The 46,675-nt window shown below is 48.4% G+C and carries 49 protein-coding genes; 32 read left to right on the top strand and 17 right to left on the bottom strand.

The genetic code is table 11. The features are described from left to right. Positions 1 to 231 precede the first annotated feature (231 nt). From nrdD to HMPREF2700_RS02365, 4 genes are all read right to left on the bottom strand, one after another. Positions 232 to 2,013 (bottom strand): anaerobic ribonucleoside-triphosphate reductase, encoded by a 1,782-nt coding sequence (gene nrdD, locus HMPREF2700_RS02350; RefSeq protein WP_070589719.1) that lies wholly within the window; start codon positions 2,011 to 2,013, stop codon positions 232 to 234. Between the two features lie 117 nt (positions 2,014 to 2,130). Further along, on the bottom strand, positions 2,131 to 2,640 hold the full coding sequence (gene nrdG, locus HMPREF2700_RS02355) for an anaerobic ribonucleoside-triphosphate reductase activating protein (protein ID WP_070589721.1): 510 nt from the start codon (positions 2,638 to 2,640) through the stop codon (positions 2,131 to 2,133). A gap of 290 nt (positions 2,641 to 2,930) precedes the next feature. Beyond that, the gene (locus HMPREF2700_RS02360; RefSeq protein WP_070589723.1) at positions 2,931 to 4,073 is read right to left on the bottom strand and encodes a THUMP domain-containing class I SAM-dependent RNA methyltransferase; all 1,143 of its coding nucleotides are present in this window, start codon (positions 4,071 to 4,073) and stop codon (positions 2,931 to 2,933) included. 116 nt (positions 4,074 to 4,189) lie between these two features. Continuing rightward, entirely contained in the window at positions 4,190 to 5,581 is a 1,392-nt protein-coding gene (locus HMPREF2700_RS02365; RefSeq protein WP_063075522.1) for a nucleobase:cation symporter-2 family protein, read from the bottom strand. Positions 5,582 to 5,917: 336 nt separating this feature from the next. On the opposite strand from HMPREF2700_RS02365, the gene dapA reads away from it, so the two are divergent. The 8 genes from dapA to HMPREF2700_RS02405 all read left to right on the top strand — a co-directional run bounded on the left by dapA (position 5,918) and on the right by HMPREF2700_RS02405 (position 11,919). Next, positions 5,918 to 6,793, top strand: a complete 876-nt coding sequence (gene dapA / locus HMPREF2700_RS02370; RefSeq protein ID WP_070589725.1) for a 4-hydroxy-tetrahydrodipicolinate synthase — start codon at positions 5,918 to 5,920, stop codon at positions 6,791 to 6,793. A gap of 81 nt (positions 6,794 to 6,874) precedes the next feature. Next, complete coding sequence (bamC, locus tag HMPREF2700_RS02375; protein WP_070589726.1) at positions 6,875 to 8,005, top strand: outer membrane protein assembly factor BamC; 1,131 nt, start codon at positions 6,875 to 6,877, stop codon at positions 8,003 to 8,005. 122 nt (positions 8,006 to 8,127) lie between these two features. Then, positions 8,128 to 8,358, top strand: coding sequence for an NGO_0222 family membrane protein (locus HMPREF2700_RS02380; protein WP_070589903.1), 231 nt, complete (start codon positions 8,128 to 8,130; stop codon positions 8,356 to 8,358). Between the two features lie 9 nt (positions 8,359 to 8,367). After that, the gene (rdgB, locus tag HMPREF2700_RS02385; RefSeq protein WP_070589728.1) at positions 8,368 to 8,961 is read left to right on the top strand and encodes an RdgB/HAM1 family non-canonical purine NTP pyrophosphatase; all 594 of its coding nucleotides are present in this window, start codon (positions 8,368 to 8,370) and stop codon (positions 8,959 to 8,961) included. A gap of 75 nt (positions 8,962 to 9,036) precedes the next feature. After that, positions 9,037 to 9,546 carry a hypothetical protein gene (locus HMPREF2700_RS02390; protein WP_070589730.1) on the top strand — a complete coding sequence of 170 codons (510 nt, stop codon included), beginning with the start codon at positions 9,037 to 9,039 and terminating at the stop codon, positions 9,544 to 9,546. 48 nt (positions 9,547 to 9,594) lie between these two features. Next, complete coding sequence (locus tag HMPREF2700_RS02395; RefSeq protein ID WP_070589733.1) at positions 9,595 to 9,957, top strand: DUF6568 family protein; 363 nt, start codon at positions 9,595 to 9,597, stop codon at positions 9,955 to 9,957. A 96-nt stretch (positions 9,958 to 10,053) separates the two neighbouring features. Next, on the top strand, positions 10,054 to 11,229 hold the full coding sequence (hemW, locus tag HMPREF2700_RS02400) for a radical SAM family heme chaperone HemW (RefSeq protein WP_070589734.1): 1,176 nt from the start codon (positions 10,054 to 10,056) through the stop codon (positions 11,227 to 11,229). Positions 11,230 to 11,364: 135 nt separating this feature from the next. Continuing rightward, complete coding sequence (locus HMPREF2700_RS02405; RefSeq protein WP_070589737.1) at positions 11,365 to 11,919, top strand: opacity family porin; 555 nt, start codon at positions 11,365 to 11,367, stop codon at positions 11,917 to 11,919. A 104-nt stretch (positions 11,920 to 12,023) separates the two neighbouring features. Here the strand turns inward: HMPREF2700_RS02405 and HMPREF2700_RS02410 are convergent, their stop codons facing one another. The 7 genes from HMPREF2700_RS02410 to ruvB all read right to left on the bottom strand — a co-directional run bounded on the left by HMPREF2700_RS02410 (position 12,024) and on the right by ruvB (position 17,182). Further along, positions 12,024 to 12,392, bottom strand: a complete 369-nt coding sequence (locus HMPREF2700_RS02410) for a VanZ family protein (RefSeq protein WP_070589739.1) — start codon at positions 12,390 to 12,392, stop codon at positions 12,024 to 12,026. Then, positions 12,389 to 12,598 carry a dioxygenase gene (locus tag HMPREF2700_RS02415; protein ID WP_070589741.1) on the bottom strand — a complete coding sequence of 70 codons (210 nt, stop codon included), beginning with the start codon at positions 12,596 to 12,598 and terminating at the stop codon, positions 12,389 to 12,391. The genes HMPREF2700_RS02410 and HMPREF2700_RS02415 overlap by 4 nt, the downstream gene beginning before the upstream one ends. A 103-nt stretch (positions 12,599 to 12,701) precedes the next feature. Further along, positions 12,702 to 13,280: an aminoacyl-tRNA hydrolase gene (pth, locus tag HMPREF2700_RS02420; protein ID WP_003683307.1), complete on the bottom strand. Its 579-nt coding sequence runs from the start codon at positions 13,278 to 13,280 to the stop codon at positions 12,702 to 12,704. Positions 13,281 to 13,334: 54 nt separating this feature from the next. Continuing rightward, positions 13,335 to 13,607, bottom strand: coding sequence for an RnfH family protein (locus HMPREF2700_RS02425; protein WP_070589742.1), 273 nt, complete (start codon positions 13,605 to 13,607; stop codon positions 13,335 to 13,337). Beyond that, positions 13,600 to 14,031, bottom strand: coding sequence for a type II toxin-antitoxin system RatA family toxin (locus tag HMPREF2700_RS02430; RefSeq protein WP_070589743.1), 432 nt, complete (start codon positions 14,029 to 14,031; stop codon positions 13,600 to 13,602). The genes HMPREF2700_RS02425 and HMPREF2700_RS02430 overlap by 8 nt, the downstream gene beginning before the upstream one ends. A gap of 89 nt (positions 14,032 to 14,120) precedes the next feature. Beyond that, positions 14,121 to 16,028, bottom strand: coding sequence for an ATP-binding cassette domain-containing protein (locus tag HMPREF2700_RS02435; RefSeq protein WP_070589745.1), 1,908 nt, complete (start codon positions 16,026 to 16,028; stop codon positions 14,121 to 14,123). Positions 16,029 to 16,150: 122 nt separating this feature from the next. Further along, positions 16,151 to 17,182: a Holliday junction branch migration DNA helicase RuvB gene (gene ruvB, locus HMPREF2700_RS02440; RefSeq protein WP_070589747.1), complete on the bottom strand. Its 1,032-nt coding sequence runs from the start codon at positions 17,180 to 17,182 to the stop codon at positions 16,151 to 16,153. Positions 17,183 to 17,398: 216 nt separating this feature from the next. On the opposite strand from ruvB, the gene cmk reads away from it, so the two are divergent. From cmk to HMPREF2700_RS02490, 10 genes are all read left to right on the top strand, one after another. Next, positions 17,399 to 18,058 carry a (d)CMP kinase gene (gene cmk / locus HMPREF2700_RS02445; protein ID WP_070589749.1) on the top strand — a complete coding sequence of 220 codons (660 nt, stop codon included), beginning with the start codon at positions 17,399 to 17,401 and terminating at the stop codon, positions 18,056 to 18,058. 154 nt (positions 18,059 to 18,212) lie between these two features. Continuing rightward, positions 18,213 to 19,898, top strand: coding sequence for a 30S ribosomal protein S1 (gene rpsA, locus HMPREF2700_RS02450; protein WP_003678994.1), 1,686 nt, complete (start codon positions 18,213 to 18,215; stop codon positions 19,896 to 19,898). Between the two features lie 10 nt (positions 19,899 to 19,908). After that, the gene (locus HMPREF2700_RS02455) at positions 19,909 to 20,223 is read left to right on the top strand and encodes an integration host factor subunit beta (protein ID WP_003678992.1); all 315 of its coding nucleotides are present in this window, start codon (positions 19,909 to 19,911) and stop codon (positions 20,221 to 20,223) included. Between the two features lie 259 nt (positions 20,224 to 20,482). Then, complete coding sequence (gene zapE / locus HMPREF2700_RS02460; protein WP_070589751.1) at positions 20,483 to 21,619, top strand: cell division protein ZapE; 1,137 nt, start codon at positions 20,483 to 20,485, stop codon at positions 21,617 to 21,619. A 94-nt stretch (positions 21,620 to 21,713) separates the two neighbouring features. Continuing rightward, on the top strand, positions 21,714 to 22,139 hold the full coding sequence (gene ndk / locus HMPREF2700_RS02465; RefSeq protein WP_004519785.1) for a nucleoside-diphosphate kinase: 426 nt from the start codon (positions 21,714 to 21,716) through the stop codon (positions 22,137 to 22,139). A 169-nt stretch (positions 22,140 to 22,308) separates the two neighbouring features. Further along, positions 22,309 to 23,397 (top strand): dual-specificity RNA methyltransferase RlmN, encoded by a 1,089-nt coding sequence (gene rlmN / locus HMPREF2700_RS02470; RefSeq protein ID WP_003683577.1) that lies wholly within the window; start codon positions 22,309 to 22,311, stop codon positions 23,395 to 23,397. Between the two features lie 8 nt (positions 23,398 to 23,405). Beyond that, the gene (gene pilW, locus HMPREF2700_RS02475) at positions 23,406 to 24,161 is read left to right on the top strand and encodes a type IV pilus biogenesis/stability protein PilW (RefSeq protein WP_070589753.1); all 756 of its coding nucleotides are present in this window, start codon (positions 23,406 to 23,408) and stop codon (positions 24,159 to 24,161) included. Then, entirely contained in the window at positions 24,162 to 25,046 is an 885-nt protein-coding gene (locus HMPREF2700_RS02480; protein WP_070589755.1) for a helix-turn-helix domain-containing protein, read from the top strand. Between the two features lies 1 nt (position 25,047). Beyond that, positions 25,048 to 26,313: a flavodoxin-dependent (E)-4-hydroxy-3-methylbut-2-enyl-diphosphate synthase gene (gene ispG / locus HMPREF2700_RS02485; RefSeq protein ID WP_070589757.1), complete on the top strand. Its 1,266-nt coding sequence runs from the start codon at positions 25,048 to 25,050 to the stop codon at positions 26,311 to 26,313. Positions 26,314 to 26,346: 33 nt separating this feature from the next. Continuing rightward, positions 26,347 to 27,192: a DUF817 domain-containing protein gene (locus HMPREF2700_RS02490; protein ID WP_070589759.1), complete on the top strand. Its 846-nt coding sequence runs from the start codon at positions 26,347 to 26,349 to the stop codon at positions 27,190 to 27,192. 60 nt (positions 27,193 to 27,252) lie between these two features. On the opposite strand, the gene HMPREF2700_RS02495 is transcribed toward HMPREF2700_RS02490, so the two are convergent. Both HMPREF2700_RS02495 and HMPREF2700_RS02500 read right to left on the bottom strand, forming a co-directional pair. Continuing rightward, complete coding sequence (locus HMPREF2700_RS02495) at positions 27,253 to 28,794, bottom strand: L-lactate MFS transporter (protein ID WP_070589761.1); 1,542 nt, start codon at positions 28,792 to 28,794, stop codon at positions 27,253 to 27,255. A 223-nt stretch (positions 28,795 to 29,017) separates the two neighbouring features. Next, the gene (locus HMPREF2700_RS02500; protein ID WP_070589763.1) at positions 29,018 to 29,599 is read right to left on the bottom strand and encodes a superoxide dismutase; all 582 of its coding nucleotides are present in this window, start codon (positions 29,597 to 29,599) and stop codon (positions 29,018 to 29,020) included. A 154-nt stretch (positions 29,600 to 29,753) separates the two neighbouring features. On the opposite strand from HMPREF2700_RS02500, the gene dnaB reads away from it, so the two are divergent. The 6 genes from dnaB (at position 29,754) to HMPREF2700_RS02530 (ending at position 34,589) form a co-directional block, all read left to right on the top strand. Further along, positions 29,754 to 31,160 (top strand): replicative DNA helicase, encoded by a 1,407-nt coding sequence (gene dnaB, locus HMPREF2700_RS02505; protein WP_070589766.1) that lies wholly within the window; start codon positions 29,754 to 29,756, stop codon positions 31,158 to 31,160. A 157-nt stretch (positions 31,161 to 31,317) separates the two neighbouring features. Beyond that, positions 31,318 to 31,983, top strand: coding sequence for a GspH/FimT family pseudopilin (locus HMPREF2700_RS02510; protein WP_070589905.1), 666 nt, complete (start codon positions 31,318 to 31,320; stop codon positions 31,981 to 31,983). 15 nt (positions 31,984 to 31,998) lie between these two features. Next, the gene (gene pilV / locus HMPREF2700_RS02515; protein ID WP_210389848.1) at positions 31,999 to 32,646 is read left to right on the top strand and encodes a type IV pilus modification protein PilV; all 648 of its coding nucleotides are present in this window, start codon (positions 31,999 to 32,001) and stop codon (positions 32,644 to 32,646) included. Positions 32,647 to 32,648: 2 nt separating this feature from the next. Next, a complete protein-coding gene (locus tag HMPREF2700_RS02520; protein ID WP_070589770.1) occupies positions 32,649 to 33,572 on the top strand; it encodes a PilW family protein in 924 nt (307 codons plus the stop codon). Next, positions 33,551 to 34,096: a pilus assembly PilX family protein gene (locus HMPREF2700_RS02525; RefSeq protein WP_070589772.1), complete on the top strand. Its 546-nt coding sequence runs from the start codon at positions 33,551 to 33,553 to the stop codon at positions 34,094 to 34,096. Before HMPREF2700_RS02520 ends, HMPREF2700_RS02525 begins: the two co-directional genes overlap by 22 nt. A 4-nt stretch (positions 34,097 to 34,100) precedes the next feature. After that, positions 34,101 to 34,589: a PilX family type IV pilin gene (locus HMPREF2700_RS02530; RefSeq protein WP_070589774.1), complete on the top strand. Its 489-nt coding sequence runs from the start codon at positions 34,101 to 34,103 to the stop codon at positions 34,587 to 34,589. 52 nt (positions 34,590 to 34,641) lie between these two features. Here HMPREF2700_RS02530 and HMPREF2700_RS02535 read toward each other — a convergent pair whose 3' ends face one another. Next, positions 34,642 to 35,262, bottom strand: a complete 621-nt coding sequence (locus HMPREF2700_RS02535) for a Smr/MutS family protein (protein WP_003747047.1) — start codon at positions 35,260 to 35,262, stop codon at positions 34,642 to 34,644. A gap of 136 nt (positions 35,263 to 35,398) precedes the next feature. Here HMPREF2700_RS02535 and HMPREF2700_RS02540 point away from each other — a divergent pair, with 136 nt between their 5' ends. The 6 genes from HMPREF2700_RS02540 to mutL all read left to right on the top strand — a co-directional run bounded on the left by HMPREF2700_RS02540 (position 35,399) and on the right by mutL (position 41,788). Next, positions 35,399 to 35,776 (top strand): hypothetical protein, encoded by a 378-nt coding sequence (locus tag HMPREF2700_RS02540; RefSeq protein WP_070589776.1) that lies wholly within the window; start codon positions 35,399 to 35,401, stop codon positions 35,774 to 35,776. 135 nt (positions 35,777 to 35,911) lie between these two features. Then, positions 35,912 to 37,387 carry an anthranilate synthase component I gene (trpE, locus tag HMPREF2700_RS02545; protein WP_070589778.1) on the top strand — a complete coding sequence of 492 codons (1,476 nt, stop codon included), beginning with the start codon at positions 35,912 to 35,914 and terminating at the stop codon, positions 37,385 to 37,387. Between the two features lie 43 nt (positions 37,388 to 37,430). Next, on the top strand, positions 37,431 to 38,000 hold the full coding sequence (locus HMPREF2700_RS02550; protein ID WP_070589780.1) for an RNA 2'-phosphotransferase: 570 nt from the start codon (positions 37,431 to 37,433) through the stop codon (positions 37,998 to 38,000). A gap of 83 nt (positions 38,001 to 38,083) precedes the next feature. Then, entirely contained in the window at positions 38,084 to 39,220 is a 1,137-nt protein-coding gene (locus HMPREF2700_RS02555; protein WP_070589782.1) for a 5-(carboxyamino)imidazole ribonucleotide synthase, read from the top strand. Between the two features lie 71 nt (positions 39,221 to 39,291). After that, the gene (locus tag HMPREF2700_RS02560; RefSeq protein WP_070589784.1) at positions 39,292 to 39,774 is read left to right on the top strand and encodes a GNAT family N-acetyltransferase; all 483 of its coding nucleotides are present in this window, start codon (positions 39,292 to 39,294) and stop codon (positions 39,772 to 39,774) included. Between the two features lie 37 nt (positions 39,775 to 39,811). Beyond that, positions 39,812 to 41,788, top strand: coding sequence for a DNA mismatch repair endonuclease MutL (mutL, locus tag HMPREF2700_RS02565; protein WP_070589786.1), 1,977 nt, complete (start codon positions 39,812 to 39,814; stop codon positions 41,786 to 41,788). A 57-nt stretch (positions 41,789 to 41,845) separates the two neighbouring features. On the opposite strand, the gene kdsA is transcribed toward mutL, so the two are convergent. The 3 genes from kdsA to HMPREF2700_RS02580 form a co-directional block, all read right to left on the bottom strand. Next, entirely contained in the window at positions 41,846 to 42,688 is an 843-nt protein-coding gene (kdsA, locus tag HMPREF2700_RS02570) for a 3-deoxy-8-phosphooctulonate synthase (RefSeq protein WP_070589788.1), read from the bottom strand. A 74-nt stretch (positions 42,689 to 42,762) separates the two neighbouring features. Next, positions 42,763 to 43,146, bottom strand: coding sequence for an aspartate 1-decarboxylase (panD, locus tag HMPREF2700_RS02575; RefSeq protein WP_003678944.1), 384 nt, complete (start codon positions 43,144 to 43,146; stop codon positions 42,763 to 42,765). Positions 43,147 to 43,224: 78 nt separating this feature from the next. After that, positions 43,225 to 44,766 (bottom strand): YdgA family protein, encoded by a 1,542-nt coding sequence (locus HMPREF2700_RS02580; protein ID WP_070589790.1) that lies wholly within the window; start codon positions 44,764 to 44,766, stop codon positions 43,225 to 43,227. Between the two features lie 175 nt (positions 44,767 to 44,941). Between HMPREF2700_RS02580 and HMPREF2700_RS02585 the strand changes: the two genes are divergently transcribed. Continuing rightward, the gene (locus HMPREF2700_RS02585) at positions 44,942 to 45,532 is read left to right on the top strand and encodes an aminodeoxychorismate/anthranilate synthase component II (protein WP_070589792.1); all 591 of its coding nucleotides are present in this window, start codon (positions 44,942 to 44,944) and stop codon (positions 45,530 to 45,532) included. Positions 45,533 to 45,620: 88 nt separating this feature from the next. Then, on the top strand, positions 45,621 to 46,670 hold the full coding sequence (gene trpD, locus HMPREF2700_RS02590) for an anthranilate phosphoribosyltransferase (RefSeq protein ID WP_070589794.1): 1,050 nt from the start codon (positions 45,621 to 45,623) through the stop codon (positions 46,668 to 46,670). Positions 46,671 to 46,675: the final 5 nt, after the last annotated feature.

The raw sequence follows: 46,675 nt of genomic DNA on the forward strand, positions 1-46,675 counted from the left end.
ACGGCCAAGATTTCCAAGTGGAAAGATATAAATAGATTTAACGCGGCCAAAAGCCTGGCAAATTTTCAATTTATTGAAAATAAAACATAAATAAAAACATTAAAACCGTTTGAAACAAAACAAACACCCCGAACAAGTCGGGGTGCGCATTATTACAACATCAAGAAATGTAAAGTTATTTGACTGTGCAATACACTATCTTTGCTTTTTAAGTAATCCTTTTTTCAACGATTACGCCGCTTTACGGTGATAATGTCTGAGCGCGTGTTCTTTGCGACGACCGCTACTGAATGCTGATACGCGTTTCAGATAACCGATCACTCGGGTGCCGTAGTCAATATCGTGGCTACCGCAGGCGGAACAGGCGTGCAAGGTGCGTTTGTCGATGTGGCCGCATTCGTTGCAGATGGTGATGCGCACGTTCACGCAGAAGTAGTTGCAGCCGGTTTGTGCGGCAATGTCCAAGAGCGAGCGGTAGCCGGATTCGGGTAGGGCTTCGTCGAGGTTCAGGTGCAGCGCGGAGCCGCCGTCGAGCCAGTCCACTAGTTCTTTGCCGTGCAGCAGGAATTTGTCGAGCGCGTTGATTTCTTCGTCTTCAACGACGTAGAAATAGGAGTTGTAGCATTCGCGGCTGACTTGGTAGCCGTCGGCTTTGTCCCATTTGGCGTTTTTCACGCCGAGGTTTTCGGCGGGAACAAACTCGGTGTTGAACTTCACGCCGTAGTGTTTGCTGGCGGCTTGGTTGGCGTCAAATATGGTTTTCAGACGGCCTTGAACAAAGTTGATGTAGTCGTCGTTGTAGCCGACCTTGATGCCTTGCGATTCGGCGGCTTCCGCCATACCGTTGATACCGATGGTGAGGAACTGTTTGTCCAGCGTGATAAAGCCTGCATCGTATACGGGCAGCATTCCGGCGGCTTGGTATTCTTCCATCAGTTTGCGGTAGGCGTATTGGTATTTGTGGATTTTGGCGACTTCAGCGGCAAGGTCGCGCCCGTCTTGTTCCAGCCGGTTCATGTTGATGGTGATGACGTTGATGGAACCGGTCGCCACGCCACCCGCGCCGAGTGTGTAGCTGAAGGTACGGTCTTCGATGGCATTGCGCAGGCGGCAGCAGGAAGCAAGCGAGTCGGGGTTGTCGGAAAGATAGACGAAGAAGGAATTGCCTTCCGCCAACTCTTTCGCCATTACGTCAGCGAACACGGTGTCTTTGCATTTGCCGCCATCGGTCAGCATCGCGGCGGTAACGACAGGGAAGGTCAAAACGGCTTTGGTGCGTTCCTGATTGAACCATTTGAGGAAGAAGTTTTGCAGCTTCGCCACACTCGCCCACACCGGTTTGCTGAAATCGGGGAAGACGAAATCGCCAAACATCGCGTCGAAATAGTATTGATCGTAAACGGAAATATTCCAAAATACGCTCTGATAGCCGCGCGCGGCGGCGGGCTGGTTGATGCTGTACACCACCTGCTGCATGTGGTTGGCGATTTCTTTGCCGTGGGTTTCCAAATAATCGTCGCCGTAGTCTTTGCGGGCGAAGTAGTCGAAATAGGTCAAAAATTCCACTGTCGCCACCGCACCGGCAAACTGCGCGCTGATAGCAAACACCAGATTAATAAACGAGCCGCAAAACGATGCCAAATGTTGTGGCGCTTTGGATTCGCCGCCGAGTTTGCTTAACCCGTCGAGCAGGAAGGGATACAGCGTAACCGACACACAATAAGGCTTGAGGCTGGTTTCGTCGTGCACATAAATCTCATGTGCCTCAATCTGGCGGATGTATTCGTCGGCAACGGATTGGTCGAAAATTTCGGCGATTTTGCGCGACACTTGGGCTCGGTTAATCTGCACGAAAAAGTCTTTCATGATTTCCGCTTCCATCGTGGCGATGTTTTTCTGGGTAACGTTGGCGTTGGCGTCCATTTTCGAGCCGTCCGCCGCGTTTTGCGCACTGATGTAGTCGCGCATGAATTGTAGTTTTCCGTTTAACTGTTCGGGATGCAGCCGAATCATGTTAATTCTCCTATATGGTTTGGATGATTTATCAAGCAATGACGGTCAGGCCGTCTGAAACATCGCTGTCAGCGAATACAATAAATTCAATTTAAATCGGTGCAATACAGCACCGGGCTAAATTGAAGCCACTGGAAACACTTTAGGCACGGGTTTGTCTTTGATAAACAATCGGTTCAACACTTCACCCGTGCGCAAATCGACAAACTTCTGATTGGTGATCGGGCTGTCTAAGCCACCCAGCTCCATCTGCCAGCGGCCAGTTTTCAGATACGTCAAATAAGGCAGAATGCCGTCTGAAACCGCCTCCAACTCCTCACGCTCCAAGCCGGTGTACAAGCAGGCTTTCAGACCCGCCTGCGTCACGATGCCCAGCATTTTCTGTAAAGCTTCCGGCTGCCATTCCCCGCCCATAAACAACACGCAGCTAATTAATCCGCGATAGCATTTCAGACGGCCTTTTAAATAATCCTCGGTCAATTCTGTGCCAATACCCTCTTTCCATGTATCGGCACTATGGCAACCTTTGCAACGCAGCGGACAGCCGGAAAACAGAAACGCCAGCGACACTTCGCCCGGCACTTCCTGCCATACAATTTGCTCAATTGTAAATTTCAAGCTGCTCATTGCAATACCAAAAAACACAAGATATAGTGCGAATTAAAACACAAGACTACTAGATATGGTATTTTTATTTAACAATGTATTTTACTTATTTAATAGATTTTTATTATTTAAATGATTGTAAATTACTATAATAGGTTCGACTTTAAGCTAATAAAAAGGCCGTCTGAACACGATTCAGACGGCTTGAAATTAAAAAAAAGAGAAGCAAAATCCGTTATAGCAAAGTCTATCCAAAAAAAATAAAAAAAGGCCGTCTGAAATCATCTTTCAGACGGCCTCAATTTCAGGTTTTAACCCCGATTCGAGCCTTTAACCATATCCATCAAAAACAATCGGCAATCCAAGTTGCCATTGAACAGCGGAATCTTACGCTTCGGAGAAAGGCGCATAAATTTCGGCATATCGCGATCGCCGGTAAACATCCCAACCAGCCAACCTGCGTAATGCTGTTTCAACCATGTGCCCAGTTGAGGATAAAGCGCCTGTAAAGCCTGAATTTCGGCAAGGCGCACGCCATAAGGCGGATTGGAAATCATAATGCCGTGTTCGCCGTTCGGTCGCGCGGCCTGCGCATCTTGCACGTCAAAGCGGATGAAATTATCCACTTCGGCGGCTTGAGCATTGGCCAATGCGGCGCGGATCATATAACGGTCGTTGTCGCTGCCGGAAATGGGCGCGGCAGCCGGTTTGATTTGTTTTTCAGCTTCACGGCGCAGGGCTTGCCATTTTTCTTTGTCGAAGTTTTGCAGTTTTTCAAAACCGAAACGACGCATCAAGCCCGGCGCACGGTGTGTCGCAATCCATGCAGCCTCGATGGCAATCGTGCCGCTGCCGCAAAACGGGTCTTGGAAAGGTTGCGTACCGTCGTAGCCAGCCAAAAGCAGCAAACCTGCCGCCAAGTTTTCCCTCAATGGCGCTTCGCCGGTATCCTGACGATAGCCGCGTTTGAAGAGTGCTTCGCCAGAAGTATCGATAAAGATTTCTACATTGCGCTCATCGATAAAGGCATGAATGCGGATATCGGGGTTGATTTTGCCCACGCTCGGACGCGCGTCATAAATATCGCGGAAGGCATCGCAGACGGCATCTTTGATTTTCAAACCGACAAAATCCAAGCTTTTCAAATTGGCGCGCTTGCCTTCGACTTTGACTTTGAATGTCTGCTCCAGTTTAAACCAACCTGTCCAATGCAGATTTCGTGCCAATTTGTAGATATCGTGTTCGTTGCGATAACCGCCTTTGGTCAAACGCAGCAAAACACGGCTGGCAACGCGCGAATGCAGGTTGATGCGATACACCTGCTCCATCGTGCCTTTACATGCCACACCGCCGTCAACAGCGCGGATATCCTGACATGCCATGTTTTCGAGTTCCTGCGTCAAAGGCGCTTCCAAACCGCGGGGACAAGTGATAAAAAGTGAATAAACCGTCATATAAAACCTTTCCGGGTAGAGCTATCCGAACCACTCGGATAACAAATAAAAACAATATTATAGCCGAAAAAGCAAAGGCCGTCTGAAACTTCAGACGGCCTTTGAATAAAGCTTGCTTAATGATCCAAACTGTCGGTTTCCACCTTAACCGCTTTATCGGTTTTATCTTCCGGCAAAACCAAGTTCAACAATACCGCCATAATACCGCCGGCAGAGATTGAGTTTTGGAACAATACCGGCAGGTTTTTGAACACTTCCGGCTCAAATGCCACGCCCAGACCCAAACCGACAGAAGTTGCCGCGATGACAGCTTCACGACGGCGAATACCGTGGCTGACCAAAATCCGCACGCCGGCAATCGCAATCAGGCCGAACATCAATACCATCGCTCCGCCCAAAACCGGACTCGGAATCGTGGTAAACGCGCGGCCGATAACAGGGAACAAGCCCAACAATACCAAAATCGCCGCAATATATTTGCCCACATGGCGCGAAGCCACGCCGGTCATTTGAATCACGCCGTTGTTTTGCGCAAAAGTAGTCAAAGGCAAAGAGCCCAACGCAGTCGCAATCACAGACACCAAACCATCTGCCAATACGCCGCCGCGCAGGCGTTTAGTGTATTCCTCACCCTCAATCGGCTGCTCGGAGACCATCGCAGTCGCCGTCAAGTCGCCTACCGCTTCAAATACGCTCAACAAGAAAATCGCACCGGCAACGATAAACGCGTGCCAATCAAATGCGAAACCATATTTAAACGGAACAGGCAGGGTAATTAACGGCAGGTTTTGCAGGGCGGAAAAATCCACTTTACCCAAAAACAGCGCAACAATATAACCGACAATCAAACCCACCGCGATACCGCTCATGCGCAACAATGGATTTTTCAAGCAGTTGAAAACCAATACAATCAGCAACACCAGCGATGCCAAACCCAAGTTTTCCATCGAGCCGAACGTGCCATCTGCTTTCGCACCGAAGCCGCCGCCGAAATCGGTAATGCCGACATGTACCAAGCTCAAGCCGATCAGCATAACGACCACGCCGCTTACAGTCGGCGTAATCACTTTTTTCAAATAAGGCAAAAGCCAAGCGGAGAAGCACACCAAAAACGCGCCGACAAAGGACACGCCCAAAAGCGTTGAAATCATCACATCTTTAGTCAAACCGCCCTCTTTCATACCGGTACCGAGTGCAATCATCACGGTAACAAAAGAGAAGTTGACCGACTGAATCGACAACATGCCCGAACCGACCGGCCCGAAACGGTTGACCTGCAAATAAGTGCCGACACCGGAAGCCACCATCGCCATCGACACCAAATAAGCCGTCATTTCAACAGGCAGCTCCAACGCCCCGCCGACTATCAGTGCCGGAGTAATCATCGGGACAAAAATCGCCAGAAGGTGCGTAACTGCACTCAACAACGCATTCCCAAACGGCGGCTTATCTTCCAAACCATAAACCAAATCAAGCGATTCCGCTTGTTTTTCAGTCATTCCGGCCATGTTGAACCTTCTCTCAAGAATCGTTAAAAAATATTAAGATGCGTATTTTAACCAATTTGAAATGTATCAGCAAATTCAAAACCGTCAGGCCGTCTGAAAGTTCCGCCCAGCCGTTTTCAGACGGCCTCAAACCGCCTTAACACATTTTAATTCTTGACATTATTTTTCCATCTCAAAACAAACAAACCAATGATTTAAAAATGTATTATTCATTAAGATAATGACAAGTCACCATTAAACGGCAAGGCCGCTTAGCGGATATGTTTCACACAAACAACAAAGTAAGCTACAATCCACTGCATAATTCACCCACACTATAAAATTAAAGGTTTCCGTATGTTAAAAGGCAGTCTGGTTGCCCTGATTACTCCGATGAATCAAGACGGCAGCATCAACTACGAACAACTTCATGACTTAATCGACTGGCACATTGAAAACGGCACCGACGGCATCGTCGCAGTCGGCACCACCGGCGAGTCAGCCACCCTGCCTGTCGAAGAACATTTGGCCGTTATTGAAGCCACTGTCAAACACGTCAACAAGCGCGTTCCCGTTATTGCCGGCACAGGCGCCAACAATACTGTCGAAGCCATTGCCCTTTCCAAAGCCGCCGAGCAAGCCGGTGCGGACTATACCTTATCTGTTGTTCCCTACTACAACAAACCTTCGCAAGAAGGCATTTACCAACATTTCAAAGCCATCGCCGAAGCCACTTCGATTCCGATGGTTATCTATAATGTTCCCGGCCGTACCGTCGTCAGCATGAGCAACGACACTATTTTGCGTTTGGCCGAGATTCCGAATATCGTTGGTGTAAAAGAAGCCAGCGGCAATATCGGCAACAACATCGAATTGATCAACAGCGTTCCCGAAGGTTTTGTCGTTTTATCCGGCGATGACCCTACCGGCCTGCCTTTCATGCTGTGTGGCGGTCATGGCGTGGTAACCGTCGCAGCCAACGTTGCACCGAAACTCTTTGCCGACATGTGCCGAGCCGCCCTTGAGGGCGATATTGCGACCGCCCGTCGTCTAAACGAGCAACTTATCCCAATTTATAACACCATGTTCTGCGAGCCCAGCCCAGCCGCGCCCAAATGGGGGCTGAGCTTATTGGGCAAATGCGAACCCCATGTTCGTCTGCCTTTGGTAGCACTGACCGAAGCCGGTCAAGCCAAAGTCCGAGCCGCTCTGGAAAAATCAGGACAAATCTGATCCGGAAATAAGGCCGTCTGAATCCCAAACACCCTTTTCAGACGGCCTCCCTGTTAAGAACTTCATCCACAGGAAAACAAGATGACCTATATCAAACCCATCGTAGTAGCCCTCGCCCTGATTAGCATGACTGCCTGTTCCGGCAGCAAAAAAGAACAACCCAAACTCGACTATCAAAGTCAATCACACCGCTTGGTCAAACTGGAAGTACCACCTGATTTGAACAACCCAGACCAAGGCAACCTCTATCAATTACCGGTAGGCAGCGGCGCCGTCCGTGCCAGTGATTTCAACAAACGCCGCACCCAAGCCGTACAACAGCCTGCCAATTCAGAAGTCTTGAAATCCGTTAAAGGCGTACGCCTTGAGCGTGATGGCAACCAACGCTGGTTGGTTGTCGAAGGCAAATCGCCTCGCGAAATTTGGCCGTTGCTGAAAGTATTCTGGCAAGAAAACGGCTTCGACATCAAATCCGAAGAACCAGCCATCGGCCAAATGGAAACCGAGTGGGCGGAAAACCGAGCCAAAATCCCTCAAGACAGCCTGCGCCGCCTGCTGGATAAAGTCGGCTTGGGCGGCATCTACTCTACCAGCGAACGCGACAAGTTCATTATCCGCATCGAACAAGGTAAAAACGGTTCGACCGACATCTTCTTCGTCCACAAAGGCATGAAAGAAGTTTATGCCGACCGCAAAAAAGACACTACGATGTGGCAGCCGGGCGAAAACGACCCTAACCTTGAAGCCGCATTCCTCGCCCGCTTTATGCAATATTTGGGCGTTGACGGTCAGCAAGCCGAACAGGCTCTGACCCAAAGCGTTGCTGCTCGCAGCAATGCGTCTGAGTTGGCGCGTGTGGACAACGGCACTTTGTTGCTGGCAGGCGATTACGGTCGCAACTGGCGACGTACCGCCCTTGCGCTTGACCGCATCGGCCTGACTGTTATCGGTCAAAATGCAGAACGCCGCGCTTTCTTGGTTCAACAAGCGCCAACCGAAGGCGAAGCAGTTGCCAATAAAAAACCGGGCCTGTTCAAACGCGTATTTGGCAAAGGCAAAGTGGAAACGCCAAAAACTTATCCTGAAATCATCGTATATGTTGAGCCTATCAACAATGGCGCACGCCTCCACCTGTTGAACAAAGACGGCAGCCCATACAAAGGCAGCGATGCCTCCACATTGTTGAGCCGCCTGCACACAGAATTGCGTTAATCCGTTATTCGACTTAAGGCCGTCTGAAATATTCAGACGGCCTTTTTAACGAATACGGCATGGTTTCAAATTCCCAATCTGACGTTATAATCAGAACATTTTTCCCCCTTACCCAAGCTGCCATGACCCGACAAAAAGCCTATCTGCTCCTGACCGCCCTGTTTACCCTGATGTTTATTGTACTGATTCTGTTGGGCGCTTATCTTCTGAGCATTCACAGCAAACAATTTGCCGTTGCCGCCTTTCTGTTTGCCTTTGCAGCCGTTTTTGCCCAAATCGGCAGCCTTGCCCTTTACATCCGCCACAAAGCACACGCACAAATGGCTCGTATGCAGCAAACCGAAAACCATTAAGGAAAAACCATGTTTGAAAAAATCGTCCTTGCCAGTGGCAACGCAGGCAAACTCAAAGAATTTTCCCGCCTCTTTGCCGACTTAAACATCGAAGTCCTGCCACAATCACAATTCAATACGCCCGAATGTCCCGAGCCGTACCATACCTTTGTTGAAAATGCCCTGGCTAAAGCACGTCATGCTGCCAAATACAGCGGCTTACCCGCACTTGCCGACGACTCCGGCATCTGCACCAATGCCTTAAACGGCGCACCCGGCATTTTCTCCGCACGTTATGCAGGTGAAAACCCCAAATCCGATACCGCAAACAACACCAAACTCTCTGCCGATCTTGCCGATAAAGATGACAAAAGCTGCTACTACGTCTGCGTACTCGTCCTCATCCGCCACGAAAACAACCCGCAACCCATCATCGCCGAAGGCATCTGGCGCGGACAATGGCAGACCGAGGCAGCCGGTACAAACGGCTTCGGCTACGACCCACATTTCTATCTTACCGAACACGGTTGCACCGCTGCCGAGCTTGATCCTGAAATCAAAAATGCTGAAAGCCACCGCGCCCAAGCATTGCGTGAACTATTAAGAAAAATCGAAACCTTATAAATCGATAGCAGGCCGTCTGAAAACCTGAAACGTTTTTTTAGATGTTCTAAATCCAACAAATAATGAAAGAAATCCATGTCCCCTAAGCAAATCCTGATTGTCGCCATCCGCTTGGTCGTTTTAATCGGTATCGTACAAACGCTTGGCAGCATCGCGACCATATTCGTACAGACAGAAAGCATGTATGACAGTAAACAAATCTCATCCGTACTGATGCTCTACGGCTTGTATTTAATTGCATGGCTGCTGCTATGGTGTTTCCCTGCCGCCATTGCCAACCGCCTGTTGCCCGAACATCTGCAAACCGTACAGGAAGCCCCAAAACACCCTGCACCATGGCTGACGACCGGTATTGTATTAATAGGCATATATACTGTTTTCCAAGCTATCCCCGACCTAATTTACCAGTTCTCTCTCTATCTTTTTGTACAGTCTATTGCTATCGACACACATACATCCGTTTGGGCGGACCTCGGCGCACAAAACCAAGCCGGTATACTTGCCAACATCGCGCAGCTTTTTATCGGCATTTTCCTGCTATTCGGCGCACCAAAACTCTCGTCTTGGATACGCAAAAGACTTTAACAACAGGCCGTCTGAAACCTTCAGACGGCCTACCTCACATTCATTCCCATGCCCAAGCCCACACCTGAAGAATTGGCAGTCTTTGCAAAACACGTCGCTGCCTTCATCCCAACCACACCCGACAAACTTCTTCAACTCATTGACAGTCAAGAAACTGCTATCATCTTTCTAGGCAAACCAAGTTGTTCATACTGCCGCCGTTTTGTTGCAAAACTGTCTACCGTTTCCATAAACAAGCAGCTTACCATTCACTTTACTGACAGCAGCAACAAAGCAGCTTTAAAAACTTTTCGTGAACAATACGGCATCAAAACTGTTCCCGCATTACTGGAAATCTCACAAGGTAAAATAAAATCCGTCTGCAATTCCAAATTATCAGAAGAAGAAATTGAAGTCTTTTTGAGCGCTTAGACTTCGCAAATTTCCTACTGATTACTTTCATGGCCGACATTTCAGTTAAAATAACGGCCTAAAAATTTCAGACGGCCTTGAACCTCAACACATACCATGACCCAAATCACCTTCCAACGCCCCGGCCACCTAACCGCCCTGCCTCCCTTATCACTCTATATCCACATTCCTTGGTGCATCAAAAAATGTCCATATTGCGACTTTAATTCCCACAGCCTCAAAAACGGCCTGCCGGAAGAAGCCTATATCGATGCTCTATTAACCGACTTGCAGCTTGAATTGCCCAATATTTGGGGCAGACCGGTGGAAACGATATTCTTCGGCGGCGGTACACCCAGCCTGTTTCAAGCGAAATCAATTGACCGCTTGTTAAGCGGTGTGCGTTCATTAGTGCGTTTGCAACCCGAAGCGGAAATTACTTTGGAAGCGAACCCCGGCACATTTGAAATTGAGAAGTTTCAGGGATTTAAAGACGCAGGCATTACGCGTCTGTCTATCGGCGTGCAGAGTTTTAACGACGATATGCTTGCTCGATTGGGACGCATTCACAATGGCAAAGAAGCCCTGACAGCTATTGATACTGCATTGAAATTATTTGATAAAGTCAATATCGATTTGATGTATGCCCTGCCAAACCAAACGGTTCAGACGGCCTTAAACGATGTGCAAACCGCTATCGCAACAGGCGTATCTCATATCAGCGCATATCATCTGACAATGGAACCGAACACGCCTTTCGGTCATACACCGCCAAAAGGTTTGCCACAAGATGAAGCAGCATTGGATATTGAAGATGCCGTACATGGCGAATTGGAAGGCGCAGGCTTTATTCACTACGAAACATCGGCTTTTGCAAAAGCTAATATGCAGTGCCGCCATAATTTGAACTATTGGCAGTTCGGCGATTACTTGGGGATAGGTGCCGGTGCACATGGCAAAATTTCCTATCCCGACCGTATTGAGCGAACTGTCCGCCGTCGCCATCCCAACGACTATCTTGCCGCCATGCAAAGCAATCCGCATGAAGCCGTTGAACGCAAAACCGTTGCTGCCGAAGACCTTCCATTCGAGTTCATGATGAATGCCCTACGCCTAACCGACGGTGTACCTGCTTCAATGCTGCAGGAACGTACCGGCGTACCCACTGCAAAAATCATGGCTCAAATCGAAACCGCCAGACAAAAAGGCCTGCTTGAATCAGACCCGACTGTGTTCCGCCCGACCGAGCAAGGCCGTTTGTTCTTAAACGACTTGTTACAGTGTTTTTTATAAGTGCTTTTTTACAACAGTTAAAACATTTTTAGATTTGCTTAATTTAGGACAAGAAAATACAATCAGAATAATTGTTGGGAATGAACAATCCCGGCGATTATTCACTACTCCTAATCCTACATTAAGGACAAAACAATGAAAAAAGTTCTGGTAACACTGATTGCTCTTTCCCTGCCTACATTCGCATTGGCTGATGCAACCAAAGGTTTTTATGTTCAAGCTGATGCTGGTCATGCTACTGTAAAACAAAAAGCTAATAATGCCAGTGGCTCGGTTAAAGGTTTTAGTCCACGCATTTCTGCCGGTTACGATTTCGGTGATTTCCGTGTTGCCGCTGACTATACCCATTATAAGTCTGAAAAAATCAACACTGCCTCATTCGATGCTGAAGGTAAATACCACAGTGCCGGCGTTTCTGCTATTTATGACTTTGATCTGGAAGCTCCTGTAAAACCTTATGTAGGTGCTCGTGTGGCTATTAATCATGCTTCTGCAAAAGTCAAGACAGCTAATTCATATTATGAACGTAGTGATACTAAAACTGGTGTTGGAGCAATGGCTGGCGTAAGCTACGAAGTAACACCTAACGTTGCCTTGGATGCAGGCTATCGCTACAACTATTGGGGCAAAATGAATAGCATTAAGTTCCATACTCACGAAGTATCTGCCGGTGTACGCGTAACATTCTAATTCTTATCATGAAGCAATAATGGCCTCATGCATCAAGTAACGAAAGGCCGTCTGAAACCTATTTCTCAGGATTTCAGACGGCCTTTTAACTTCTTTAAATATGTCTAACTTTTTGCTGCTTTTACTTTTTCTGCAAACCACAGCGCCGCAGCTGTACCTGCCATATCGGCAATGCCGTCCGCAATCGAACCTTGGCGCGTAGCAGTCAGAAATGCCTGAGCCAACTCACTGCCTATTGCAAACAATAAAGCGGCAAGCAGAATGCCTTTATAGGGAATATTCCTATTGTCTTGAATAAATATTTTTGCGCACAGCCATGCCTGACCGAAAAACAGTCCGAAATGACCGACTTTATCAAAATGGGGAAATGGTGGAGCGCTATTGCCGCCCTCTTTGAAAAGTAAGGCATAAATGGCGGCGGCAAACCAGATCAAGGCAGCGGCAGTAAATTTGTTTAATGGCAAGGCTTTCATTTGTCGGCCTCTTCATCCAACCATGTTTGGCAGATATCTGCCAAGCGGACAAATTTCCCACCCCGTGCCTTCAAAATATCACGCCATTGTGCCACTTCTTCAGCATCCGGGGCATCTTCAATACTGCATTCGTAAAGGCAGAAGTCTAATGTTTCGCCAACAATGCCTGGGGCTTCGGTCTGCATAAGGTTGGTCAGTTCGTTCATATTTACTGGTTCTTTGATTGGATTATCGCTAGTCAGACTGCGCCGTCTGTTTTCAGGCCGTCTGAACATGATGTGCAAGGCTACCCGTTTGATTTGGGTACGCTTACTTACTGTGTAAAAAACGTGTTGCCTCTTCCCATTCGCCATTCAACACAGCCGGCAATCCTTGCAGGGATTTGGCAATGGAGTCATCAATTTGCTGTCTGTGTTCCGCCGACGGTTTATTCAACACATAACCGACAACCAAATTACGGTCGCCAGGGTGATCAATGCCTAAGCGCAGGCGGTAGAAATTGGGCGTACCCAAACGAGCCTGAATGTCTTTAAGGCCGTTGTGTCCGCCGTTGCCGCCGCCAAGTTTGAATTTGATACGGCCACATGGAATATCCAGCTCGTCATGAACCACCAAGATTTCCTCCGGCTTGATTTTATAAAACTGAGCCAAAGCGGCTACTGCCTGACCGGAGCGGTTCATAAAGGTCATTGGCTTGAGCAGCCAAACATCGCCATCAGGCGTAGTGGCGCGCGCTACTTCGCCGTAAAATTTCTTTTCGTCTTTAAAATTGACTTTCCATTTCCATGCCAGTTCGTCCAACAGCCAAAAGCCGACATTGTGGCGCGTTTGTTCGTATTCTTGGCCTGGATTGCCCAAACCGACGATTAATTTAATTTTCAAGCTCATTACTGTTCTTTCAGTTTGACAGGCCGTCTGAAAAAGTTTCAGACGGCCTTTGATTTATTCTTGCCCTGCGCGTTTACGTCTCGCTTCTTTAGGATCAATCAACAATGGACGATAAACCTCAATCCGATCGCCATCGCGCAACACAGTCTCGTCTTTCACTGCCTTGCCGAAAATACCCAAAGGCGCTTGCTGTAAATCCAACTCTGGGAACTCTACCTCCAAACCGCTTTTCAAGGCAGCTTCGCGTACGGTTGTACCTTCGACAACGGCCATGCTCTTCAACACTTGCCTCTCGGCCAGTCCGTAAACAATTTCAATCTCAAGCATAACGGCGGTCGGCCTCTTTAATAAAAGCATCCACCAGCGTACCGGCGAGATGTCCGAACACCGGGGAAATCATGGCTGAAAGTACGGCATTGGAGAAATCGTATTCTAATCTGAATTCGACTTTGCACATATCATCGCCCAAATCGATAAATCTCCAAGTGCCGCGCAGGATTTTAAACGGCCCTTCGAGCAAATCCATGCGGATTTCCTGCCCCGGGATATTGTGGTTGTGCGTCGCAAATGACTGTTTGACGCGCATATAGTCCATAAACAGGCGCGCTTTTAGCTCATTGCCTTTGCGTTCGATGACTTCGGTCTTGCTGTACCACGGCAAAAATTTTGGATAGTCCTCAACTTTGTCCACCAGCTCAAACATTTCCTTAGCACTATGCAGCACCAATACGTTTTTCTCGACTTTTTTCATGTGGTTGTAGACCTTGTTTTTGAATATTCAGGGTTCAGACGGCATGATTTAGAAAAATACCTGCCCTACTTTGGGACAAAATTCCCAATTTAAACCGCTTCGCCATTTTGTTTCGCTTCCAGCCATTCCCAGCGTTCCAGCTTTTCCAAAAGCAGCATTTCAATTTCTTCAGCCCTGCTTTGCAGTGCACCTGCTTTTTCGTAATCTTTGAAAATTTCAGGATCGGAAAGCTGGGTATTGATTTCAGCCTGCTCGGTTTCCAAAGCTGCGATTTCATCAGGCAGGGCATCGAGTTCGCGCTGTTCTTTATAGGAAAGTTTGACCGTGCGGTTGGCTTTGGGTTTGACTTTCTCAGGCTCGGCAACCGCTTTAGGCGCAGAGGCCGTCTGAATTTTATCTTCCCGCGATTTTGCGTCGATATAGTCCTGATAGCCGCCGATATATTCTTTCAGACGGCCTTGTCCTTCGAAAACAATGCTTTGGGTAATCACATTATCCAAGAACATACGGTCATGTGAGACAAGAAATACCGTGCCTTGATAATCACGCAGTAAGTCTTCAAGTAGCTCTTGAGTGTCGATGTCCAAGTCGTTGGTCGGTTCGTCCAAGACCAGGATATTGGCAGGACGGGTAAAGAGTTTTGCCAGCAAAAGGCGGTTGCGTTCGCCGCCGGAGAGTGATGAAACAGGACTTTGTGCGCGGGCTGGATGGAACAGGAAATCTTCCAAATAACTCATCACATGCTTTTTCTTACCGCCGACTTCAACGTAATCATTGCCCTGTCCGAGCGTGTAAAACACGGTGTCGTTTTCGTTCAACGCGCTACGAAACTGGTCGAAATAGGCAACTTCCTGCTTACTGCCGATACGGATTCTGCCGTAGGTCGGCTGCAATTCGCCCAAAATCAGCTTGAGGAAGGTGGTTTTGCCAATGCCGTTTGGGCCGATTAAGCCGATTTTGTCACCGCGCTGCAAAATGGCGGAGAATTTGTCCATGATGACTTTGTCGCCATAGGCAAACGAAGCATGTTCCAATTCGGCGATGATTTTGCCGCTTTTTTCGCCGCTATCGAGCTTGAAGTTAACTTGCCCTTGTACATTGCGGCGTTCGGCGCGCTGGCGGCGCAACTCTTCCAAACGGCGCACGCGGCCTTCATTACGGGTACGGCGCGCTTCGATGCCTTTGCGTATCCATGCTTCTTCCTGAGCATGGAACTTATCAAACAAGCGGTTATGTTCCGCCTCGACCGCCAACTCTTGCGCTTTTTTCTCGCTATATTTGGAGAACGAGCCAGGATAGGAGCGCAGAATGCCGCGATCGAGTTCGACAATGCGCGTGGCAATGTTGTCCAGAAAACGGCGGTCGTGGGTAATCACAACCAGGCTGCCTTCAAACGCTTTAAGCAGGTTTTCCAGCCAAATAATCGCGTCGATATCCAAATGGTTGGTCGGTTCATCCAGCAGCAATACATCAGGCTTTTGCACCCAAGCCTGCGCCAAGGCGACACGCTTTTTCTGACCGCCGGAGAGGTTGCCGATTTTTTCGTTTTCCGGCAAACCGAGTTCGCCCAAAGTCTGCTTGACTGCCGCATCCAATTTCCAGCCGTCCTTCGCTTCGATTTCAAGTTGCAATTCGTTAAGCTCTTTCAATAAAGCCTCACTCGAACCATTTTCCAACTCATGGCTGACATGATGATAACGACGCAATAAATCGCGAATTTCGCCCAAACCTTCGGCAACGGTATCAAATACGGTTGCTTCCTTATCAAAAAAGGACTCCTGCGGCACATAAACGATTTTGAGATTGTTTTGAACAATAATCTGCCCGTCATCAAGCTTTTGTACGCCTGCAAGAATTTTTAAAAACGAAGACTTACCCGCACCGTTGCGGCCGATTAAACCGATTTTCTCGCCGCTGTCGAGTTGAAAAGAAGTTTTATCGAGCAATGCGACGTGGCCGACGGCAAAAGAAGCATTTTCTACGGATAAGATATTCATGGGGAAACTTCAAAAAAGAAAAGGGAGACATTTTAACCGATTATCGACAGATATTTGCCGACAATCATATGAAATTGAAAGTATCAGGCCGTCTGAAAGCAGTTTTCAGACGGCATTCATTATTATTCTTGGACCTTCAAACCGAAATGCAGATAGGCTCGTTCGGTTGCTACGCGTCCGCGCGGTGTACGCTGCAAAAAGCCCTGCTGAATCAGATAAGGCTCAATCACATCTTCGATGGTATCGGTCGATTCACCAATCGCAGCAGCCACGTTTTCCAAACCGACAGGACCGCCGCTGAACTTGTGCAGAATCGCCTCAAGGAATTTCCTGTCCATCACATCCAAACCTTGCCCGTCCACATCCAGCATACTCAAAGCCGCATCGGCAATGTCCGCATCAATGACACCGTTGTTTTTCACATCGGCATAATCGCGCACACGTCGCAAAAGGCGGTTGGCAATACGCGGCGTACCTCGGCTACGCTTGGCTACTTCCATCGCGCCCTCGTCGCCCATATCCAACTGCAACAATTGTGCAGAACGGGCAACAATAGTCGCCAAATCTTTATTCTGATAAAACTCTAATCGGGACACGATACCGAAACGGTCGCGCAAAGGATTGGTCAGCATACCGGCACGGGTCGTCGCGCCCACCAATGTAAACGGCGGCAAATCAATTTTGACCGAACGCGCGGCCGGCCCTTCGCCTATCATAATGTCCAACTGATAATCTTCAAGCGCAGGATAAAGGATTTCTTCAACCACTGGGCTTAAGCGGTGGATTTCATCGATAAACAGCACATCATGCGGCTCAAGATTGGTTAACAAGGCTGCAAGGTCGCCGGCACGTTCCAAAACCGGGCCGCTGGTTTGACGCAAATTAACGCCTAACTCTTTGGCGATAATGTGCGCCAAAGTAGTTTTGCCCAAACCCGGAGGGCCAAATAACAAAGTGTGGTCAAGCGCTTCGCCACGTTTTTTCGCCGCCTGAATAAAAATGGCCAACTGCTCTTTTGCTTTATCCTGCCCGATATAGTCGTCTAAAGTTTTCGGACGTAAAGCGCGTTCAAGCAATTCTTCCTGAGCGGAAATATTTTGAGCAGTGATAATGCGCTGAGGTTGTGCAGAAGTAAGATTATCGGTTTGTAACATAATGTTTCTAAATTCTAAGACCGTTCCCGACCCGTTATTTCAGACGGCCCGAACAATCAGATAAAGCGGTTAAATTATGATTTTGGCCATTATACCCGATAAGGCCGAGCCGCCTTCCCCTCAAATCTGAATCACACAAAAATTTTCGTTTTCAGACGGCCAAAGCAACGTATAATAAACGGTTAATTCAAATACCTATCGCATTCAGGAGAACACATGAGCCTCAAGCAAAAAGTTATCGCCATCGACGGCCCCAGCGCATCCGGTAAAGGGACGGTTGCCTCACGCGTAGCCGAAGCCTTGGGTTTTCTTTACCTCGACTCCGGTGCGCTTTACCGCCTGACCGCACTTTACGCACAAAAACACAATGTTGCCTGGACAGATGAAGATGCCGTCAGCACACTGGCAGAAACTTTACCCGCACAATTTGAAGGCAGCGCCGTATTATTAAACGGCGAAGATGTATCCGAGCAAATCCGTACCGAAGCGATCGGCATGGGCGCATCTGCCGTCGCACAGTTGCCTAAAGTGCGTGCCGCCCTTTTGCAACGCCAACGCGACTTCCTAACTGATAAAGGCTTGGTCGCCGACGGCCGCGATATCGGCTCGGTTATTTTCCCTGATGCCGCATTAAAAATTTTCCTGACCGCAAGTGCCAATGTCCGCGCCCAACGTCGTGCCAAACAACTCGGTATCCCATGCGAAGGCGTTGCATTCGAGCGTATTTTGTCGGACATTGAAGCACGCGATGAAGCAGACCGCCGCCGCCCTGTTGCTCCGTTGAAACAGCTGCCCGACGCCCTGCTTTTAGATACTGATAACCTTTCTATCGAAGAAGCTGTAAAAAAAGTGCTTGATTGGTATCATAAAGTTTAAAATTTGGAGTATAATCGCGAAGTTTTCATTTCAGACGGCCTGTTAACCCTATAACAAGGCCGTCTGAAAACATTTCCCAACCTGCCGCGCCAAGGACGGCAGGTCATTTCAAACCTAACCCGCACCCCTTGGCGGTGTACCGAAAAGAGTATATATGACTATGGAAAATTTTGCCCAGCTGCTGGAAGAAAGCTTTACCCTGCAAGAGATGAACCCAGGTGAAGTGATTACTGCCGAAGTAGTCGGCATCGATCAAAACTTCGTTACCGTTAACGCAGGTCTGAAATCAGAATCTCTGATTGATGTTGCTGAATTCAAAAACGCTCAGGGCGAGATTGAAGTTAAAGTTGGCGATTTCGTTACCGTTACCATCGAATCTGTTGAAAACGGCTTCGGCGAAACCAAACTGTCCCGCGAAAAAGCCAAACGCGCTGCCGACTGGATCGCTTTGGAAGAAGCGATGGAAAACGGCGACATCCTGTCCGGCGTTATCAATGGCAAAGTCAAGGGCGGTCTGACCGTTATGATCAACAGCATCCGCGCATTCCTGCCGGGTTCTTTGGTTGACGTACGTCCTGTAAAAGACACTTCTCACTTCGAAGGCAAAGAAATTGAATTCAAAGTGATCAAACTGGACAAAAAACGCAACAACGTTGTTGTGTCCCGCCGCGCTGTTCTGGAAGCTACTTTGGGCGAAGAACGCAAAGCCTTGCTGGAAAACCTGCAAGAAGGTTCAGTTATCAAAGGTATCGTTAAAAACATCACCGATTACGGTGCATTCGTTGACTTGGGCGGTATCGACGGTCTGTTGCACATCACCGACTTGGCATGGCGCCGTGTGAAACACCCAAGCGAAGTTTTGGAAGTTGGTCAAGAAGTAGAAGCTAAAGTCCTGAAATTCGACCAAGACAAACAACGCGTTTCTCTGGGTATGAAACAACTGGGCGAAGATCCTTGGAGCGGCCTGACCCGTCGTTACCCACAAGGTACCCGCCTGTTCGGTAAAGTGTCCAACCTGACCGACTACGGTGCGTTCGTTGAAATCGAACAAGGCATCGAAGGTTTGGTACACGTTTCCGAAATGGATTGGACCAACAAAAACGTACACCCAAGCAAAGTTGTTCAACTGGGTGACGAAGTTGAAGTAATGATCCTAGAAATCGACGAAGACCGCCGCCGTATCTCTTTGGGTATGAAACAATGCCAAGCTAACCCTTGGGAAGAATTTGCCGCCAACCACAACAAAGGCGACAAAATCTCCGGCGCAGTTAAATCTATCACTGACTTCGGCGTATTCGTAGGTCTGCCTGGCGGCATCGACGGCCTGGTTCACTTGTCTGACCTGTCTTGGACTGAAGCCGGCGAAGAAGCTGTACGCAAATACAAAAAAGGCGAAGAAGTTGAAGCCGTTGTATTGGCCATCGACGTTGAAAAAGAACGCATCTCTTTGGGTATCAAACAACTGGAAGGTGATCCGTTCGGCAACTTCATCAGCGTAAACGACAAAGGTTCTTTGGTTAAAGGTTCTGTGAAATCTGTTGACGCCAAAGGTGCAGTAGTCGCTCTGTCTGAAGAAGTTGAAGGCTACCTGCCTGCTTCTGAATTCGCTGCTGACCGCGTTGAAGACCTGACTACTAAACTGAAAGAAGGCGACGAAGTTGAAGCCGTTATCGTTACCGTTGACCGCAAAAACCGCAGCATCCGTCTGTCTGTTAAAGCGAAAGACGCTAAAGAAAACCGCGAAGCGCTGAATTCAGTTAACGCCGCTGCAACTGCCAATGCCGGTACTACCAGCCTGGGCGACTTGCTGAAAGCCAAACTGTCCGGCGACCAAGAATAAGGTTGCAGACATGACGAAGTCTGAATTGATGGTTCGCCTTGCAGAAGTGTTTGCCGAAAAAAATGGCAACCAACTGCTGGCTAAAGATGTCGAATACAGTGTAAAAGTCTTGGTTGATACCATGACCCGCTCACTGGCTCGTGGACAACGTATCGAAATCCGCGGTTTCGGCAGCTTCGACTTGAACCACCGCCCTGCCCGTATCGGGCGCAACCCGAAAACCGGCGAACGCGTGGAAGTGCCTGAAAAGCATGTTCCTCACTTCAAACCGGGTAAAGAGTTGCGTGAGCGTGTAGACTTGGCATTGCAAGAAAGTGCTCATTAATACTTAGTAGCAAAACGCCGCAGAAATGCGGCGTTTTTTTGTTTTCACAAGAAATTCAAAGCCAGATCTTTTCACGCATACCTTAATCGCACACTATTTCAACTATATCTACTACAATGCTTTTACAAAAAACTCAGGCCGTCTGAAATCATTTATAATAGACCGACTATTCTGTAATGAAAACATCATTCCAAGTACTGTCCAAACTATTGCGGATGATGTTTCAACTATCGCCAGTAAAGCATAATAAAGGTTACACATGAGCAATAGAGACCAACTATTCACACCACCTCCATTTGAAAACCACAGCCCATTGACTTGGTATCAGGCTGCAGCCGAACAGCCCAACTTTATCCGCGACGAAGCCCAAGCACGAGCCATTGAATATTTGGATCGTTTGTGGACCGAGCTGATGATGTTCAAACGCAAACGCAACCGTTTTCTCGGCCGCAGCCTGCGCTCTCCCCAAGTGCCTAAAGGACTCTATTTTTATGGCGGCGTAGGACGCGGTAAAAGCTTTTTGATGGACGCTTTTTTCGGCTGCCTCCCTTATCGCCGTAAGCGCCGCGTGCATTTCCATGCCTTTATGGCCGAAATTCATCAACGACTGAAAACTTTAAAGAGCGAAGCAAATCCTTTAAAAGCCGTTGCAGCAGAAATTGCCAAAGAAACACGCGTATTATGCTTTGATGAATTTCACGTCAGCGATATTGCCGATGCCATGATTTTGGGCCGTTTACTGGAAAACCTGTTGAGTGAAGGTGTAGTCTTGGTAGCCACTTCCAACTACGCCCCATCCGAACTCTATCCTCAAGGCCAAAACCGCAGCAGCTTTCTCCCAACCATCGCCCTTATCGAGTCCAACCTGACCGTTTTAAATGTGGATGGCGGCGAAGATTACCGCTTGCGTACGCTGCGTCCTGCCGAAATTTTCTTTGTCCCCAATAATGAAGAAAACGAGCAAAAACTCGCTGCTTTATTTAAAGAAATGAGCGGAATCTCTGAATTAAACCCAGGCATCAGCATTATCCATGGACGGGAAATCCCCCATAAAGCCCAGTCAGAACACGCCATCTGGTTTGATTTCCGTGCATTATGTTTTGGCCCGCGCTCACAAGCTGACTATTTGTATTTAGCCGAACATTACGAGATGGTTTTCCTTTCAGGATTAGAACGTCTAACCCCGCAAGAAAAAGCAGAAGCACGCCGTCTGACATGGTTAATTGACGTTTTATACGATTTCCGTGTGAAGCTGTGCGCCACTAGCGCAGTTGGCGTAAACGATATTTACGTTGAAGGCGATTTTGCCGAAGAATTTACCCGTACAGCCAGCCGTATGATCGAAATGCAATCTGAAGTCTATTTGGAACAACCACACCTGACTTTAAGCAAATAATGCCTTTCCCAAAAAGGGGCGAAATTTGGTAGAATACACTTCCCTCGCCTCTTGGCTACGGCAACTTACCTATTAATAAAAACAAGGACATAACATGGCCATCGAACGTACGATTTCCATCATAAAACCCGATGCAGTAGAAAAAAACGTCATCGGCAAGATTTACAGCCGCTTTGAAGAAAACGGCTTGCGCATTATTGCAGCAAAAATGAAACATCTCTCTGAGCGTGAAGCAAAAGAGTTTTATGCCGTACACAAAGACCGCCCTTTTTATGAAGACTTGGTTAAATTCATGACACGCAATCCCGTTATGATCCAGGTATTGGAAGGTGAAAACGCCGTTGCCAAAAATCGTGAATTGATGGGCGCAACCAATCCGGCTGATGCAGCTCCGGGCACAATCCGTGCCGACTTTGCAGAATCTGTCAGTGTTAATGCCGTACATGGTTCTGACAGTGTTGAAAATGCTGCGATTGAAATTGCTTACTTCTTCAGCCAAAGCGAAATCTGCCCACGCTAAGAATAAAAGCCTGTAGCCGCTTTACGGCCGTCCGATTCTATATCGGACGGCAAAACTGCTTTGTATGTCCTATAAATTAAAGGCCGTCTGAAAATCCAAAGGCTATTAAAGCAAAGCTGCACAATAAGCCCCTTTGCTTTAAAAGCTTTACTGAGAAACATAAAAATACATGAAAACCAATCTACTGAATTATGATTTAAACGGACTGACGCAACACTTTGCCGAAATGGGCGAAAAACCTTTTCGTGCCAAGCAAGTAATGCGTTGGATGCATCAAGCCGGTGCACAGAACTTTGAAGAAATGACTGACTTGGCCAAATCATTGCGCGCCAAGTTGAATGAACAAGCCACAATCGAAGTGCCTAAATTAATGATGGCACAAGAATCTACTGATGGTACACGCAAATGGTTGCTGGATGTCGGTACGGGCAACGGTGTAGAAACCGTTTTCATTCCCGAGGCCGAACGCGGAACTTTGTGTATCTCTTCCCAAGTCGGTTGCGCATTGGAATGCACCTTCTGCTCTACCGGACGACAAGGTTTCAACCGCAACCTGACTGCCGCTGAAATTATCGGCCAGCTTTGGTGGGCCAATAAAGCCATGGGCGTTACCCCAAAAAACGAACGCGTTATCTCCAACGTGGTGATGATGGGCATGGGCGAACCCATGGCAAACTTTGACAATGTTGTTACTGCCTTGAGCATTATGCTGGATGATCACGGCTACGGCTTGAGCCGTCGCCGCGTGACCGTTTCCACTTCAGGTATGGTTCCACAAATGGACAGACTGCGTGATGCAATGCCTGTTGCTTTGGCCGTGTCGTTACACGCATCTAACGATGAAGTGCGTGATCAGATTGTTCCACTCAACAAAAAATACCCGCTCAAAGAATTGATGGCGGCCTGTCAACGTTATTTGGTCAAAGCACCCCGTGACTTTATTACCTTTGAATACGTTATGCTCGACGGTATCAACGATAAAGCACAACATGCGCGTGAATTGATTGAATTGGTTAAAGACGTACCATGCAAATTCAATCTGATTCCGTTCAATCCTTTCCCAAATTCCGGCTACGAACGTTCTACCAATGAAAATATCCGTGTCTTCCGCGATATTCTGCAACAAGCCGGCTTTGTCGTTACTGTCCGCAAAACCCGCGGCGACGATATCGATGCCGCTTGCGGACAACTGGCCGGACAAGTACAAGATAAAACACGCCGCCAACAAAAATGGCAACAGATTTTGGTCGAACAATAAGGTCAATTATGAAATTCAAGTTCGGATTCGCATTACTTACCGCACTGACTCTTTCAGCCTGCGCTTCCTCTTCCGGCCCAAGCCCTAAAGAACGTGCCATTCAAGTTTCTAATATCAAAACCCAACTGGCTGTGGAATATATGCGCGGCCAAAACTACCGCCAAGCTACCGAAAGTATCGAAGAGGCGCTTAAGTCCAATTCAAAAAATGACCTTGCTTGGTTGGTACGCGCCGAGATTTATCAGTATTTGAAGGTCAAAGACAAAGCCCAGGAAAGCTTTCTTAAAGCGTTGTCTTTAAAACCTGATAGCGCAGAAGTCAACAACAACTACGGTTGGTTCTTGTGCAATCAAATGAATGCACCAGCAGAATCTTTGGCTTATTTTGACAAAGCACTGGCTGACCCAACCTACCCAAGCCCCTTTATTGCCAACATGAATAAAGGCATTTGCAGTGCAAGGTTAGGCCAATACTCTTTAGCGCAAGCCTATTTGGAAAGGTCTTTAGCAGCGAATCCGCAATTCTTCCCTGCTTTCAAAGAACTTGCCCGAACCAAAATGATGGCAGGCAATCTGAACGATGCCGACTATTATTTCCGTCAATACCAAAGCAAAGTTGATGTCCTACAGGCTGACGATTTGCTTTTAGGCTGGCGTTTGGCTACCGCCTTGGGCAATAAACACGCCGCATACGAATACGAAGCCCAACTTAGGGCAAACTTCCCCTATTCAGACGAACTACAAACTGTCACAACGGGCCACTAAATGGAAAATAACGAAAAAATCAACTACGACACACAAGCCGCCAAAACATTGGGGGATGAATTACGCAAACACAGAACTGATGCCAAAATTGATATTCAAGATGTTGCTTCACGTTTGAAACTGTCTGCCGAACAAATTGATGCTTTGGAAAAAGGGGAATATTCAGGCTTTCCCGGTTTAGTCTTTGTTTCAGGCTATCTGCGTTCATATGCACGATTTTTGAAAATCGACGAACAAACCATCGCCAAACATTTGCTCTCCATTACTCCGCAACTTGAAGACCATGTATACGCGGTAACACGCAGTGCCAACACCGGCTTAAGCTACCAAAACACTGAAAAGCAAGGTTTCCCAAAATGGATATTGGGGATAGCCGCACTGGCTTTGGCTGTAGGCGGTGTTTACTTTTGGCAAAGCAAATCCAGTTTTGAAAACGAACAGGCAAATATTCAAAACAGCAAAGATGTTGCTGATACGATGAAAACGCCTGCCTTAAAAACGGATAATGTTGCCGTTAGCGAAATGACGGAAGACGGCAAAAAAGAAATAACCAATAAGCCTGAAGTGACTAATGATCAAGCTGCCTCAGCAGCTTCCGCCGTCGTACAAGAAGAGAAGCCTGCCGTCAAAGTTGAGAAAGACGAACTTTGGATTAAAGTTCAATACCGAAGCAATCTGATCATTACAGACAAAGATGGAAAAGTAGTATTCAGCCGTATCGTTCCGGCCGGAAGCGAACAACGTCTGAGAGGCGGCGCGCCTTACAATGTTTGGATCGGTATTGCAGCCGGCTCGGAAGCCAATTACGGCGGCACACCTATCGAACCTTTGAAATACCGTGTTGCCGGTGAAAGATCCGCCTCTTTTGTTGCAGGAAAAAACTAAAATGACCACACCTAAACGCCGTCAGACACATCAAGTCAAAATTGACCACCTCATCATCGGCTCCGATGCACCCGTTCTTGTCCAATCCATGACCAATACGGATACGGCAGATGCCGCAGCAACTGCCCAACAGGTCAAAGAATTGAGCGATGCCGGCTCGGAAATGGTCCGCATTACGGTCAATACTCCTGAAGCGGCTTCCAAAGTAGCTGAAATCCGCAGCCGCTTAGACGATATGGGCTACACCACTCCCCTGATTGGTGATTTCCATTTTAATGGCGAACGCTTATTGGCCGAATTTCCTGAGTGCGGTAAAGCCTTGGCCAAATATCGGATTAACCCGGGCAATGTCGGCAAAGGTGCAAAAGGCGATGAAAAATTTGCCTTTATGATTCGTACTGCCGCAGAAAACAATAAAGCCGTACGCATCGGTGTGAACTGGGGTTCGCTTGATCAAAGCCTTGCCAAGCGCATGATGGATGCCAACTTAGCTTCTGCCACACCAAAACTGCCTGAAGAAATCATGAAAGAGGCTTTGATTGTTTCGGCGCTGGAATCGGCAGAAAAAGCCGTAGCCTTGGGCTTGCCTGAAGACAAAATCATTTTGTCGTGCAAGGTCAGCGCCGTACAAGACTTGATTCAGGTTTACCGCGAATTAGGCAGCCGTTGCCGTTACCCGCTCCATCTCGGTCTGACCGAGGCGGGAATGGGCAGCAAGGGCATTGTGGCCTCCACCGCAGCTTTGGCCGTATTGTTGCAAGAAGGCATCGGCGACACCATTCGAATTTCCCTCACGCCCGAACCCGGTTCCCCACGCACACAAGAAGTCATTGTTGGTCAGGAAATCCTACAAACCATGGGCTTGCGCTCCTTTACGCCAATGGTTACAGCCTGCCCGGGTTGCGGCCGTACCACCAGTACCGTATTCCAAGAGTTGGCTCAAGACGTACAAAACTATTTACGCCAAAAAATGGCTGTTTGGCGCACTGAATATCCAGGCGTTGAATCATTGAACGTCGCCGTAATGGGTTGCGTGGTAAATGGTCCGGGCGAGAGCAAACTTGCCGATATCGGTATCAGCCTGCCAGGTACAGGCGAAACTCCGGTTGCGCCAGTTTATGTAGACGGCGAACGAAAAGTTACCCTCAAAGGCGACAATATCGCTGCCGAGTTTTTACAAATCGTTGAAGATTATGTCAAAACCAACTATTGTGAGGGTGGCGCAAAACATAAGCAAAACCGTGTCATTCCGATTCAATCTGCCTAAAACATTTTTAAGATAAAGAGGCCGTCTGAAAATATGTTGGGTAAACTGGATACTTGGCTGACTGAGCATCCCAAACGCAAGGATTTGCATGGTTGGCGACGCTTTATCGTTGAATTTTGGTTTTTTGGTTTGAAAGAAGCACGAGCCTGCTTATTTGCAGGCTTGTTTTTCATTGCCATGTTCCTCGTTCCGAAAACAGGCTGGTTGGGAATTTCGCGCTACGACCTACTGCTGATTTTTGCTGTCTCCGTACAAGCAGCCATGCTGTATTTCAAGTTGGAAACTTGGGATGAAGTGAAATCGATTACGCTGTTTCACTTGGTAGGCTTTGCTTTAGAGTGGTTCAAGACATCAGGCGATATCCAATCTTGGAGCTATCCGGATGAGGCTTATACCAAAATTGGCGGCGTACCGCTGTTTGCGGGCTTTATGTATGCTGCAGTCGGCAGCTATATCATTCAAGCATGGCGGCTGTTTGACCTCAAAATCAAAAGCCATCCGCCATATTGGTTGGGCACTTTGTGTGCACTGGCGATTTATATCAATTTCTTCACCCATCATTATATCGGCGACTATCGCTGGTATCTCGCTGCTTTTGCTCTCGGCCTATACGCCCGGACAACGGTCTTATACACGCCCTATGACACCACTCGCAAAATGCCGCTCCTGCTCGCTTTCGTCCTGATCGGATTTTTTATTTGGCTGGCGGAAAATTTGGGAACCCTATTCGGCGTTTGGCGCTATCCAAACCAAATCGGCGCGTGGGCATCAGTACACATCAGCAAATGGAGTTCATGGGCATTACTAGTAATGATGACTTTTACCATCGTTGCGAATTTAAAACACATCAAACATACCATCAGCGTATCAAAAGATTAATTGTTCAACATGTGAAAAAAGGCCGTCTGAAACTTTCAGACGGCCTTTAATTTTCAACAATCAATTAAACAAACTTAAGGCTTTAACAAACACCATAATGACACCATAGCCCAAAGGGATGCAGACCAAAGCCCAGCGCCACCATACGCCGATACCGCCCGCTGATACTTTCTTGCTGATCAGATAGGCATCGGACACAGCGGTTTCATCATCGGGATTGCCGCTATGTGCCGCGACCTTAATGTCTTTTTCGTGATGCTTTTTGTGAACCGAACGGACGCTCAAATTACACAACAAACCGACAATCAACAAACCTGCCATGATGTACATGGTAATGCTATAAGCCTCAGCAGCTGGAACGCCGCTTTCAATTTGACTTTGGCGGATATAGTTGACCAACACCGGGCCAATAACAGCCGCAGTTGACCATGCCAGCAAAATCCTGCCGTGGATTGCACCAACTTGATAAGTGCCGAACAAATCCTTCAGATACGCTGGAATCGCTGCAAAACCGCCGCCATACATGGAAATGATGACGCAAAACCCAATAACAAACAAAGCCTTGTTACCACTCGCGCCAATCGACGGAATGGCAAAATACAACAGCGAGCCTAGTACAAAGAAAATGGTATAAGTATTTTTACGCCCGATTTTGTCGGACACGCTGGACCACAAAAATCGGCCGCCCATATTAAACAGGCTCAACAGACTCACAAAACCTGCCGCCGCACCCGCGCCAATGGCAGCCTGTTTACCGACAGAAGTTTCAGAAAACAGCTCCTGAATCATGACAGAAGCCTGACCCAAAACGCCGATACCGGCCGTCACATTCAAGCACAACACCCAAAACAAGAGCCAAAATTGTGGCGTCTTCATGGCTTCGGAAACATTGACGTGATTGCTGCTGACCAATTTGCTTTTGATTTTCGGCGCAACATAACCTTTAGGTTTCCAGCCATCGGCAGGTATGCGGATGGTAAATGCACCAAACATCATCAATACCAAATAAAAAATGCCCAAAACAACAAACGTCTGTACTACGCCAACCGAAGTTTCACTGGAGAAAAAATTCATCAGCGACACGGATAAAGGCGAGGCCAACATCGCGCCGCCGCCAAAACCCATAATCGCCAAACCTGTCGCCATACCCGGTTTATCGGGAAACCATTTCATCAGCGTCGATACAGGCCCGATATAGCCCAAGCCCAAACCAACCCCCCCAATCACACCGTTGCCTAAATAAAGCAAAAACAGATTGTGCGTATGAACGCCGATCGCCGACACAAAAAAGCCCAAGCTAAAGCAGCAGGCTGCAACAAACATCGCCTTACGCGGCCCAACGCGTTCCATCCATGTACCGAACATAGCCGCTGACGCACCCAACATCGCCAAGGCAATACTGAAAATCCAACCAACCGTGGTCAGTTTCCAATCTCCTGCAGCCGACTCAGTGATACCGATAAGTTTGGTCAGCGGCGCATTGAACACGGAATAAGCGTATATCTGCCCGATGGCAAGATGCACGGCCAAAGCGGCGGGCGGTACCAGCCAACGATTAAAGCCAGGTTTGGCAATGGTCGCCTCACGGTCTAGAAATTTCATAAAATCCTCTTGTGTATGTGTGTCAAACGCTGATTCCATATCATGCGGAATCAGAAAATTGTTGACAATATTTTAGCATAATCTCCCGTTTATCCTTTTTTCTGCTCCATGATAATTTTGCGTATCAGACAGAAAAAACATTCATCTAAACCATTTCTTCACGCCCATATCGATAAAAAGGCCGTCTGAAAAATTTTCAGACGGCCTTTTCATTCATATCGTTTTATGCGGCGAAGCGTTTGGCAACTTCATCCCAGTTAACGATTTCCCAGAAACCTTTCAGGTAGTTAGGACGACTGTTGCGGTAGTCGATGTAGTAGGCGTGTTCCCATACGTCGCAAGTTAACAGCGGAGTGTTTTCAGTAGTCAGCAGAGTATCTGCATTGGAAGTAGAAACCAGATCCAATTCACCGGCAGGCGTTTTCACCAACCATGCCCAACCTGAGCCGAAAGTACCGGCTGCGCAAGCATTAAACGCTTCTTGGAATTTCTCGAAGCTGCCCCATTTGGCGTCGATGGCCGCAGCCAATTCGCCGGCAGGTTTGCCTTGACCTTTAGGGGTAAAGCCCAGCCAGTAGAAAGTGTGGTTCCAAGTTTGGGCAGCGTTGTTGAACATACTGCCGGAAGATTTTTTCACGATTTCTTCCAAAGGCATTTCTTCAAACTCAGTACCTTTGATTTGATTGTTCAAATTGGTGATGTAAGTTTGATGGTGTTTGCCGTAGTGGAACTCCAAAGTTTCTTTGGTCAGATGAGGGGACAACGCATCCAGTTCATAAGGCAATTGTGGCAGCTTGTGTTCCATTTTTATGCTCCTAATTATTGATATTTATATTTTGGTAGTGTGTGTTGTCAAATCGACAACATGGCTATTTTACCTGCTTTAGCCTAAACAAACCAATTGAACTTACACTGCGCTATAATAGTAGATTGCAATTTTCCAGCCAGAGATGCCCGTCATGAGCAATTATTCCGATATGCCATCTGAAGACCGTGAAATCAGCGCATTGTCACTGCCGCCACATTCCACAGAAGCGGAGCAATCCGTATTGGGCGGCCTGATGCTGGAAAATTCTGCTTGGGACCGTATTGCCGATGTTGTTTCCGGCGAGGATTTCTACCGCCACGAACACCGCCTGATTTTTCGTGCGATTGCCAATCTGATTAATGAAAGCCGTCCTGCCGACGTCATTACCGTTCAAGAAAGTTTGGAACGCAATGAAGAGTTGGAAGCGGCAGGCGGATTCAACTATCTGATTACGCTGGCGCAAAATACGCCGTCTGCTGCCAATATCCGCCGCTACGCCGAAATCGTGCGTGAGCGTTCCATCATGCGCCAGCTTGCCGAAGTCGGTACAGAAATTGCACGCAGCGCATACAATCCGCAAGGGCGTGATGCAGGCCAGCTTTTGGACGAGGCAGAAAACAAAGTATTCCAAATCGCCGAAAGTACCGCCAAATCCAAACAAGGCTTCCTTGAGATGCCCGACCTTTTGAAAGAAGTGGTCGAGCGCATCGATATGCTTTATTCGCGCGACAATCCTGATGAGGTAACCGGCATATCGACAGGTTTTATCGACCTCGACAAAAAAACATCAGGCCTTCAACCGGGCGATTTGATTATCGTGGCGGGCCGTCCGTCTATGGGTAAAACCGCCTTTTCGATCAACATCGCAGAACACGTTGCCGTAGAGGGCAAACTGCCTGTCGCCGTATTTTCGATGGAGATGGGCGGTGCGCAGCTGGTTATGCGTATGCTGAGTTCAGTCGGACGTTTAGACCAAAGCGTTTTAAAAACCGGCAGATTGCAAGACGAACACTGGGGCCGTCTGAACGAAGCAGTTGTTAAACTCTCCGATGCACCAATGTATATCGATGAAACTCCAGGCTTGACCGCGCTCGAACTCCGCGCCCGCGCCCGTCGTCTTGCTCGCCAGTTCAACGGTAAATTGGGCTTGATCGTCATCGACTACCTGCAATTAATGTCAGGCTCCGGCCGTTCTGACAACCGTGCTTCCGAGCTTGGCGAAATTTCGCGCTCCCTCAAAGCATTGGCTAAAGAGTTGCAAGTTCCCATCATTGCCCTGTCGCAGTTGAGCCGTACAGTTGAGCAGCGTACCGACAAACGCCCGATGATGTCCGATTTGCGTGAATCCGGCGCAATCGAACAAGATGCCGACTTGATTATGTTCATGTATCGTGATGAATACTACAACTCAGAATCACCCGCAAAAGGCTTGGCGGAATGTATTATCGGCAAACACCGTAACGGTCCAGTCGGGAAAGTATTCCTCACTTGGATGGGTCAATTTACCAAATTTGATAATGCCGCCTATGTTCCAGAATCCATGTTGATGGAAGATTGAGACAGATTGTCTGAAAAACTAACCGAATTTCATATTTCATTAGTCACGCATTACAAAATCGTTTAAAATAAATCTAATAAAAGCAAAAGCATTGCCGCAGGCAAGTGCAAAAGAGAAAACGTCAGTTACCCAACACATTACTACCAAAAAATCACTCATGTATCAGACACAAAAAGGCTTCACCCTAATTGAGTTGCTGATTGTCATTACTATTGCAGCAGTAATGGCCGTCATCGCACTTCCCAATATGAATCAATGGATTGCCTCCAGACATGCAGCATCGCAAGCAGAGCAAATTGCCAATCTGCTGCGCTTCGCTCGTAATGAGGCCGTCCGTCTAAATCTTCCCGTTTACATCTGCCCGGTCAAAATCAAATCTGATGGTTCGCCCAATAATGGTTGTAATTCCAAATATGCCGGTAATGGTATGTTGGCCTACGCCGATAAGAACGAAGACTTACGCTATCAAAACGATACCGTCGATTTATCCATCCGCTCCATTATTCTTAATGGGGATACCGACAAAGTGGAATACAGCTTCGACTATATCCCTATCAGCAATGACCGTTCTGCCCTCTCTGCTTCAGCTTCAAAAGAAGTCTGGTGGAGATTCCTGCCCAATGGTACATTTAGCCATTCAACTGATGGCAAGGATTATCAATTTTCAGACGGCCACATCAAAATCAGCCTGACAGATAAATCTGCCACCGATGCTGAAACCAAGAAAGCCCGTGCTACCGTACTTTTAATTAATGGCAATGGGCATGTCGAAATCTGTGCCAAAAACGATGAGCGCAAAATGTGCGAATACACTTCCAAATAATAACAACGGTATCTTATGAACATTACTAATCCTACTCATCTCAGATCATTTAAAGGCCGTCTGAAAACCAGCCCAACAAGCTTTACCCCAAAACTTCAATCAGGTATGACCCTGATTGAAGTTTTGATTGCCATGTTTGTCCTTGCTATCGGCGTACTCGCCCTGCTGGCTGTTCAATTGCGTACCGTATCCAACGTACGTGAGTCTGAAAATCAAACCACAGTCGCCCAAATTACACAAAATCTGATTGAAGGCATGCTCATTAATCCGACGCTTTCTGAAGAAACCGATACTGCAGGGGAAAAAACCTCCCGTTATAAAAAATCCTATGATGCCTACCTAAAATCCGACTCTAAACAAACTGCAAAATTTGAAGCCAAAATGACCAAAGCCCAACTTGCACAGGCTCAAATTGCACAGTTTAAAACCGATTTAGCTAAAGCTCTCCCCGAAGCCCAAGTCTTCTCAACCATCTGCAAAGATTCTTCCGGAGCAGAGCCGACTTACGAAAATGGGTTTAACGCAAAATGCGATGGCAAAGGCGATACAACCATCGTGAAAGTTTTATGGTTACAAGATGTTGAAGAAGAAAATAGCGCAAAACATCTCAACACATCGGGGCATCACGTTGTCTATACCTACCAATCACGCGTAAGAGACTAATAATGAACAATAAACGCTTACTCAACCATATTACCAATAAAACCGCCATTCGTGGTTTTAGCATCCTTGAATTTCTGGTTGCCAGCCTACTCAGCATGATCGTCTTAATGGCTGTCAGCTCCACTTACTTTACTGCGCGCGGATTAAACAAGTCTGCCAACGCCCGTATCGGTATCCAACAAGACTTGCGCAACGCCGCCAATATGATCGTCCGCGATGCGCGTATGGCAGGTAATTTCGGCTGCTTCAATATGGCGAATTTTCCTGCCTCTGCAGTGATAGAAGACAAAAGCTTAAATGAATACACATTGAAAACAGCCGATGTGAATAATCTGTTACCGGTTAAAGAAATCAATTTAAGCTATCCCGGCTTTAAAAAAGCCCTGCTGTTTCAATACGGTATTGACAAGAAAAATCCTGTTGCAAAAACCGCCATTGCCAGCAGTTGCTTCGGAATTGCCAAACCTCACACAGAAATTAAAGATTTGGCTGCGGCAAAATCGGCTTTGAAAATTACCGACTCTGATCAAAACGGCAGTATCGCCATCATGAAACATGAAATGATTGCTTATGCCGTTGGTACGCTTGACAAAGAGAACGGCTTATTCCGTTTCCAATTGTCTGATAATGGCTCATGGAGTAATCCACAGCTGCTAATTAAAGGCATTACAAGCATGGATCTTCATTATATCTATGCAGAATGTCCTGATTCTGAAAATGCATCAGCAAGTGGAGCAAATGCGGAAACCTTTAAGTATGCAGATCAATTGGATACCTCAATTGAGGCTAAGTCTCCGGCTTCTATCCAAATCGTACTGAATAACGGCAGTATTGACCCATCAAAAGAACAAGACAATAAAGTCGATATCTATAATATTAATGCCACCATCCGCGGAGGAAACGTATGCGCCGACCGATCACTCTAATCAAACCTGACCGGCAGCAGGGTTATGCTTTGTTTATCGTCTTAATGATGATGGTCGTCATCGCCCTGCTCGTGGTCACAGCCACCCAATCCTACAATACTGAACAGCGTATCAGCACCAATGATGCCGACCGCAAACTGGCAACCACCCTAGCCGAAGCGGCACTGCGTGAAGGTGAAAATCAAATTTTTGATATTGAAGGTAAAAAGACTACTTTTACCGCAAAATGTGAAAAAGGTTTATGTTCCACACCAAACGTAAAATCCAATGGCGATTTTACTGAAGAAGGCAACCCAACCGTAGATGCTTGGAAGCGCAAATGCGACAAAAGCCTATGTATTGACGCCAATGGTATGGAATATCCTTTAGATAAAAAAAGCGGCATCGCGAACAATCCACGCTACATCATCGAATATTTAGGTAAAACGACAGAGGGTCGAATTACCTACCGCGTTACCGCCAAGGCATGGGGTAAGAATGCCAATACCCAAGTCGTTCTTCAGTCTTACGTTGCCAGCGAATAATATAATGAATACCACCTCTACCAAACAACTAGGCTTTACGCTGGTTGAGATGATGATTGCCGTTGCCATCTTAGCCATCCTGAGCGTCATTGCTATTCCGTCTTACAACCACTACATTGAACGCGGCTACCAATCACAAGCGCATGCCGAGTTAGTTGCCATCAATTCTGCTTTTAAAAATAAGATGGTTAAAAATCCAAATTGGGAAACTAAAAGGATTGAAAAAGAATTAGGTACATTTATTGCCTCATACAAAGGCCATAAAGATTTGGCAGACAAATACCAATACTCTGATGAAATGATTAATGCCAGTACAAGCCGAGCCTATCGTTTGAAAGCCATTCCCACAAAAACAGGCTATACCCTTTCCGTTTGGATGGATAGTTTGGGCAATGCTTACAAATGCACTGATATTGATTCTGCCAATAAATTCAAAACCGCAATGACCAATGGAAAAGGTTGCGAATCGGTTTCCAAAAAGAAAGCTTCTTAGTCTGACAACCATAAAAAAGCAGTGTCATTTTATCGACACTGCTTTTTATATTTTACTGTTTCCAATCATCGTCTCGGCGTTGGCGTTTCAACAAAATCCTGACTGCGCCATCATTGCCTTGTCGAGGCTCGACATAAGCCAACACATCAGGATGCTGCATCAACCAGCGGCGCGTCATATTTTTTAAAACCGGTTTATAGCCTGAAGAACCCAAGCCGCTACCGTGGACAATTTCGCCGCAAACGCCGCGTTTTTTCGTAAACTCAATAAACTCGTTCAATACCTGCTGCGCTTCTTCCTGCGTATAGCCATGCAAATCCACATCCGCCACAACAGGATAATGGCCGTTTCGCAAACGCATCAAATCATTTTTACCCTGCCCGTTTTTACTGAACGAAGCCGGCGGTTCTTCCCAGCCGCCGCTGCCCACATAAAAATAATCTTCCTGCTCCAAAGTCGCCATTTCTTTAGGTCGCGGCTTAATCGGAGATTTATCACGGGGCTGTTCATAATAGTTGCCGGCATTTTTTAACGGCGTAACCTTACCAACCGCCTTGCTGAAATCCACATCCTCTACCTGCTTTTTAGCCTTCGCTTCAGCTTCCCGCTCCACGGCTTCCTTTTTCGCCTGTTTGCCCAAAGCCTTCAGCGTTTCTTGAAAGTTTGCCGTCATGGTTTGTCCTTTCCAAAAAATTGATTGCGCACATTATAGCAAACCCGACTACAAGGCCGTCTGAAAGACTCTTATCATCGCTTCTTGTTTAGGGTATAGTATTAAAGCATTGCCAGTCTTAAAAAAGAGAGAAATCATGTTTAAACGCCCGGAAGAAATCATCGTCTTGATACTTGCCCTATTATGGGTCGGACTCAGCTACTACTTTGCCGCCATCCTGATTTCAGATGCCTACACCATTCTCCTGATTACCGTACTGACTTTCGTTTGGGCGGTCATCTGTTTCCTTTTATGGCAACGCAACTTAAGCCGTCATATTTGGCCGCTGTTCCTCGGCAGCCTGGTTGCCTGCTGGTGGCCGTACTTCACTTGGCTTGCAAGCGATGTTCCCGAAGGTACATGGTATTCAGGCTGGACATTCAAATCCATTATTGCCCTGATTCCCGTTGTTGCCGCTTATGTCTTCAAGTGGAAACAAAGCCGGAAAAACAAAATCTCCAATACCATTGCCTGATACCTCGCGCCGTCTTTTTCAGACGGCGTTTTCCATATCTGACATAACGCTCAGACTGTCAACAATCCCAATAAAATGCTATACTCTTCACACGATTTAACACCCTAAAACAGGCCGTCTGAAAGACTTATCAAGATGATCAGCAAACAAGAATACCAAGCCCAAGCCGCACAAGGTTACAACCGCATTCCACTCGTTCAAGAGCTGCTTGCCGACTTGGACACACCGCTCTCAATCTACCTCAAACTTGCCAACAAGCCTTTCACCTACCTGCTCGAATCCGTTGTCGGTGGCGAACGCTTTGGCCGCTATTCCTTTATCGGCCTGCCTTGCAGCCACTATCTCAAAACCAGCGGCAAACATGTCGATGTGTATCAAAACGGCGAAATCGTCGAACAACACGACGGCAATCCCCTGCCCTTTATCGAAGCCTTCCACAACCGCTTCAAAACGCCCGAAATCCCAAGCCTGCCGCGCTTTACCGGCGGCCTGGTCGGCTACTTCGGTTATGAAACCATCTACAATTTCGAACATTTTGCCCACCGCCTGAAACATACGGCCAAAGCCGATCCGCTCGGTACGCCCGACATCCTCCTGATGCTCTCGCAAGAGCTTGCCGTAGTGGATAACCTAAGCGGCAAAATCTACCTGATTGTTTATGCCGATCCGTCTCAAGCCAACGGCTACGAACGCGCACGCGAACGTCTTGAAGACATCCGTACCCAGCTACGCCAAAGTTGCGCCATCCCGCTTTCCCTCGGCAGCAAACAAACCCAAGCAGTCAGCGAATTTGGAGAAGAACCTTTCAAAGCCTGCGTCAACAAAATCAAAGACTACATCTTTGCAGGCGACTGCATGCAGGTTGTCCCCAGCCAACGCATGAGTATGGAATTTACCGACAATCCGCTTGCCCTCTACCGCGCCCTGCGTACGCTGAACCCATCGCCGTATATGTTCTACTACGATTTCGGCGATTTCCATATTGTCGGCTCCTCCCCCGAAATCCTCGTCCGCCGCGAACGCGACGATGTCATCGTCCGCCCTATCGCTGGCACGCGCCTGCGCGGCAAAACACCAGCCGAAGACCTTGCCAACGAACAAGACCTGCTGAGCGATGCCAAAGAAATTGCCGAACACGTCATGTTGATTGACTTAGGACGCAACGACGTCGGCCGCATCAGTAAAACCGGCGAAGTCAAAGTTACCGACAAAATGGTGATTGAAAAATATTCCCATGTGATGCACATCGTCTCCAACGTCGAAGGCCGTCTGAAAGATGGTATGACCAACATGGACATCCTTGCCGCCACTTTCCCCGCAGGCACACTTTCCGGCGCACCCAAAGTCCGCGCCATGGAAATCATCGAAGAAGTCGAACCAAGCAAACGCGGCATCTACGGCGGAGCAGTCGGCGTATGGAGTTTCAACAACGACATGGACTTGGCCATTGCCATCCGCACTGCCGTGATCAAAAACAATACCCTCTTCGTCCAAAGCGGCGCAGGCGTAGTTGCCGACTCCGACCCAACCTCCGAATGGCAGGAAACCCAAAACAAAGCCCGCGCAGTAATACGCGCAGCGCAAATGGTGCAAGAAGGGCTGGATAAATAATTTTTAGACGGCCTGCGCTCTGAAATGACTGAACAACAAGATTATGATATTAAACGAAAAACAACTAAAATCCATCAGCAAATTCCTCAGCTTTATCTTACGCCATCATCCCGAGCAAATCGGTATTACTTTGGATAAAGACGGCTGGGTGGATATTGATACCCTACTGACGCAGGTAAACCATCCTGATCGAGGCTTTACAGGTAATCCGTTGACCTACGAAGTATTGCTGGAAGTGGTCGAAAACAACGATAAAAAACGATTTACGATTTCCGAAGACGGCAAACGCATCCGCGCGGCGCAAGGTCATTCGACGGCACAAGTTCAGGTTGAACACAAAGTGGCGACACCTCCTCAAATTTTGTATCACGGTACGGCTGAGCGCTCTGTTCCGTCTATATTGGAACAAGGCCTGCATTCTGCCTCGCGCCATTTTGTCCATCTGTCTGACGATGCTGCAACAGCCGTCAACGTCGGCTCCCGACACGGCAAGCCGGTTGTATTGACCATCGACACTGTCGCCATGCTTACGGCAGGACATCAATTTTATTTGGCGGACAATGGCGTATGGTTAACTGAAAACGTTCCGCCGCAATTTATCGGCAAACTTTAAAACATCAGGCCGTCTGAAGCCGTAAAACCATGTTCAGACGGCCTGCAAACACCCTACCCAATTTCTTCATAAAGCGATTATCCATGAACACATCCCCCATCCTCCCTCCTGCTATGCTCGGCATTCTTGGCGGCGGACAATTAGGCAGAATGTTTACTGTTGCTGCCAAAACCATGGGCTACAAAGTAACCGTACTCGATCCCGACCCGAATGCGCCGGCAGCGGAATTTGCCGACTGCCATTTATGCGCGCCATTTGATGATGAAGCAGCTTTGGAAGAATTGGCAAAATGCGCGGCAGTTACGACCGAGTTTGAAAACGTCAATGCCGACGCGATGCGTTTTCTCGCCAAACATACCAATGTTTCCCCCAGCGGCGACTGCGTTGCCATCGCTCAAAACCGCATTCAGGAAAAGGCATGGATACGCAAAGCAGGCCTGCAAACCGCGCCGTATCAAGCAGTTTGCAAAGCCGAAGACATCACTGAAGAAAGCGTACAATTTCTGCCCGGCATCCTGAAAACTGCCACTTTGGGCTACGACGGCAAAGGCCAAATCCGCGTAAAAACATTGGATGAACTCAAAGCCGCATTTGCTGAACACGGCGGCGTGGATTGCGTTTTAGAAAAAATGGTGGACTTGCGCGGCGAAATTTCCGTTATCGTATGCCGTCTGAACAATGACAACGTGCAAACTTTCGACCCTGCCGAAAACATTCACGAAAACGGTATCCTCGCCTACTCCATCGTCCCTGCGCGTCTGAGTGCCGACATTCAGCAACAGGCGCGACAAATGGCGCAGCGTTTGGCCGATGAATTGAACTACGTCGGCGTATTGGCGGTAGAAATGTTTGTTGTCGGCGATACACATGAATTGGTCGTCAACGAAATCGCACCGCGTCCGCACAATTCCGGCCACCATACCATCGATGCCTGCGCGGCAGACCAATTCCAGCAACAAGTCCGCCTGATGTGCAACCTGCCTCCGGCTGATACCAAATTACTGAGCTCTTGCTGTATGGCGAATATTTTGGGCGACGTTTGGAAGGAAGATGGCGGCGAACCCGAATGGCTGCCATTGCAAAGCAACCCGAATGCACATCTGCATCTTTACGGTAAAAAAGCCGCGCGCAAAGGCCGAAAAATGGGCCACTTTACTGTCTTGGCCAACGATGCGGACAACGCGTTTCAAACCGCACAAACCTTACATCAAAGCCTGTAACCTTACCCACTTTTTCAGACGGCCTTTAATTGCCAAAGGCCGTCTGAAATCAATTTTTCCGACTATCCGCCATGAGCCTTCTGACCCTCCTCCGTCCGGCAACTGAAAAAGACTGCCAAGCCATACACAACGCCCATCTGCATGCCGTTCAATACGCCTGCATCCGCAGTTACGATGAAACCATTATGCACACATGGGAAAGTCTGCTCGACATCAACAGCTATTTGGAAACCATCTCCGACAAAAACAAAGCCTTGTGGGTGGTCGAATACAAGGGGCTGATTCAAGGTTTCTTCCAAGTCGATTTCAAAGAAGCGCAACTGGACGCCTTATACGTCCATCCGCTCTTCCACAATCTCGGCTTGGGTACGGCCCTGCTCAGCCGCGCCGAAGAAATGGCCCGAAATGCAGGCCTCAGCTTTCTCAAACTGTATGCCTCGCTCAATTCCGTGCCTTTCTATCGCCTCAACCGCTACGAATCGCTCGGTACTGCCGTGTTGCAGCTGAACAAAACCGTCCGCGTCGAATGCGAATTGATGCGCAAATACCTGTAATTTTCCCCTTCCTCCGTTGCTTTTTTGAAAGAAACCGATGTCCCGAATTGCCGCCCTGCCCGACCATCTTGTCAACCAAATCGCCGCCGGCGAAGTGGTCGAACGCCCTGCCAACGCCTTGAAAGAAATCGTTGAAAACAGTATCGATGCAGGCGCGACAGCGATTGATGTCGAGCTGGCCGGCGGCGGCATCCGCCTGATTCGCGTCAGCGACAACGGCAGCGGTATCCATCCAGACGACATCGAGCTTGCGCTCCACCGCCACGCCACCAGCAAAATCAAAACCTTAAACGATTTGGAACACGTTGCCAGCATGGGCTTTCGCGGTGAAGGTTTGGCCAGTATCGCCTCCGTCAGCCGTCTGACCCTGACCAGCCGTCAAGAAGACAGTTCGCATGCGACACAAGTCAAAGCCGAAGACGGCAAACTCAGCAGCCCTACGGCAGCCGCCCACCCCGTCGGCACCACCATCGAAGCCGCCGAACTCTTCTTCAACACTCCCGCGCGGCGCAAGTTCCTCAAATCCGAAAACACCGAATACGCCCACTGCGCCACCATGCTCGAACGCCTCGCGCTGGCGCATCCACACATTGCCTTCTCACTCAAACGCGACGGCAAACAAGTGTTCAAACTTCCTGCACAAAGCCTGCATGAACGTATTGCCGCCATTGTCGGCGATGATTTTCAGACGGCCTCATTGGAAATTGACAGCGGCAATGGCGCATTGCGGCTCTATGGCTCGATTGCCAAGCCGACTTTTGCCAAAGGCAAAACCGACAAACAATACTGCTTCGTCAACCATCGTTTTGTCCGCGACAAAGTCATGCTCCATGCCGTCAAACAGGCATACCGCGACGTATTGCACAACGCACTGACGCCTGCTTTCGTCCTCTTCCTCGACCTGCCACCCGAAGCCGTGGATGTCAACGTCCACCCGACCAAAACCGAAATCCGTTTCCGTGACAGCCAACAAGTACACCAACTCGTGTTCCACACGCTCAACAAAGCCCTTGCCGACACGCGCGCCGACTTGACCGAAAGCGTCAGCAACGCAGGCGAAGTGTTGCATGACATTACCGGCATTACTCCTGCCCCAATGCCGTCTGAAAACGACAGCGAAAATCTGTTTAATAGCGCATCCAACTACCCGACAGGCAGCAAACCCGATACACGCAATGCCTTTGGTTCATCAGGCAAAACCGCGCCTATGCCTTACCAAGCCGCGCGTGCGCCGCAACAACGCAGCTTATCCCTGCGCGAAAGCCGCGCAGCCATGAATACTTACGCCGAGCTCTACAAAAAAACCGACGACATCGACCTTGAGTTGAGCCAATTCGAGCAGGCACGTTTCGGCAATATGCCGTCTGAAATGCCTATCCCAAAAACAGATACGTCGCTTTCAGACGGCCTTTCCTCCCAATCCGAACTGCCTCCGCTCGGCTTTGCCATTGCCCAATTACTAGGCATCTACATCCTTGCCCAAGCCGAAGACAGCCTGTTGCTCATCGATATGCACGCTGCCGCCGAACGCGTCAACTACGAGAAAATGAAACGCCAACGTCAGGAAAACGGCAACCTGCAAAGCCAGCGCCTGCTTATTCCCGTAACCTTTGCCGCGTCCCACGAAGAATGCGCCGCCCTTGCCGATCATGCCGAAACGCTGGCAGGCTTCGGGCTGGAATTGTCCGACATGGGTGGCAATACCCTTGCCGTCCGCGCCGTCCCCGCCATGCTCGGCAAAGCCGACGTCGTTTCGCTGGCGAAAGACGTTTTGGGCGAACTCGTCCAAGTCGGCAGCAGCCAAACCATCGAAGAACACGAAAACCACATCCTCGCCACCATGTCCTGCCACGGCTCCGTCCGTGCCGGCCGCCAGCTTACCCTGCCGGAAATGAACGCCCTCCTGCGCGATATGGAAAATACGCCGCGCAGCAACCAGTGCAATCACGGCCGTCCGACTTGGGTCAAACTGACTTTAAAAGAATTAGATGCGTTGTTTTTACGCGGACAGTAACGCCGATAAAAAGGCCGTCTGAAACTATTTTCAGACGGCCTTTTAAATTATTTGCCTTTAACGAATATCCATAGGCGCAAACGATTTCACGGTTTCATCGATTGCTTTAACACGGGTCAGGAAGTCTTCCAATTGCGCAAGCGGCAATGCGCTTGGGCCATCGCATTTGGCTTGGTCGGGATTAGCATGGGATTCGAGGAACAAACCGGCCAATCGGGTTGCCATACCGGCAAGTGCCAAGTCCAATACTTGGGCGCGACGACCGCCTGATGCGGCAGCACCGGATTCGCGCGTTTGCAGGGAATGGGTTACGTCAAAAATAATGGGCAGGTTGTGACACGTTTTTTTCATCACACCAAAGCCGAGCATATCGACCACCAAGTTGTCGTAGCCGAAGTTTGCGCCGCGTTCGCACAAAATGATTTGCTCGTTGCCTGCTTCTTGGAATTTCTCCACAATGTTCTTCATTTGAGACGGGCTGAGGAATTGCGGTTTTTTGATGTTGATGACATTGCCGGTTTTCGCCATTGCCACCACCAAATCGGTTTGGCGTGCCAAGAAGGCAGGCAGCTGGATGACATCGCAGACTTCGGCAACCGGTTGGCATTGGTAAGGCTCGTGAACGTCGGTAATCACGGGAACGTCAAACTCGCGTTTCACCGCTTGAAAAATCTTCATACCTTCGTCCAAACCCACACCGCGGAACGAGTGGATGGAAGAGCGGTTTGCCTTGTCGAAAGAGGCTTTGAACACGTAAGGGATGCCGAGTTTATCGGTGACTTTAACGTATTGCTCACAGGCTTTCAGCGTAGAGTCGAGGTCTTCAAGGACATTGATGCCGCCGAAAAGGGTAAAGGGCGCATCGTTGCTGACGGTGATGTTGTTGATTTGGATATTCACGGCAAAGCCTTTCAGATAAGTTGAATTTGGGAAACAGGCCGTCTGAAACGTTTCAGACGGCCTTTATTTGAATATTACAACACTGTGTGCGGCGGCTCATAAGAAATCACGTCGCGGATTTTGTTGTTCTCATCAACGAGGACGACTTTCGGCTCATGCGCTGCAATTTCGGGTTCGGACAACATGACGTAAGACATGATAATCACGATGTCGCCTTTTTGAACCAAACGCGCGGCCGCACCATTGAGGCAAACGACGCCGCTTCCGCGTTCGCCGGGGATAGTGTAGGTTTCAAGACGTTCGCCGTTGTTATTGTTGACGATGGCGACTTTTTCGTTAACGCAAATACCTGCCGCATCCAGCAGGTCTTGGTCAACGGTAATGCTGCCGACGTAGTTCAGGTCGGCTTCGGTAACGGTGGCACGGTGGATTTTGCCGCCGAGCATGGTACGGAACATGGGTTTCCTTTTTGATTGTGGGTTGATTTGCGGTTTTAACTCCTGGGAAGCTAAAACCGCTGTTTGTGTGATTGAGGATTAGTTATTGGGAAAGTCTGCTTCGTCAAACTCGGGTTCCGGGTCGCTTTGCAGGACTTTTCCGTTTAATTTCAACTCGCTGTTTTGCAAAGTCAGATGGGTTTTGACATTATCGTCTTCTAAGGTCAGATATTTCTCACTTGCCATGCTTTTAATGGTGCTGTCTACCATCAGGCGCAAAGTCTCATTGATATCGTCGATGCTGGCACGGCCTGCGGCTTCATCTTCGGCATTGACGCTAAATAAGCTGCTTGCTTGATTGACGGCGAGCTGCTCCAACAATTTTTGCGGTACGCTCATGTTGAAGTCGGCTTCGGTTTTCTTCAGCATATCGCCCAAATTGTTGAGGTCTTTGGCTGCCAAACCTTTAAACGCGAGTTTGCCGCTGACATCGACATCGCCATAAGGCATGGTGAATTTGAAGGTTTTGACGTTTAAAACCGGATTGTTGGTAAACAGGCCTGAAGCCTCGTTTTTGGCCGTCTGAATCAAGGAAGCCTGGATTTCTTCTTCGCTCATTTTCTTCACGGACACTTCGGCAATTTTGTTTTTCAATGCCAGAAGTGATGCGGCATCCAAATGCTCGGCAGCGACATTGATGTCCAGAGGGCCGTATTTGTCTTCGCCATAAGTCAGGCTTTCAAATTGGAAGCGGCCTTCGCTGTTGATGAATTTATCGACTTCGCCGGTTTGGGTATCGAAACGCAGTTTGCTGACTTCGATTTTAGACGGAGCAATCGTGCCGGTCGGATTGATGAATGCACCGATTTGCAGGTTGGTCACAAGATTGACCAGTTCGTTCAACTTAACGTTGTAATCGATGTTTTCTTTCCATTGCAGCAGGAATTTATCCAGCGTAATGCTGCTCTTGCCCAAAGCAAGCTTGGTCAGGCCGTCTTCCGTTTCGGATTGGAAGCGCAGGTTTTCCAAAGACACATCGCCTTTATCGGCCAATTTGACTTGTAAAGACGGCGCAAGGTAATCGTGGCGATAGCTTTTGAAGCCTTGGCTGTAATCGGTATTGCCGCTAAAACCTTTCCAGTTGAGCTTGATACCGGAAAGCTCTTCATAGTCGAAGGCTGGGATATTGAGGCTGAGTTTGCCGTCGCCGGAAAGGTAAACCGTATTGGTCATGGTCAACGGTGTTTGCTGGCCGAAGAAGCGGTCCAAAACTTTTTTGGTTTCTGGATGGTATTGGAACTCGGTTTCCACGTGTGCACGCGTGCCGAAGCCGCCGGCAAACGGGCCGTGTGTCACATGGTTGATGACCGTAATCGGCTCTTGCAGGACGGTTTTCAAATTGTCCGGCAGGTATTTCTGCGTATTTTGAAACAGGGTCGGTTTGAGGCGGATGACGGTCGTCTCGGTTGAACTGAACCAGCCGCGATCGTATTGGTGGGACTCAACGGTCAGGAAACCGGATTCCTGCAACAGCTTTTGTTGCTCGGTCAGGCTTTCTTCCGCTTTGACACCAAGATAATAAGGCGTGCCGAGCACAGCGGCGACAACGACGGCGGCAGTCGGGATAAGATACTTTTTCATCACTTCAAACAGATTAGGTTCAAAGCGTAAAGCATAGCATTTTTTAGCTGTTTTGTCTTATCCGCCGTTTCAGACGGCCTTTAGGTAAAGATTGTGATATTATGCAAACATAAACGATTTTTACACTTTTGGCAGGCCTCCCACTGTCTGCCAAAATGTCATTAAAGGTTTGCAAATGCTTTTATTCATTGATAATTACGACAGCTTCACCTACAACATCGTCCAATACTTTGCCGAATTGGGGCAGGAAGTTTTGGTACGTTGCAACGATGAAATCACCATCGAAGAAATCGAAGCCCTGAAACCGCAATATCTGGTCATCGGCCCGGGCCCTTGTTCCCCTAAAGAAGCAGGCATTTCTGTTGCAGCCATGCAGCACTTTGCCGGCAGGCTGCCCATCATGGGCGTGTGCCTCGGCCATCAAACCATGGGCGAAGCGTTCGGCGGCAATGTCGTGCGCGCGCAAACAATGATGCACGGCAAAGTCTCCCCCGTTTTCCATCACGGCACAGGCATGTTTAAGGACCTGCCCAATCCGGTCAACTGCACGCGCTACCACAGCCTGGCCATCGACCGTGCCACCCTGCCCGACTGCCTCGAAATTACCGCATGGACGGAAGATGGCGAAATCATGGGCGTACGCCACAAAGAATATGCCGTCGAAGGCGTACAGTTCCACCCCGAAGCCCTGCTGACCGAACACGGCCACGATATGCTGAAAAACTTCTTGGAAGAATTCAAAGACTATCGCCCGCAAAAATCTTAATGAAAGGCCGTCTGAAATGTGTTTGACAGTGTTCAAACCACATTTTCAGACGGCCTGAATCACATCGGACACGAATAAAGGAAAAATCATGATTACCCCTCAACAAGCGATTGAACGCCTCATCAGCAACAACGAACTTTTCTACGATGAGATGACTGACCTCATGCGCCAAATCATGAGCGGACAAGTTCCGCCCGAGCAAATCGCCGCCATCCTGACCGGCCTGCGGATTAAAGTTGAAACCGTTTCCGAGATTACCGCCGCAGCCAGCGTAATGCGTGAATTTGCCACCAAAGTGCCGCTGGAAAACGCCGATGACTTGGTCGATATTGTCGGCACAGGCGGCGATGGTGCCAAAACCTTCAATATTTCCACGACTTCCATGTTTGTCGCGGCGGCAGCAGGCGCTAAAGTCGCCAAACACGGCGGACGCTCCGTTTCTTCATCCAGCGGCGCAGCCGATGTCATGGAACAAATGGGTGCCAACCTCAACCTCAACCCCGAACAGGTTGCCCAAAGCATTCAGCAAACCGGTATCGGCTTTATGTTCGCGCCCAACCATCACAGCGCCATGCGCTATGTTGCCCCTGTCCGCCGTTCGCTCGGCTTCCGCAGCATCTTCAATATCTTGGGCCCGCTGACCAATCCTGCCGGTGCGGCAAACCAACTCTTGGGCGTGTTCCACATCGACTTGTGCGGCATTCTTTCCCGTGTCTTGCAACAGCTTGGTTCCAAACATGTTTTGGTTGTGTGCGGCGAAGGCGGTTTGGATGAAATCACGCTGACAGGCAAAACCCGCGTTGCCGAACTGAAAGACGGCAAAATCACCGAATACGACATCAGCCCAGCCGATTTCGGCATGGAAGTCCGCCGCAATTTGGACGAAATCAAAGTCGAAAACGCGCAAGAATCCCTGCAAAAAATGAACGAAGTGTTGGACGGCAAAGCCGGTGCCGCACGCGATATCGTCGTCCTCAATGCCGCCGCCGCGCTCTATGCAGGAAATGTGGTTGCTTCGCTGGCAGATGGCGTCAAAGCCGCTCAAGAAGCCATCGACTCCGGCAAAGCCAAAGCCAAAAAAGACGAATTTATCGAATTTGGCAAACAGTTTGAGACCTTTGCAAAAATAGTCTGTTAACGAAA

It is taken from the genome of Neisseria sp. HMSC068C04 (assembly GCF_001810105.1).
Classification (GTDB): domain Bacteria; phylum Pseudomonadota; class Gammaproteobacteria; order Burkholderiales; family Neisseriaceae; genus Neisseria; species Neisseria flavescens_B.

Excerpts from the sequence above, each read along its gene's own strand:
- nrdD (WP_070589719.1), bottom strand. The coding sequence starts at position 2,013 with ATGATTCGGCTGCATCCCGAACAGTTAAACGGAAAACTACAATTCATG.
- nrdG (WP_070589721.1), bottom strand. The coding sequence starts at position 2,640 with ATGAGCAGCTTGAAATTTACAATTGAGCAAATTGTATGGCAGGAAGTG.
- HMPREF2700_RS02360 (WP_070589723.1), bottom strand. The coding sequence starts at position 4,073 with ATGACGGTTTATTCACTTTTTATCACTTGTCCCCGCGGTTTGGAAGCG.
- HMPREF2700_RS02365 (WP_063075522.1), bottom strand. The coding sequence starts at position 5,581 with ATGGCCGGAATGACTGAAAAACAAGCGGAATCGCTTGATTTGGTTTAT.
- dapA (WP_070589725.1), top strand. The coding sequence starts at position 5,918 with ATGTTAAAAGGCAGTCTGGTTGCCCTGATTACTCCGATGAATCAAGAC.
- bamC (WP_070589726.1), top strand. The coding sequence starts at position 6,875 with ATGACCTATATCAAACCCATCGTAGTAGCCCTCGCCCTGATTAGCATG.
- HMPREF2700_RS02380 (WP_070589903.1), top strand. The coding sequence starts at position 8,128 with ATGACCCGACAAAAAGCCTATCTGCTCCTGACCGCCCTGTTTACCCTG.
- rdgB (WP_070589728.1), top strand. The coding sequence starts at position 8,368 with ATGTTTGAAAAAATCGTCCTTGCCAGTGGCAACGCAGGCAAACTCAAA.
- HMPREF2700_RS02390 (WP_070589730.1), top strand. The coding sequence starts at position 9,037 with ATGTCCCCTAAGCAAATCCTGATTGTCGCCATCCGCTTGGTCGTTTTA.
- HMPREF2700_RS02395 (WP_070589733.1), top strand. The coding sequence starts at position 9,595 with ATGCCCAAGCCCACACCTGAAGAATTGGCAGTCTTTGCAAAACACGTC.
- hemW (WP_070589734.1), top strand. The coding sequence starts at position 10,054 with ATGACCCAAATCACCTTCCAACGCCCCGGCCACCTAACCGCCCTGCCT.
- HMPREF2700_RS02405 (WP_070589737.1), top strand. The coding sequence starts at position 11,365 with ATGAAAAAAGTTCTGGTAACACTGATTGCTCTTTCCCTGCCTACATTC.
- HMPREF2700_RS02410 (WP_070589739.1), bottom strand. The coding sequence starts at position 12,392 with ATGAAAGCCTTGCCATTAAACAAATTTACTGCCGCTGCCTTGATCTGG.
- HMPREF2700_RS02415 (WP_070589741.1), bottom strand. The coding sequence starts at position 12,598 with ATGAACGAACTGACCAACCTTATGCAGACCGAAGCCCCAGGCATTGTT.
- pth (WP_003683307.1), bottom strand. The coding sequence starts at position 13,280 with ATGAGCTTGAAAATTAAATTAATCGTCGGTTTGGGCAATCCAGGCCAA.
- HMPREF2700_RS02425 (WP_070589742.1), bottom strand. The coding sequence starts at position 13,607 with ATGCTTGAGATTGAAATTGTTTACGGACTGGCCGAGAGGCAAGTGTTG.
- HMPREF2700_RS02430 (WP_070589743.1), bottom strand. The coding sequence starts at position 14,031 with ATGAAAAAAGTCGAGAAAAACGTATTGGTGCTGCATAGTGCTAAGGAA.
- HMPREF2700_RS02435 (WP_070589745.1), bottom strand. The coding sequence starts at position 16,028 with ATGAATATCTTATCCGTAGAAAATGCTTCTTTTGCCGTCGGCCACGTC.
- ruvB (WP_070589747.1), bottom strand. The coding sequence starts at position 17,182 with ATGTTACAAACCGATAATCTTACTTCTGCACAACCTCAGCGCATTATC.
- cmk (WP_070589749.1), top strand. The coding sequence starts at position 17,399 with ATGAGCCTCAAGCAAAAAGTTATCGCCATCGACGGCCCCAGCGCATCC.
- rpsA (WP_003678994.1), top strand. The coding sequence starts at position 18,213 with ATGACTATGGAAAATTTTGCCCAGCTGCTGGAAGAAAGCTTTACCCTG.
- HMPREF2700_RS02455 (WP_003678992.1), top strand. The coding sequence starts at position 19,909 with ATGACGAAGTCTGAATTGATGGTTCGCCTTGCAGAAGTGTTTGCCGAA.
- zapE (WP_070589751.1), top strand. The coding sequence starts at position 20,483 with ATGAGCAATAGAGACCAACTATTCACACCACCTCCATTTGAAAACCAC.
- ndk (WP_004519785.1), top strand. The coding sequence starts at position 21,714 with ATGGCCATCGAACGTACGATTTCCATCATAAAACCCGATGCAGTAGAA.
- rlmN (WP_003683577.1), top strand. The coding sequence starts at position 22,309 with ATGAAAACCAATCTACTGAATTATGATTTAAACGGACTGACGCAACAC.
- pilW (WP_070589753.1), top strand. The coding sequence starts at position 23,406 with ATGAAATTCAAGTTCGGATTCGCATTACTTACCGCACTGACTCTTTCA.
- HMPREF2700_RS02480 (WP_070589755.1), top strand. The coding sequence starts at position 24,162 with ATGGAAAATAACGAAAAAATCAACTACGACACACAAGCCGCCAAAACA.
- ispG (WP_070589757.1), top strand. The coding sequence starts at position 25,048 with ATGACCACACCTAAACGCCGTCAGACACATCAAGTCAAAATTGACCAC.
- HMPREF2700_RS02490 (WP_070589759.1), top strand. The coding sequence starts at position 26,347 with ATGTTGGGTAAACTGGATACTTGGCTGACTGAGCATCCCAAACGCAAG.
- HMPREF2700_RS02495 (WP_070589761.1), bottom strand. The coding sequence starts at position 28,794 with ATGAAATTTCTAGACCGTGAGGCGACCATTGCCAAACCTGGCTTTAAT.
- HMPREF2700_RS02500 (WP_070589763.1), bottom strand. The coding sequence starts at position 29,599 with ATGGAACACAAGCTGCCACAATTGCCTTATGAACTGGATGCGTTGTCC.
- dnaB (WP_070589766.1), top strand. The coding sequence starts at position 29,754 with ATGAGCAATTATTCCGATATGCCATCTGAAGACCGTGAAATCAGCGCA.
- HMPREF2700_RS02510 (WP_070589905.1), top strand. The coding sequence starts at position 31,318 with ATGTATCAGACACAAAAAGGCTTCACCCTAATTGAGTTGCTGATTGTC.
- pilV (WP_210389848.1), top strand. The coding sequence starts at position 31,999 with ATGAACATTACTAATCCTACTCATCTCAGATCATTTAAAGGCCGTCTG.
- HMPREF2700_RS02520 (WP_070589770.1), top strand. The coding sequence starts at position 32,649 with ATGAACAATAAACGCTTACTCAACCATATTACCAATAAAACCGCCATT.
- HMPREF2700_RS02525 (WP_070589772.1), top strand. The coding sequence starts at position 33,551 with ATGCGCCGACCGATCACTCTAATCAAACCTGACCGGCAGCAGGGTTAT.
- HMPREF2700_RS02530 (WP_070589774.1), top strand. The coding sequence starts at position 34,101 with ATGAATACCACCTCTACCAAACAACTAGGCTTTACGCTGGTTGAGATG.
- HMPREF2700_RS02535 (WP_003747047.1), bottom strand. The coding sequence starts at position 35,262 with ATGACGGCAAACTTTCAAGAAACGCTGAAGGCTTTGGGCAAACAGGCG.
- HMPREF2700_RS02540 (WP_070589776.1), top strand. The coding sequence starts at position 35,399 with ATGTTTAAACGCCCGGAAGAAATCATCGTCTTGATACTTGCCCTATTA.
- trpE (WP_070589778.1), top strand. The coding sequence starts at position 35,912 with ATGATCAGCAAACAAGAATACCAAGCCCAAGCCGCACAAGGTTACAAC.
- HMPREF2700_RS02550 (WP_070589780.1), top strand. The coding sequence starts at position 37,431 with ATGATATTAAACGAAAAACAACTAAAATCCATCAGCAAATTCCTCAGC.
- HMPREF2700_RS02555 (WP_070589782.1), top strand. The coding sequence starts at position 38,084 with ATGAACACATCCCCCATCCTCCCTCCTGCTATGCTCGGCATTCTTGGC.
- HMPREF2700_RS02560 (WP_070589784.1), top strand. The coding sequence starts at position 39,292 with ATGAGCCTTCTGACCCTCCTCCGTCCGGCAACTGAAAAAGACTGCCAA.
- mutL (WP_070589786.1), top strand. The coding sequence starts at position 39,812 with ATGTCCCGAATTGCCGCCCTGCCCGACCATCTTGTCAACCAAATCGCC.
- panD (WP_003678944.1), bottom strand. The coding sequence starts at position 43,146 with ATGTTCCGTACCATGCTCGGCGGCAAAATCCACCGTGCCACCGTTACC.
- HMPREF2700_RS02580 (WP_070589790.1), bottom strand. The coding sequence starts at position 44,766 with ATGAAAAAGTATCTTATCCCGACTGCCGCCGTCGTTGTCGCCGCTGTG.
- HMPREF2700_RS02585 (WP_070589792.1), top strand. The coding sequence starts at position 44,942 with ATGCTTTTATTCATTGATAATTACGACAGCTTCACCTACAACATCGTC.
- trpD (WP_070589794.1), top strand. The coding sequence starts at position 45,621 with ATGATTACCCCTCAACAAGCGATTGAACGCCTCATCAGCAACAACGAA.